The following is a 57,671-nucleotide window of genomic DNA, read 5'->3' on the forward strand; positions in this document are numbered from 1 at the left end:
TTATCCCTTTAGCAGTAACTACGTTGGTGTTGTTATTTATCTCAATATAACCAGCGGTTAAATCAATATCTTTATAATGTACATGAGCATTTTTATACATTAAAATTTTATTATTCTTAATATCTTGTTTAATTAAACTATCAGCGCTATGATCAATTATGTCTTCTAAAATTTCTTTTGGTTTTGCAATGGTGTCTATGGATTTTGTAACCAGAGAATCTTTAACACCAATTTTTAAAGTATCTTTTGATATTTTAGGATTTACTTCTTGTGAATAAACATAAGATTGGAAACAGCAAAATACTGTAACCATTAAAATTGTAAAGTGTGTATTTTTAAAATTGTTTTTAATAATAATATCTTTTAAAAAACAGGATTTAATTTGGGTTGCAATTATAAGTTTTATACATTAGCTTATTAATTATAAACCCTTATAATTGTTACTTTGTAAATGTATGGCTCAATAATTGTAACACCAAATTTCAAAAGCCAAAAATAACTAAAATAATTAATGAACTCACAACACTTTTATAAAATTAAAATAACAACTAAAATATTATTATCGTTTGTGTTTTTTACAGCATTTCTTTTTAGTGGAACGGTTACTTTTGCCCAAAAAAAAGATTTTGTTGTAGTTTTAGATGCAGGGCACGGAGGAAAAGATCCTGGAAAAGTTGGTTATAGAAACATTAAAGAAAAAAATGTAGCCTTAAAAATTGTATTACAAATTGGTAAATTATTAGAAAAAGAAAAAAATATTAAGGTAATTTATACTAGAAAAACTGATGTTTTTGTGGATTTATGGGAAAGAGGAAGTATTGCTAATAGAGCCAACGCAGATTTATTTGTATCTATACACTGTAATGCGCATACTTCTCAGGCATACGGAGCAGAAACTTGGGTTTTAGGAACTCATGCTAACAAACAAAATTTTGAAATTGCTAAGTCTGAAAACTCCGTAATATTATTAGAAGAAAATTATGAAGAAAAGTATAAAGGCTTTAATCCAAATAAACCAGAATCTATTATTGGACTTACCTTAATGCAAGAAGAGTATTTAGATCAGAGTATTCAATTAGCAAGTATTATTCAACATCGATTTAAAACTGAATTAAAAAGAAAAGATAGAGGCGTTAAGCAAGCTGGTTTTGTAGTGCTTTACCAAACTTATATGCCAAGTGTTTTAATAGAAACAGGCTTTATCACCAATAAAATTGAAGGCCCATATTTAAATTCTAATGCTGGAAGCAAAAAAATTGCAAATTCTATTTATAAAGATATAATACAATATAAAAATCAATTAGCACTTAATAGTGTTGCAGATAGTGATATTCCCAAAAAAATAGATGAAAAGCCTAAAGAATCAACAAGTCAAAAAACCGTATCTAACAATTCCAATATAATTTATAAAGTTCAAATAGCTGCAGGAGCTAGAAAATTAACTACAAAATCATATAATTTTAAAGGAATAAAGAATGTTGAAAGAGTAAAAGTTGGGCGTATTTATAGATATTATATTGGAAGTACATCTAACTATAAAAATATTAAAGAGAAGCAAAAATACGCTAGAAAAAAAGGATATAAATCTGCGTTTATAGTTGCTTTTAAAAACGGGAACAGAATTCCTTTAGAAAAAGTTTTGAGTAAATCCTAAATAGTAGTAAACTACTAATAAAAATAATTAGTAATATTGTACTTATAAAAAAATTTGATTTGAAAGTTACTAGAGAATTAAAAACTGGAGTATTTGCAGTTATTGTAATAGCATTATTTATTTGGGGATATAACTATTTAAAAGGTATTAATTTATTTGATGGGAAAATTAACACCTATTTTACGGAATATAATAATGTTCAAGGATTAAATACTGCTAGTGTTGTTACTATTAATGGTGTTGAAGTAGGTAAAGTTGTAAACATAAAGTTTAATAAAGACCCTAAAAAGAGAGGACAACTAATAGTAGAGTTTAGTATTTTAGAAGATTTTCAATTTTCGAAAAAAAGTGTAGCAAAAATTTATAGTGCTAGTTTGATGGGAGGAAAATCTTTGGCCGTTGTACCGTCCTACGAAGGGGAAATGGCTAAACCAGGCGATTATTTAAAAGGAGAAATTGAATCCGATATTTTTTCTACAGTAACTGAAAAATTAAATCCATTACAAGCAAAAGTTGAAAATGTAATTGTAAAAGCAGATTCACTTTTAGGCAATTTAAATGATATTGTAGATACTAAAACAAGAACTAATATTAAACATAGTATGGCTCAATTGAACGAAACCATAACTAATTTTAATTCTGCTTCAAAAAATTTAAGTTTACTTGTATCTGACAATAAAGAAAAACTAGATAAAACCTTTACAAATGCGGAGTTAATGACTTCCAATTTTAAAAAAATATCTGATACTTTAGTTAATGCAAACTTAGGTGTAACAGTTAAAAAATTACAAACTACTGTTACTAATTTAAATCAGCTTTTAGGAGAAATTAATTCAGGGAATGGCAGCTTAGGTAAATTATTAAAAGATGAAAGTTTATATAGTAATTTATCTAATGCTTCTAAAGAATTGGAAGAATTACTACGCGATATGAAATTACATCCAAAACGCTACGTACATTTTTCATTGTTCGGAAAAAAAGATAAAGGTTACAAACCAGCTTCAGAATAATAGCTATATTATTTATTTAACAATAATTATTGTTTCAATTTAAATTAACACAAATTAATAAGTATTAAATTATATACTTGTTAAAAATTAATTTATGTAACATTTATTGTGTAAAAGATGTTTAAATCCTTAAAGAATTTAAAATTATTCCATTAAATTTGAAATTAGTTTGTAGTTAAGTCTGCATGTCATCAAAAACTTTAAATTGAATCCTGATTTTTAGGAATAAATAAATTATTAAGAATACACCATGAATTATTTAGATAATATACTTTTTGCAGTTTTATTAGTAGTAGGTATCGGTTTTTTTGTTAGAAATGTTAAAAAATTAACTAGAAATATAAAACTAGGAAAAGATATTGATAGATCTGATAATTCAAATGAGCGTTGGAAAAATATGATTATGGTTGCTTTAGGGCAATCTAAAATGGTTAAACGCCCAATAGCAGGTATATTACACATTATAGTTTATGCAGGTTTTATAATTATTAATATAGAAGTTGTAGAAATTTTAATTGATGGTTTATTTGGCACACATAGAGTGTTCTCCTCTTTAGGTAGTTTTTATGATATTTTAATAGGCTCATTTGAAATTTTGGCATTTTTAGTATTAATTTCTGTAATTATTTTTTGGATTAGAAGAATGATACTAAGAATCCCTCGTTTTTGGAATAAAGAAATGACAAGTTGGCCAAAAAATGACGCATTAAACATATTGTATTTTGAAATGGTTTTAATGAGTTTATTTTTAATAATGAACGCTACAGATCCAGAATTTCAGGCTTTTCATTTAGGCAATCCAATAAGTCGTTTTTTAGTGCCATTATTTGGCGGTTTTAGTGACCATACGCTTCATATAATTGAGCAAAGTGCTTGGTGGATTCATATTATAGGAATATTTATATTCTTAAATTATTTATATTATTCTAAACATTTACATATTTTATTAGCATTTCCAAATACTTATTTTGCAGATTTAAATCCAAAAGGGAAATTAAATAATTTAGAGGCTGTAACTAAAGAAGTACAACTTATGATGGATCCAAATGCCGATCCATTTGCAGCAGCACCTGAAACTGAAAATGAAACCCCAGAAAAATTTGGAGCAAGTGATGTGACCGATTTAAACTGGGTGCAATTAATGAATGCATATACGTGTACAGAATGTGGTAGATGTACCTCATCGTGTCCTGCAAATATCACAGGAAAAGAATTATCTCCAAGAGCAATTATGATGAAAACTCGAGATAGAATTGAAGAAGTTGGAAAAAATATAGATAAAAATGGAGAGTTTAAAGAGGATGGAAAACAATTATTAGGCGATTATATTACTCCAGAAGAGCTTTGGGCTTGTACAAGTTGTAACGCTTGTGTTGAAGAGTGTCCGGTAAATATTAACCCATTATCTATTATTTTAGATATGCGTCGATTTTTAGTTTTAGAGCAATCTGCTGCACCACAAGAATTAAATATGATGATGACTAACATTGAAAATAATGGAGCTCCTTGGCAATACAGCCAAATGGATAGATTAAACTGGAAAGACGAATAAAATTAAGAAAAGAAATATTTTTAAAAACACTTTAAAAATTAAAAAATATAAATAAAATAAAGAATTAACTTATGAATGTACCAACAATGGCCGAAATGATGGCTCAAGGAAAACAACCAGAAGTTTTATTTTGGGTAGGATGCGCAGGAAGTTTTGATGATAGAGCAAAAAAAATAACGAAAGCTTTTGTAAAAATTTTAAATAAAGCTAATGTTGAATTTGCTGTGTTAGGTACAGAAGAAAGTTGTTCAGGAGATCCAGCAAAAAGAGCAGGGAATGAATTTTTGTTTCAAATGCAAGCTATGACTAATATAGAAGTACTAAATGCTTATGAGATTAAAAAAATTGTTACCGCTTGTCCACACTGCTTTAATACATTAAAAAATGAGTATCCAGAATTAGGTGGTAAATATCAGGTTTATCATCATACCGAATTTTTAAAATCGTTATTAGAAGAGGGAAGGTTGACCATTGAGGGAGGAAAATTTAAAGGAAAAAAAATTACATTTCATGATCCTTGTTATTTAGGTAGAGCAAATGATATTTATGAAGCGCCACGTGATTTAATTCAAAAATTAGATACTGAATTAGTTGAAATGAAACGAAGTAGAGCAAATGGACTTTGTTGTGGAGCTGGAGGCGCTCAAATGTTTAAAGACGCCGAAAAAGGAAATAAAGAAATTAATATTGAACGTACGGATGATGCTTTAAAAACAAAACCAAATATTATTGCTACAGGTTGTCCATTTTGTAATACTATGATGACAGATGGTGTTAAAGCTGCTGATAAAGAAAATGAAATTGAAGTATTAGATATTGCAGAACTTATTGCAAACGCAGAAGATTTGTAAATTTGAAATCTAAATAGCTTTTACTTTATATGATTAAACACTACATTGAAGCTGCACGATTACGTACATTACCTTTATCTATTTCGGGTATTATTGTTGGTAGTTTTGTAGCCGCATCTCAAGGTTTATTTAATTGGTTAATTTGTTTATTGGCATTATTAACCACAGTTGGTTTTCAGGTTATTTCAAATTTCGCCAATGATTATGGCGATGGAATAAAAGGTACAGATAACGATAATAGAGTAGGACCAAAAAGAGCTATTCAAAGTGGTGTAATTTCTCCCAAACAAATGTTAGTTGCAATTAAAGTTTCCATTATTATTACTTTTATAATTGCAGTTTTACTTATTTATGTTTCCTTTAAAAAAGAAGATTTTTTTAATATTTTAATCTTTTTAGTCTTAGGTATTGCAAGTATAATTGCAGCTGTTAAATATACTGTTGGTAAAAAAGCATATGGGTACAGTGGCTTAGGAGACGTATTTGTTTTTTTATTTTTTGGATTGCTTAGTGTTGTTGGAAGTTATTATTTATTTAGTAAAAAACTAAATCTAGAAATATTTTTACCAGCTATTTCTGTAGGATTTTTAAGTGTTGGCGTTTTAAATTTAAATAATATGAGAGATAGAGCATCTGATATTATTTCAGGTAAAAACACATTGGTAGTTAAATTAGGCGAAAAATCTGCAAAATATTATCATTATTTTTTACTATTTACAGCCTTTATAACTTCAATACTATATCTTATTTTTAACTTTCAAAACTACTTTCAATTCTTATTTTTAATAGCATTTATACCAATTATTAAACATGCTTTTGTAGTTTATAATAATAAAATACCAAAATTATTAGATACTGAATTAAAAAAATTAGCAATTGCTACATTTTTATTTGCAATTTTATTTGGAATAAGTGTATTTTTGCCAACCATAATATGATTTTTATCATTTTATAAGCGAATATTAAAAGATAAATTTGTCCTTTATTAAAAATAAGATTTTGAAAGTTAAATCATTAGCCATATTCTTTTATTTATTGTATTTGCTTGCAATGGTGCGTCCATTAATTCCTATTATGGAATATTATGCAAATTACAATTACATAGTAACAGAATTATGCGAAAATAAAGACAAACCTTTTTTAGAATGTAATGGAAAATGTTATTTAGCAAAAGAAATTAAAAAAGTGAATCATGATAATCATGATCACGAATCTAATTTGCCTAAAATTAATTTTAAAGATTTTCCAATAACTTCTATTTCTAAAACTAATTATTCATTTGTTTCATCAATGAATAATGAAAGATTAAAAATACAAAAGGATAAGAATTGTACTCCTTTAGAAATCTACAATACGGTTTTTAAACCGCCAAAAATAGCATAACCTTTCTTAAATTCTTTGTGTTGATAGTATAATCAAAAGATTATAACAAGCTCAACAAATAACCTATTTTAATTTATTTTTTAATTAAAAACACAATTAATATTTGTGTTTGAAAATTATATAACATACAATAATGAAAAAACAATTATTTACCATATTATGTGTGCTTATAAGCACCATATCATTTGCGCAATCATCAACTTTTAAAGGAAAGATAATTGCCGAGAATTCAAAAACACCAGTAGAAAATGCTACAATAAAAGTTATTAAAAGCAATAATTATGCTGTAACTGATAAAAATGGAGAATATTCCGTAGAAGCAAACTCAAATAGTAAAATTATTATTTCACACTTAGGATATATTTCTAAAACAGTAGTTCTTACAAATAATTTAACTATTGAACTACAACCTGCACAAATTGAATTAAATGAAATTTTGGTTTCTGCAAATCCATTAGAAGACATTTCACAATCTACAGTAATAAACGATTCTGAAAAAAGAATTAGTCAACCAAGAAGTGTTGGAAGTTTATTTAAAGATATTAATGGCTTTGGAATTGTAAAAAGAGGAGCTTATGCTTCTGAACCTGTATTTAGAGCTTTTAAATACGAACAATTAAATGTTCAATATGATGGAGGCATGAAAGTGTTAAACGCTTGTCCAAATAGAATGGATCCAATTACAACACATGTAATTCCAGAAGAAATTGAAAAAATTGAAATTGTAAAAGGACCTTTTACCGTAAGATTTGGACAAAATTTTGGAGGAATTATAAACTTAGTTTCTAAAAATCCTTCTAAAAACCAATATGGATTTCATGGAAGTATTGAAGGAGGTTATGAAACTAACGGAAATAATTTTGTAAACGGAGCAAATTTATTTTATGCTAACGAAAAATTTGATGTTCAATTAAATGGTTCGCATAGAGATTTCAGTAATTATAAAGATGGTAATGGAACAGAAGTGCCATCTTCATTTAAAACAACAGATTATTCAGTGAAAGTTGGTATTAATCCAACAACCAAACAGCGAATTCAATTAACTTGGAGACAATCTTTTGCAAGAGATATTGACCATGCGGGTTTGCCAATGGACTCTCCTTATGATGATAGTTTATTAGCCGGTTTAGATTATAAAATAAATAATTTAAGCAGTAAAATAAATAGTTTCACATTTAAAGCATTTTACTCGTATGTAGATCATTTAATGACAAATGAAAATCGTCCTACATTTATGGCTACAGATGCAAAATCTCCAGTTAAATCTTGGACTTATGGAGGAAAAGCAGAGTTTAATTTTAAAATTGCAGATCAATCTAAATTATATGTTGGTGCAGATGCCAATTTAATTGATAGAAAAGGAGATAGAACACGTATTGTTAAAATTATGAATGGTATGGTTTTACCAACTCCAAAGGTCTTTACAGACAAAATTTGGCAAGATGCTAGTTTAAACGATGTAGGTATTTTTACTGAAGGTAAATTTAAAATTACCAATTATTTTTCAATAGCTTCAGGAGTTAGAGCAGATTTTATAAGTACTTCTATTGCGGATCCTGCGGCAGATTTTGAAGCACTTTATGGAGGAAATATACCAAGTAATAACGAAGTAAACGTTAGTGGAAATATTTCTTTTAAATATCAAAATAATGGATTTCAAACACAATTAGCTTTTGGTAGAGGTGTCAGAACTGCTTCTATGATTGAGCGTTATATCAATCATTTTAATGTGGGGGTTGACCCTTATGAATATGTTGGTAACCCAAATTTAAAGCCAGAAATTAATAATCAAATAGAATGGTCTTTTAGTAAAAACTTAACCCATTTTAAATTAAGTGGAACCGTTTTTCATTCTTTCTTAGAAGATTATATTTCTGCTGCAGTAAATACTAACATCCCTCGTAAATTTATGCCTACAATGCCGCCTATTTATACTAAGCAATTTATTAATATTGATAAAGCATCACAAACTGGGTTTGAATTTAATATAGATTATAGTGCTTCACAAAATCTGAAATTTAATTCAAGTATTTCTTATACAAGGGCTGAGAACAAAGATTTAAATGAACCATTACCTCAAATTCCTCCTTTTATGGCTTTGTTAGGTGCAAAATACGAGAAATCTAACTATTGGTTTGCTATAAATACAAGATTAGTGGCAAAACAAAATAGAGTTTCAAGTTCCTATATGGAAACAGTAACTCCAGGGTTTGGAACTATGGATTTCAGAGCTGGTTTTGAACCAATTCACAACTTAACAGTTGGTTTTGCCGCGTTAAATATTTTTGATAAAGCGTATTACGAACACTTAAATTATTCGTACAAAGCATCCAATACATTATCAGGTAAAATATTAGAACCTGGAAGAAATTTTACTACGTATATTAAATATAAATTTTAATATCCTAGTAGATTGTTGTTTAACCACGGAATACTAAATTCCGTGGTTTTTTATAATTTTAATTTTGTAAATTGCAATAAACCATCTAAAATTATAATTATGAAAATAACTTATTTAGGCCATGCTAGTTTAAGTATTGAAACTAAAGACAAAACATTATTAGTAGATCCTTTTATTACGGGTAATGAATTAGCAAAAAATATAGATATTGATAAATTACAAGCAGATTATATTTTAATAACTCACGCACATCAAGATCATATTTTAGATGTAGAAGCTATTGCTAAAAGAACAGGAGCAAAAATAATTTCTAATTTTGAAATTGTTACTTATTTTGGCGAAAAAGGAATAGAAGGTCATCCTATGAATCATGGAGGAAAATGGCATTTTGATTTTGGAACTATTCATTACACTAATGCAATTCATTCAAGTTCTTTTCCAGATGGTAGTTATGGGGGGCAACCAGGAGGTTTTGTGTTTGAAACTAATCATCATAGATTATATATTGCTGGCGACACTGCGTTAAGTTACGATATGAAATTAATTCCTCAAGTTATAGGAGAGTTAGATTTAGCAATTTTACCAATTGGTGATAATTTTACTATGGGTATTGATGAAGCTATAAAAGCTAGCGCTTTTTTAAATTGTAATAAAATATTAGGTTATCATTACGATACTTTTGGATATATTAAAATTGATCACAAAAAAGCTATAGAGAAATTTTCAAAAGCTAAAAAAGAACTTTATTTATTACCAATTGGTGATAATCTAAAATTGTAAGTACCTAAAATAAAAAATGTATGGAAATCAATAAAATAGCTGGAATTATTTTAATTCTTGGAAGTCTAGCTTTAGGATATTTAGGAATTAATAAAATATCTGAAAACACAACTTCAGTAAAAGTATTTGATTTAAAAATTGATATGTCAAACGAATCAAAGAAAGAACAAGGATATATTTATTTAGGATTAGCAGTGGTATTGTTTAGCGGAGGAATATATACTTTTAAAAAACACAGTTAGTATTTAAAGTTATTTTTTTAGTATAGTTATTGAGGTTTTTTCCCCTTTTTTTAAACTGGTTAATGTATTAACCGTGTTAGTGCCGTCAATAATTTCAACTTTAGCAGTATTTGGTGAAATAGTACCAATATTTAAAGCCTTAATAGTTATAGTTGTTTTTTTAGATTTTAAAGGAATAATTAGTTCTTTAATTTTTTTACTTACCGTAAAATTTTTGAGTAAAACAGTGTCATTATTAAAAATAGTAATTTTATCACCATCAACTTTTCCTGCATCATAAATTTTAAATTTAAGCGAATCCGAAGTTGTAAACATACTTAAATTTTCTGATGCTTTTAAAACATTCATTTTTAAAGAATCTAAAGTTTTAAGAACACTTATTTTAGACTTTACTTTTTTATCTATTTTTTTATATTTTTGAATAATATTATCCACTTTTTTTGCTTTCTTTTCAATTTTTTGAATACTTTTTAAAGCTATTTCTCCATCAATACAAGTGCTTCCATCATTAAATTCTCCTTTAAATTTTCCAGAAATATTATTTCTTGAATTAATATTTGTGACTTTCCCATCAAAATTAATATAACAAAAATCATAATCAGAAACTTTAGATTTTGTATATATAATTCCTACTTCTTTAAAAATTAAATGATTAGTTTTTGTATTATAATTTCCTGAAATATTAGATTTAGTTTCATTATTACCACCTATATCCGTTATTGAAAATCCAGATATTTTTCCATTATTTTCTATAATATTTAAATTGTAAGATATTAACGAAGTGTCATTTAACTTAATTACCCCTAAGTACTCTTGTTTGTTTTGGGCTTTTAATAGGTTATAATTTAAAGTAAGTATTATAAAAAAAGTGAAAGATATTAGTTTTGTAAGCATTTTTCATTAGATTTGAGTACAAACTTAAACCTTAAATCTATGAAACTAAAAATTATTTTTTCAATTTTAACCTTATTATTGGTTGCAAACTTTAGTTATGCCTCATTTCCTGTAAAAAGAGTGAAAGCTATAACGTATTCTGCTCAAGAATTTAACAATTCAGAAGCTACAGTATTAGTTTCTCCTGCAGCAGTTGGAAATCAAAAAAGTCAAGGAATTGCGCTGTTGCTAGGTATATTTTTAGGAGGGCTAGCAGGGCATAAGTGGTATTTAGGAAATCCTTGGTATATTAATGTACTTTTTATTATCACTTTAGGCGGTTTAGGAATTTGGTGGATAATTGATATGATTAGAATTATTACTGGAGATTATAAACCTCATAATGGAAGTTATAAAGCGGATTTCTTTTAATCTATAAATTAATATTATAAAAAAAAGAGAGGTTTTACCTCTCTTTTTTATGTGTTATATTCTTTGTTTTGTGATATAATCCATTCTTTACGTAAGTCGGCTGCTAATTTTCCTGAACCATCATGTTTCCAACCAGGTGGTTTTATAAAATATTTTAATTTGTTATAAAAATTAGTTTTTGAGTTTATAGCATCTTTAAAAGTATATAGCCATTCCATAAAAGCAATTTTTATTGGGTTATAAGTATCTATATTTTTGGTTAAACCATAGATAACTTTTTCTTGCCTTAATTCTGGTTGAAAAGTGTTGAATAATTTATCCCAAATAATTAAAATACCCGCATAATTTCTATCTAAATATATTGGATTTGAGCCATGATGGACTCTATGATGTGACGGCGTATTAAAAATAGTTTCAAACCATTTAGGCATTTTATCAATTAATTCGGTATGAATCCAGTATTGATATAACAGACTAATACTCATTTGTGTAAAAATCATTAAAGGATGAAAACCTAAAATTGGAAGGGCCAAATAAAATATAAAAGTAAAAAAACCACCAGTCCAAGTTTGTCTAAGAGCAGTACTTAAATTATATTTTTGAGAGGAATGATGTACAATATGCGATGCCCAAAAGAGCCTACTTTCATGCCCAATTCTATGCGCCCAATAATAACAAAAATCATCTGCAAATAATATTAACAACCAGCTCCACCAAGCAAATGGAATTGTAAATATTTTAAAATTTTCATATAGATAAGTAATTATAAAAACAACTACAATTTTACTTCCTAAATTTGAGATTAAATTACCTATTCCCATAGCTAAAGAAGCTATTGAATCTTTCAAATTGTAATTTTTTGGTTCTTTTTTATACAAAGTATAACCTTCAACTATTACAGTTACAATAAAAAACGGTATTGCATAGTATATTAAATTTGGAATGTTAGGAATGTGCATAAAATATGTTTTATTGTTTCGAAAGGTAAATAAATTTTTAAATATTTGTACCTTTCTATTTTAACTACAAAAATGAAAGCAACTTTTCAAAAATATATATTACAATTTAAACAAGCAAGTGGCACTTCAAGAGGAATTTTAAAAACCAAAGAAACTTATTTTCTAAAAATTACTAATGGAGTGAAATTTGGAATAGGAGAATGTGCTGTTTTTAGAGGTTTAAGTGTTGATGATGTGCCAAATTATGAAGAAAAGTTACAATGGTTATGTAATCATATAAATGATAGCATAAATGCTTTATGGAGTGAATTAACTGAATTTCCTTCCATTCAATTTGGTTTAGAGCAAGCAATGTTATCACTTCAAAGTAATAATCTGGTGGAATTATTTCCATCTAAGTTTACACAATCCAATGATGCAATTGCCATTAATGGATTAATTTGGATGGGTAATGAAAGCTTTATGAAAGAACAAATAAAAGCTAAATTAAAAGAAGGATTTACCGTAATAAAAATGAAAATTGGAGCAATTGATTTTGATACTGAAATTGAATTGCTGAAAAGTATTAGAAAAGAATATAGTGCCAATGAAATTGAATTGCGTGTAGATGCAAATGGCGCTTTTCATCCAAATAATGCATTAGAAAAATTAAAAAGATTATCTGATTTCCAAATCCATTCAATTGAGCAACCTATAAAACAAGGACAATTAAATGAAATGTCAAAATTATGTGCTAAAACACCCATTCCAATTGCTTTGGATGAAGAATTAATAGGTGTTTTTGATGTAACAAAAAAGCAAGAAATGTTACAAATAATAAAACCACAATATATTATACTAAAACCAAGTTTAATTGGTGGATTTGAGGGAAGCCAAGAATGGATTAATTTAGCAGAAAATCAACAAATTGGTTGGTGGATAACATCCGCTTTAGAAAGTAATATTGGCTTAAATGCTATTGCTCAATGGACTTATAGTTTACAAACCAAAATGCCACAAGGTTTAGGAACAGGAAGTTTGTTTACCAATAATATTGAGAGTCCGTTGGAAGTTAAAAAAGGTAAATTATATTACAACAAAACAATTAACTGGAATTTAAGTTTATTACAAAAATTAAACTGAATTGGTCAAAAATGTTTTGGCATATTATTAAAATAAAAAAATGAAATTTATACAACAAGCATATTCTGGATATAATGATTGGTGGGCATATATAGTAACTTTATTTATGCTTTTCTTTGGTTGGCAAATTATTGGAGTAATTCCATTAGTTGGTACTGCATATTATGTAGCAAAAGATAAACAAGAATTTATAAATTCAGCAAACGATTCTTTTGCGTCTTTAGGAATAAACTCTAATTTGTACTTGATTTTAATTATAACAACCTTTTTATTTGGCTTAATTGGTTTATTTGCAGGAATAAAATTTATTCATAAACGAAAAATAGTAAGTTTAATAACAAGTCGGACCAAAATAGATTGGAGTCGGTTTTTTTATTCGTTTTTTGTTTGGGGAAGTATAGGAATAGTAATGCTTTTAGTTAGTTATGTTATTTCACCAAAAGATTTTGTTTGGAATTTTAAGCCAGTTTCTTTTTTCATATTAGTGTTGGTTTCGTTCTTTTTATTACCTATTCAAACTAGCATGGAGGAGTTACTATTTAGAGGATATTTAATGCAAGGTTTTGGTACTTGGTTTAAAAAATCAGCAGTTGCATTAATTTTAACCTCTGTAATTTTTGGTTTATTACATGGAGTAAATCCTGAAGTTGAAAAACTGGGATGGATAAGTATGGTGTATTATATTGGAACTGGATTAGTTTTAGGAATTTTTACATTGATGGATGAAGGAACGGAGTTATCACTGGGTTTCCATGCTGCAAATAACATTACTGCTGCGGTTTTTGTTACAGCAAATTGGACAGTTTTTAAAACCGATGCATTGTTTGTTGATATTTCAGAACCATCAGTTGGTTGGGAAATGTTTGTACCTGTTTTTGTTTTGTACCCATTAATTCTTTGGATATTTTCAAAAAAATATAATTGGACAAACTGGAGAGAAAAATTATTAGGAACAGTTAGAAAACCAATTGTTTTTAACGAAGATGAATTTATTGCATAAAATAACTATTCTTGAGAAACACACCATTTCATATTAATTTTAAATTACAAGGAAAAACTTTTAATTCAGTAAATGAATTATTGATTTTTTCTAAAGAATTATCGGAAGATATATTTACTTTTTTAGAATTATGGTTTAATGAAAAAGATATTATTGAAGTAAAAACTTCTGGATCAACAGGGGCGCCAAAAAGCATTTTACTGAAAAAAAAGTATATGATAAATAGTGCTTTAGCTACAGGTAAGTTTTTTAACCTTTTTGAAAACACTAAAGCATTACTTTGTTTACCCGTAGATTTTATTGCAGGAAAAATGATGCTAGTTAGAGCGCTTACTTTAGGGTGGAAACTAGATTTTGTAGCGCCTATTTCTAATCCCTTAAAAAATAATGTAAATACATATGATTTTGTTGCAATGGTGCCATTGCAATTGGAAAATTCATTAGCCGACATCTCTAAAATTAAAAAACTAATTGTTGGAGGAGCACCTGTTTCTAATGAATTATTAAATAAACTTCAAAAAATAGATACGGATTTTTTTGCGACCTATGGAATGACGGAAACAATTACGCATATTGCTGTAAAAAAATTAAATAATTTTAAAAGTGACATTTTGCGAGAGGAAGAGAAAGATTATTATTCTATTCTTCCAAATATTAAAATTTCAAAAGATGAAAGAGATTGTTTGATTATTGAAGCTCCAAAAATTTCGGATCAAAAAATTATTACTAATGACATAGTAAATTTAATTTCTGAAGATAAATTTAGTTGGATTGGGCGTTTTGATTCTATTATAAATTCTGGCGGTGTTAAACTTCATCCTGAAGAAATAGAAGCCAAACTAAGCAATTGTATAAAAAATGATTTTTTTGTCGCAGGAATTAAGGATGATAAATTAGGTGAAAGATTGATTTTAATTATTGAAAACTCTGATAAAAATAGGAGTAAAGAGTCTATTTTTAATCAGATTAATAAGCTAGAAACACTTTCTAAATATCAGAAACCTAAAGAAATTTATTTTGTTAAGGAGTTTGTAAAAACTCCAACGGAGAAAATAAATAGAAAAGAAACTTTAAATCAATTATTTAAAGCTCCATAGAATGATATACGTTTTGTACGTCGTCATCTTCCTCTAATCGTTCTAATAATTTTTCAACATCTGCTTGTTGTTCTTCTGTAAGTTTAGTGGTGGTTGTTGGTATACGTTCAAAACCTGAAGATAAAATTTCTAAATTATTTTCTTCTAAATATTTTTGGATAGCGCCAAATTGTTCAAATGGAGCATAAATTAAAATTCCATCTTCATCTTCAAAAACTTCTTCAACTTCAAAATCAATTAGTTCTAATTCAAATTCTTCCAAATCCATTTTTAGGTCTTCTGTTTTCACTCTAAAATTACAAGTATGATCAAACATAAAGATAACAGAACCTGAAGTTCCAAAATTACCATCACATTTATTAAAAGCCGCTCTTACGTTTGCCACAGTTCTATTGTTGTTGTCTGTTGCAGTTTCTACTAATAGCGCAATGCCATGTGGCGCATAACCTTCAAAAATAACTTCTTTATAATTTGCTGTATCTTTTTCTGTAGCTTTTTTTATAGCACGTTCAACATTATCTTTTGGCATATTTGCAGCCTTTGCATTTTGTATAACAGCTCTTAAACGTGCATTTGTATCCGGATTTGGACCTCCTTCTTTAACAGCCATTACAATGTCTTTACCAATTCTGGTAAAAGTTTTTGCCATTGCTGACCAACGCTTCATTTTTCTAGCTTTTCTAAATTCAAAGGCTCTTCCCATAATTTATAATGTTATTTTTAAGTGTTGCAAATGTAAAAATTACAGATCGTTTTTACAATTATTTTACACTTGTATAATTCCTAAGTTAAAAGGTTTTTCAATAGGAGCATGGTTTGCTGCTTCAATTCCCATGCTAATCCATTTTCTAGTATCTAAAGGATTAATTACTGCATCTGTCCATAAATGTGCAGCTGCATAATAAGGTGATGTTTGATCATCATAACGTTTTTTAATAGATTCTAAAATTTCTTTTTCCTTAGCTGCGGTAATTTTTTCACCTTGTTTTTTAAGAGAAGCGGTTTCAATTTGCAATAATACTTTGGCTGCTTGTTCTCCTCCCATAACTGCTAATCTAGCAGATGGCCAAGCAACAATTAACCTTGGATCGTAAGCTTTACCACACATAGCATAATTACCAGCTCCGTATGAATTTCCAATGATAATTGTAAATTTTGGAACGACAGAATTACTAACAGCATTTACCATTTTGGCGCCATCTTTTATAATGCCACCATGTTCACTTTTACTGCCAACCATAAAACCGGTAACATCTTGTAAAAATACTAGCGGTATTTTTTTCTGATTGCAATTAGCTATAAACCGGGTTGCTTTATCTGCAGAATCAGAATAAATTACACCGCCAAACTGCATTTCTTTTTTAGCGTTTTTCACTACTTTTCGTTGATTAGCAACAATACCAACAGCCCAACCATCAATTCTGGCATAACCACAAATTATAGTTTTACCATAATTTTGTTTATACTCTTCAATTTCAGAATTATCTACAATACGTTTTATAATTTCGTGCATATCGTATTGTTCGGTTCTTGAAATAGGTAGAATTCCAAAAATATCTTCAGGGCTTTCTTTAGGATTTATGGAGTCAACTCTATTATAACCAGCTTTATCAAAATCTCCAATTTTATCTACTATATTTTTAATTTTATCTAAAGCATCGTAGTCATCTTTTGCTTTGTAATCTGTTACTCCACTTATTTCACAATGTGTAGTAGCTCCACCTAAGGTTTCGTTATCTATACTTTCACCAATAGCAGCTTTAACTAAATAACTTCCTGCCAAAAAAATGCTTCCTGTTTTATCTACAATCATAGCCTCATCGCTCATAATTGGCAAATAAGCTCCTCCAGCAACACAACTTCCCATAACAGCAGCAATTTGAGTAATTCCCATGCTACTCATTATAGCATTATTTCTAAAAATACGACCAAAATGTTCTTTGTCTGGGAAAATTTCATCTTGCATTGGAAGATAAACGCCAGCACTATCTACTAAATAAATAATAGGTAATTTATTTTCAATAGCAATTTCTTGTGCACGTAAATTCTTTTTTCCTGTAATAGGAAACCAAGCGCCAGCTTTTACAGTTGCATCATTAGCTACAACAATACATTGTTTTCCTTTTATGTAGCCAATTTTTACTATAACTCCACCTGAAGGACATCCACCATGTTCTTTATACATGTTTTCTCCAGCTAATGCTCCAATTTCTATAACATCATCATTTTTATCGAAGAGATATTTTATACGTTCCCTTGCTGTTAATTTTCCTTTTTCCTTATGTTTTTTTAATTTATCTTCTCCGCCGCCTTTATAAACTTTTAATAATTTCTTTTTTAAATCAGTAGATTGAAGTTTATTAAAATCTTCGTTTTTATTGAAGTTGATGTCCATTTTATATTACGTATTTATCATTGCTAAAGTACAAAATGAATATGAATTATTAATGTTACTTACCCTATAAATAAATACCTAGGTAAATATAAAAATATTTTTGTATATTTGTACTCTAAATTAATCTAGAAACTAAAATGACAAAAAAAATTATTACCATAGGAGGAAGCACAAGTATAATGTCTATTAATAAAATATTAGTGGAATATGCCGGTAGTTTATTAGACAATGTAGATGTTCAAAATATAGATTTAAATGATTTTGAAATGCCACTTTTTTCAGTAGATATTATGGAGAAACATGGAACACCAAAAGCTGCAAAAAAATTAGATGCAATTATTAATAATGCAGATGGAATACTAATTTCATTAACGGAGCATAATGGTGCTTATAGTGCTGCTTTTAAAAATATGTTTGACTGGTTAAGTATTATTGACGGAAAAGTTTGGAAAGATAAACCAATGTTGCTTTTGAGCACTTCACCAGGAGTTCGTGGAGGAGAATCAGTACTTTCCATAGCGCTAAATAGATTCCCTTATAATGGCGGTAATATTATTGGCAGTATGCCTTTTCCATCTTTTAATGAAAATTTTAAAAATAATGAAATTGTGAATAAACCTCTTAAAGATAAATTAGTCAAATTAATTGCTGATTTTGAAAAAGCATTATAGATTATGGGTGATATTGCAAAAGATATAAATTCTACATTTCCCAATGAAAAAGTTAAGGCGTTAATAAATATAAAATATACGGCCAATTGGCTAGATACTATTGGGAATACAGTTTTAAAACCATATAAAATTTCGGTTCAGCAATATAATATTTTAAGGATTTTAAAAGGAGCAAACGAAGCAATTACAGTTAATACGGTTAAGCAAAGAATGATTCAAAAATCACCTAATTCAACCAGATTAATGGATAAATTATGTGATAAAAAACTTATAGAAAGAACAAGGTGTGAGCAAGATAGAAGAGTAGTTTATGTGAAAATTACCGATAAAGGATTGGAATTATTATCTAAAATTAATATAGATGAGTTTAATAATCAGATGAATAATATTACTGAAAATGAAGCTAAGCTACTCAACAAAATTCTTGATAAAATAAGATAAAATGAAAAAAAGTATAGTTAAAGCAAATGATAGAGGAACAGCAGATTATGGCTGGTTAAAAGCAAAATATTCATTTAGTTTTGCAAATTATTATAATCCTCAACATGTTAATTTTGGAGCGTTAAGAGTACTAAATGATGATATAATTGAAAAAGGAATGGGGTTTGGAACGCATCCACACGATAATATGGAAATTATTACTATTCCATTACAAGGATCTTTAAAACATAAAGATTCTATGAGTAATACATGGATTCCAATTCAAACAGGAGAGGTTCAGGTAATGTCTGCTGGTAAAGGGATTCAACATTCTGAAATGAATAATTCAACCACTGAAAAAATTAATTTATTTCAAATTTGGATTATTCCAAATGAACAAGGGGTTGAACCTAGGTACGATCAAAAAAAGTTTGATGTTTTAGAAAGAAAAAATAAACTTCAAGTTTTGGTTACTTCCATAAATAGTGATCATTCAGGAAGCTTAAAAATACATCAAGAAGCTAAAATTTCACGAATTGATTTAGATGCAAATTCAAGCTTTGAGTATAACTTAATTTCAGAAAGTAATGGTGTTTTTATAATGAATATAGCCGGTAGCATTGAAATAGATAATGAAATACTAAACGATAGAGATGCAATTAAAATTGAACAAGTTGGTAAGTTTCAAATTAATACCAAAAAAGATAGCCAATTATTATTTATTGAAGTTCCAATGATTTTTTAGAAGTAAATAAATTTCTTTAAACTTAAAAACACACTAGTTATAGTGTGTTTTTTTATGTTCTACAGTAAAAAATTACGATATTTGCAGTCTGTTAAAATTTAAAAACAAAATAACTAGTTATTATGAATAAAAATACAGTTTTAGGTTACGCAACTTTAATAATGATAATTGTAGGATTAGCACTAATAGCTTTAGGTGCATTTAGATATGATGATGTAGCAGGATGGGGTTTTGCAGCAGTTGGTATTGGTTTTTTTGCTGTAGCTTGGGTTTTTAATGCTTTAAAGGGTAGAGTTTAAATTGAGCATAAACATTTCAATATGTTTAATTTTTAATTCTATATTTTTTATAAATACTAATACTATATAATGGCTGACGATAATAAAGTAATTTTTTCAATGTCTGGGGTAAGTAAAACTTACCAAAGCGCAAATAAACAAGTTTTAAAAAATATTTATTTAAGTTTTTTCTATGGAGCTAAAATAGGTATTTTAGGACTAAATGGTTCTGGTAAATCTACCTTGTTAAAAATAATTGCAGGTTTAGATAAAAATTATCAAGGAGATGTGGTTTTTTCTCCAGGATATTCTGTCGGATTTTTATCACAAGAACCTAAATTAGACGATGATAAAACTGTTTTAGATATTGTAAAAGAAGGTGTTTCAGAAATTGTAAGCGTTTTAGATGAATACAATGAAATAAATGATAAATTTGGTTTAGAAGAAGTTTATTCTGATGCAGATAAAATGGAAAAATTAATGGCTCGTCAGGCAGAACTTCAAGATAAAATTGATGCTTCTAATGCTTGGGAGTTAGATACCAAATTAGAAATTGCAATGGATGCTTTACGAACTCCAGATGGAGATACACCAATTAAAAATTTATCAGGAGGTGAGCGTAGAAGAGTAGCTTTATGTAGATTGTTATTACAAGAACCAGATGTTTTATTGTTAGATGAACCTACCAATCATTTAGATGCAGAATCTGTTCATTGGTTAGAGCATCATTTACAACAATATAAAGGAACTGTGATTGCAGTAACACACGATAGGTATTTTTTAGATAATGTAGCAGGCTGGATTTTAGAGTTAGATAGAGGAGAAGGTATTCCTTGGAAAGGAAATTATTCTTCATGGTTATCTCAAAAGTCAGAAAGATTAGCAAAAGAATCCAAACAAGCATCTAAGCGTCAAAAAACGTTAGAACGAGAGTTAGAATGGGTGAAAATGGCTCCAAAAGGAAGGCATGCAAAATCTAAAGCACGTCTAGCAAATTATGATAAATTACTGAGCCAAGACCAAAATAAATTAGATGAAAAATTAGAAATTTATATTCCAAACGGTCCTCGTTTAGGTACCAATGTTATTGAAGCAAAAGGAGTTTCAAAAGCATTTGGAGATAAATTATTATATGAAAATTTAAATTTTAATTTACCTCAAGCAGGTATTGTTGGTATAATTGGTCCAAATGGAGCTGGAAAAACTACCATTTTTAAAATGATAATGGGAGAAGAAACTCCAGATAAAGGCGAATTTAAAGTTGGGGAAACAGCTAAAATAGCTTATGTAGATCAAAGTCATTCAAATATTGATCCTGAGAAATCCATTTGGCAAAACTTTTCTGATGAGCAAGAATTAATTTTAATGGGAGGTAAGCAAGTAAATTCTAGAGCTTATTTAAGCCGTTTTAATTTTTCCGGAAGTGAGCAAAATAAAAAAGTAAATACCTTATCTGGAGGAGAGCGTAATCGTTTGCATTTAGCAATGACTTTACGTGAAGAGGGAAATGTTTTATTATTGGATGAACCAACTAACGATTTAGATGTAAATACATTGAGAGCATTAGAGGAAGGTTTAGAAAATTTTGCAGGTTGCGCAGTTGTTATTAGTCATGATAGATGGTTTTTAGATAGAATTTGCACGCATATTTTAGCCTTTGAAGGAAATTCTGAAGTGTATTTCTTTGAAGGTTCTTTTACCGATTATGAAGAAAATAAAAAGAAACGTTTAGGTGGCGATTTAATTCCGAAACGAATTAAGTATAAAAAATTAATTAGATAGATAAAAAAAATCCCAGAAGTAATTCTGGGATTTTTTTATTTTTTATCTATCAATTTTAATAAGCTTTGGCAAAGATTCATAAAAATCTATAGTTTCAATAGTTTCAAAATCATCAAAAACCATTGCGAATTTTGTAAAAAGCACTGTGTTTTTATGAATAATTTTTCCTTCTTTATCTAAATAATTAAATCTTAAATCACCTAAAGTTTCGTAGTAATTTTCATCATTAATTTTTTTTTGAATTTTAAACGTTTTAAAAGGAACTTCTACCAAAATGTCTAACCATCTATTAGTCCAATGAGCACCCACAACTCTAATAGGTCCAACGTCATAGTAATTTGCAGGATCTGTTTTTTTTGTTGTAAACGTAATAGTTTTTTTTGTTGCTATTTTTTTAATTTTATCACCATATTCAGCTCTTATTTTTTCAGAATTATCTTCAAGTAATTTAATTTCTTTTAGAACTTTTAATAATTTGGGATCATTGGCATTTTGAATTTGAGTAAAAATTAACTCTACTGCTTTTTGTAATTCTTTTATTTTAGTTTTATTAATTTTAATTTTACCCATGGCTTCATGAGCTAATAATATAATAGTTTGTTTGTCATCAAAGCCCGAACAATTAAAATTGCAATTAGCTTCTTTTACAAATTCTTTAAATTCCCCTTGTTCATTTATAGGATAAGGTGTGCCATCTTTTTTAATGTTTTTTTTAATAAAATTAAGTTTTCTTTCATTTAGTTTAGGCTCTATTACTTCGTTTTTTGAATTAACAATTAATAATATATCTTTATTAGCTGTGGCTTGTTTTTTACAGTTTTCTAATTGTTTTTTGCAGGCATCTATTTTTTCTTTTAATTTTGAATCCATTGGTATATTTTTTCCGCATTCTGCACAATCTGAAAAGTAAAAATAATTAGGACTTATTACTTCTAGTTCAATATATTCAAGGGCTCCGTCCTTATTGTTACTCTGGCTAGCAACAATTATAGGTTTTTTATTTGATGGTGAAGTTGCCCAGATCTGTATAGCAGAATATCCTTCCTTATTTCTCGTATCATAAGGCCCTAATTCTTTCATAAATATTGCTTCTGATTTTTTATCCCATTGAATAGGAATATTTGGTCCCGATTTTGCATATAAAATAATAGGCTCTCCTTTTTCACCAAAATAACCAGTCCTAATAGTTAAAGGTCCTTCAATGGTTATTTTATCTTCTGAATAGGATTTTTCCAAGAAATTATTTTTAGCACTATCAACTGATTTTTCAAAACCAGATATTATGGCACTAAATATAGTTGCATTATCTTCAAGTTTTGGTAACACTCCTAAACCGTTCAATTTATATAAACTTTTTAATGATATAATTGCATCAATGTAAGATGAAATGTCAGAAGCTAAATTTAATTCATCATACATAAAATGATCTTCTCCAACATATTTTGCGACTAAATCAAAATATATTGATTCACAGGCAGCTACTACACCAACTATAACTAAAGGTGTTGCTCCTCCAGCTGTTGCTGCTTCTGCTGCTACTCCTCCTATTATTCCTGCACCACATGAAACAGCTTTAGTTATAGTAGATGAGTCGTGAATAGCCATTGATAACCAGCCTTCATTATGCATTGTTAAAATATAGTTATTCGAAGGACCGTGACTACTTTTGTCTTCCTGAATATTAACAGAATTATATATTAAGTTGGGTAATTCTATTTTTTTATTACCTATTTTATGACCTTGTAAGTCAGTCATCAGTAGTTCAACTTTGTTATTCCCAAGTGAAGAAATATTAATAATACAATGATCTGTTACCATTCCGTATGGATAACCTTTGTCATTAAATAACATTGTAACAGATTCAGAATCTTTATTAGCTTTAAAGACAAGTGATTCTACTCTAGATTTATCTTCTGATAAATCATATCCTATTATACTTCCATTTTTATGAATAGCCAATAAATCTATTTTAGGATCTCCAGTCTTAACAATTATAAAATCTTCATAAATACCAGTTTTTTTAATATTTGCAGTCTTTTGATTATTTATTTTTTTTTGACTTATGCTAGTGATGCTTTTATTTTTTGCCAGTTCAATTATCTTATCTTTTATAGGATTTAAAATTTTTCCTGCTTTCTTTTTTGACATTGGCAAAGAGTTATTTGTCCAGCCTTTATTTGTTAGATATTGTCTTTTAAATAAGGAAATTGTTAGGTTGTTGTTTTTGTAATCAATTTTAAATTTTAGCCTGTTTTTTATCATTAAGCTAGTATAGTTATAATAATCGCTTTCGGTTGAAGAAGTATTTTTATATAAATAAGTTCTTGGAAGTTTTAAATCCTTGAAGGTTTTTGTGATTGAGGACCATGCCATTTCCTTAGTAATATTATTTATTTCAAAAGACATATAATCTTGTGAAAAAATTAATAAACTATTTAGGCTTAAAATTAAAATGATTATTACTTTAAAGTTAGTTTTCATGTTCTAAATTTTTCTAAATTTGTTTTTATAAAAAAATCCCAGAGTGTGTTCTGGGATTATAGTTGTCAGAATTTTAATTAATCTCTAATATTATATTAAGAAAATATGACTTAATATATTTTTAATAAAAGTTATAAATCTGCAATAACTGTATTTACTTCATTTACAAATCTTACTACCTTCGATTTTTCAAGAATAGATATTTCATAACCAACAGGTTGTCCACCGGTATTGGTTATGACAAATGTTGCGGTATAACAGTTCAGTATATTAATAGCTCCTAAAACCAAAAGAATAATACCAAATGATTTGATAAATGCAAAACCAACAAAGATTAAAATTATACCAACTAGCAACCTAATAATATGAAATTTTGTGGAACTTGCAACAGATGCTATAGTTTTTAGTGGTTGGGCTATTTGTGCTTTTCCAAGTGGGATAAGCCCCAAGATAGTATTAGGAGTGTCTCCAGTTACTCTTTTGTTGGTAAGAACAAAGTTTACTTTTAACCAAAAAAGAGAAAGATTTGCAGTAAATGTTGCCTCATTAATTTTTTGTTCATCTTTACCTAAAATTGTGCTCATAATATTTTATTTTTTATACATTATATTTTATTTTTTATACATTTTTTTCATATTATAAAATTTAATTAAACGTTAAAAGGATTAGTTTCCAAAACCATGGAAAGCTTCAAACACCCATTTGTCATTAACTTTTATTAAATTCATATTATCTTTTTTAGTTTTTCCATTTTTATAGTGAGTAGTATAATATACTTTAGCTGAATTGCCATCTTTATTAATTTTTTCTTCATCTATAGTTACTTTATCGAAACCACCTTTTTTTTCATATTCTTTAGCCATCATACCAATTAATCCTTCAATTTTTTTAGCTTCTTCTTTTGATAATTTTTTACCTTTGTTATTAACAAACATAGCAGCAGATTTTTCAAAATCCTTGTTTTTCATAGAATCAAAAAGCGCAATAACTGCTTTACTAGGAGTATCACTACCACCCTTTCCACACGATGTTAAACTAATTGAAATTACTAATACTAATAAAGTCAAGTAAAATGTTGAATTTTTCATAATTAAATTGTTTTAAGTTATTATATAATTTTTTTAAAAGGGGATTTTGTAAATTCTGAAGGGAAAATTAGGTTGTGTTTGCCTACCAAATAATTAAAGCTTTTAGTCTTTATTTTTAAATTTATTCCAGCATTTCTAAAAGCTTTTAAAATAAGTTCTGTACAATACAATTTTGTATTTGTAGTTAAATCGTATTCATTATCAAATGTGTATTTTTTTTGATAAAATAAATTGGCTTGGTTTACAACATTCTTTAAAATAGCTGGATTATAATTTGTACGATAAACAGCATAGGTTGATGCAACTTTGAGATTTATAAAGTCATTTAATTTCTCTTTTTTAATGGTATTAATTTTCCATGGCACTGCATGAATTACATAAGGAATATGGTTTTCAATGCTAATAATACCAATGTGTGAAAATGTAGCACTAGAATCGGCTAATAATACAGTATAACTTTCTATAGAGTGGCCACATCGTAAAATTAAATCGCCATTTTGAATTTTTTCTGAAATGTTTTTTTGCAATAGGTTTGTTTGCGTAAACTGATTGAATATTTTTATTGAGAAGAAAAGAAATAATATTAAAAATAATATGTAAAGTTTCTTAATCACAGACTTTAGTATTATAATTTTACTTGTATTAGATACACAAATAGCAATTAAAAATAATTAAAGTTCAGGTATTTATATTTTTAAATCGTAAAAATCAGTTTTCAAATCGTAAAAGAATAAATAAAAATCCCCAAGGAATACTTGAGGATTATAGAAAAGGAGTTGATTTTTATTTGACTTTAGGAAAAAGTATATTATTTTCTAAATGAATGTGTTGGTATAAATCATTTATAAATTCATCTAATTTAAAATATAATGCTTTAAATGTATTACAAGCCCATTCAGGAGGGGTGAAATTATTACTAAGTTCTTGAATTTTTTTTACAATAGTTCCCGCACTATCATGTTCATCTTCTAAAATTGCAATTACGTTTTTATCGTATTCATAACTGTTATCTTTTAGTTTCGTTTTTATAGCAGGAAATAAAATAGTTTCTTCTTTTTTTAGATGTGCAGTTAACTCATTTGCAAGCGTTGTAAATAAACGGTCTATTTCAATTGTTTCTGGAGCATTGTGACCATGAACACTAGCTACTTTTGTAGAAAATTCTAGTATTATACTTAAATTATCTTTTACATAAGTGTGATGAACGTTTACAATATAATCAATTAAAAAATCAACATTCCAATTTTTAAAGTTTAATTCAGGAACATCATTTTTTGACGGGTTTGAATGTAAATCGGAAATAACTTCATCAACATTTATATTTGCCTTTATACATGCATTTTCAACTGTTTTTCCACCTCCACAACAAAAATCTAAGTTATATTTTTTAAATACGGAAGCTGTACTTATATCATCGCTTACTATTTCTGCAATCGTTTTATTTTTAAAATCTAACATTTTTTGTAAATATTTATACTGCAAATATAGTAAAAAAATAATAAAAGATTGAATAGTCTTTTATTATTTAATCCACAAACAATCTAAAGCATCTGTTAGCATATGAAAGAGTAGTGCTATTGCTACAATTCGTGTTTTTTTAGGGATTAATAATAAAAAATAGATGAAAATAGCATAGTAAGTATGTAATGGATGAAAGTTTATACTACAGCGGTTGGAATCAAACATTGGGGTTGCAAATATATGATCTACATCTACTAACATGGTTAGTAAAAAAATAATCCAAACTTTTTTCCAATGAGGTTTAAAAAAAATGTAAGCGATAATTCCTGGAACTAAAAAATGCATTCCATAATGCGTTATGAATCGTATATATTCCAAAGATTAAAATATGAGATTTTGATTTTCCAAATAGTTTAACGCATTTGGCCCTTCCATAAATAATAAATCAAGTATGCTTAAATTGGAAATGAAACCATTATTTTGATCAAATACCTGTATGTAACGTTCTAAATTATAAGCCGTTTTGTTTTTGTCTATAGCTAAATGTCGTAAATCTAAATATTCAGTTTTAGTGATGTAATTTTTACTTTTTTTAAAAGGAATATCTAGTTGTAAAGCATCCATTATTAATAGGTGACTTTCTATATTTAAATCTAATAAATAAGTGTGTTTTTTTTCAAACAAAGGAAGCAAATCATCTATATAAAACTCAAAAAAAGGGGATGAGCTGTAAGCAGTTTTTAATGATTTTAAATGCTGTTTTCGCCAATTATCTTTATAATCTATTTTAACGTCTTTAGTTTTTTGCTTTATTCCTTTTTTATGCTGAATAGGTACATTTAATAATTGTTTACCATTTGCAGTATTTATATAGCAACGATTTCTATAGGTCTGTTTTTGAAAATTGTCTTCTATTTCAAAAATAATTTGATCGGATTTAGCAATGGCTACATACTGAGCAATAGTTGAGAAATAAGTAGGTTGAACTAAAACAAAATTCAAAATTAAGCTGCTTTTTTACGTTTTCTAAAGTAGCTAAAACCAAACCAAAGTGCTAATACACCTAAAAATGGATATAAATAGGAAACAGGTTCTCCACTTCCACCTACTGTAGTAAAAAGACGATTCCATCTAACTTTATCCATTAAACTTTTTCCATTACTATCCCAGCTAAACCATATAAATACAGGCTTACCTACTACATGATCAAAAGGTACATAACCCCAAAAACGAGCATCTTCAGAATTATCACGATTATCTCCCATCATCCAGTAATAGTTTTGCTTAAAAGTATAAGTATTCGCTAATTTTCCATTAATAAAAATTTTATTGCCATTTACAGTTAAATTATTGTGCTCATAAACTTCAATAATTCGCTTATAAAATGGCAGCGTTTTTAGATTTAGTTCTACCGTTTTACCAGCTTCAGGAATATAAATAGGACCGTAATTATCTATTGACCAAGGATATTGCGGGTTATGTGGGAAAATAGATTTATCATAAGTCCCTTTAGGCGTAATTTGTTTAGTTACACTTTTAACTATTGGATTATTAGCTAGCTTTTTAGCATTTTTATCGATCATGTTTAACATGTAATAATCTCCAAAATAACGTCCTTCTGTAACATTGTATCTTTTTAAGGTAGCTGCACTTAGTTGTTGCCCGTCGGTTACTACTTTATTCATATATTGAGGTTTGGCTCTGTCTGGTAATATAGTTTGTTTACCATTAATAAAAACATAACCATCTTTAATTTCTAATGAATCTCCTGGTATACCAACACAACGTTTAACATAGTTTGATTTTTTATCTATTGGTTTATTGATATGAATATTGGAGTGGTCTCCAAAAAAACGAACGGTATCAGTTGGCCAATTAAAAACTACAATTTCATTTCGTTTTATATCTTCAAAACCAGGAAATCTAAAATAAGGTAGTTGAGGTTTGTTTAAATATGATTTTGTTTTTAAAAAAGGTAATGTATCATGTACCATTGGAGCAGCAACAACAGTCATAGGTGTTCTTGCTCCATAATGAAATTTACTTACAAATAAAAAGTCTCCAACTAATAATGATTTTTCTAAAGAGGAAGTTGGGATAGTATAAGGTTGCATAAAGTAGGTGTGCACTAAAGTTGCTGCCACAATAGCAAAAACAATTGAACTAACCCATTCGCCAAATTCTGTTCTAGGCTTTAAGCTTCTATTTTCAATATACGTTACTTCAGCAAAATAATTTAAATAAAAATTATAAAAACCAAGTAAAATAATTGCTAAAATAGTATCTACGCTTTTATTTTTACCAAAACTTCTACTTGTTTCTACCCAAATTACAGGAAACATTAATAAATTAATAATTGGAATAAATAATAAAATTACCCACCAAACAGGTCTATTTATTATACGCATTAATACTATTGCATTATAAATAGGTACTATAGCTTGCCAAGATTTTTTACCAGCTTTTTTGTATAATTTCCAAGTTCCTAAAAAATGAATTACTTGAATTATTAAGAAAAATATAAACCATTGAGTCATTGTCATAATTAGTAATTTTAAAAATTTAGTTTAAGTCTAAAACGTCTTTCATTGTAAAAACTCCTTTTTTATTGAAAAGCCATTCTGCAGCTACTAGAGCTCCTAAAGCAAAACCTTCTCTGCTGTGCGCTGTATGTTTAATTTCTATGGTATCTACATTTGATTGGTAAGAAACAGTATGCGTTCCAGGCACATCAGGAATACGTTTTGCTATAATTGGTATCTCATTTGGGTTAGTTGTTACATCTAAAGCCCAACTTTGTTTAGAGGTGTTTTTTATAATATCTTCTGCTAAAGTTATAGCAGTACCACTTGGCGCGTCTAATTTTTTTGTGTGATGAATTTCTTCTAATGAAATGTTATACTGATTTAAATTTTGCATCATTTTAGCTAAGTTTTTATTTAATTCAAAGAATATATTTACTCCTAAACTAAAATTACTAGCATAAATAAAAGCTCCATTTTTTTGTTTACAGAAATCTACAATTTCATCGTATTTTTTTAGCCATCCAGTTGTTCCACTTACTATGGCAACATTATTTTCAATACATTTTTTAATATTATTAAAAGCAGCAGTTGGAACACTAAAATCAATAGCAACATCCACCTTGTCAAGGTCATAATTTGAACTATTTTTATCCACTTTTAAAACAATTTCATGACCTCGTTCTAAAGCTATTTTTTCAATGGTTTTACCCATCTTTCCGTAACCGAGTAATGCAATTTTCATAATTAAAATTTAAAATTTATTTGCGCACCAACAATAGCTTTATTGGAATTTAAATGTTTCATTAATTTGGGATTAACAGATAGCTTATTATCAACATTATATTGCAATAGATGTGCATTTGTACTTGCTTCCACAATTTGTAAAACATATAAACCAACGGTTACTAAAAGAGATAAATCTCTATCTTTTCTATAGGATTTTTGTGCAGAAATTAAGGCATCTTCTGATAAAAATGGATTTCCGTTAGTGCCATCAAATTCGTCGGGTTTATCTGCAATCCTAAGTTTATATGCTTCTCTAACTCTATTATAATTTGTATTGTTTGCACTGTAAAAATAAATTCCAGAACCTAAAGCGGCATATACAAAAGGGATTTTCCAATATTTTTTGTTGTAAGCTTGTCCTAATCCTGGTAAAATAGCGGAATAAAAAGCTGCTTTAGCTGGCGATAAAGGATTATATCTGTAATTATTATCTACAATAGTATCTTTAATAATAAGATTGCTTTTTTTTTGCGCATAGCTTTGAAACACAAAAAATAAACCAATAAAAATAAAGATATGTAAGAACTTAATATGCACTATTGTAATAGTTTTTTTATTCGATTAAAATCTTCTTCAGAATGAAAAGGAATAATTATTTTTCCTTTGTCTTTTCCAGCTAATTTTACATCAATTTTATGCCCAAAATAATCGCTTATTGTTTTTAATCCTTTGGAAACAAACTTTGGAATTTCTCTTTCTTCTTTTACAGTTTTTTGTTTAGGGTGGTTTCCTTCTTTTAGATTTTTTACTAATTGTTCTGTTTCACGAACGGATAATTTTTGTTGAATTATTTTTTCATAAATGGCTAATTGTTCTTCAGAATTTTCAATGTTTATAAGTGCTCTTCCGTGCCCCATAGATAAAAATCCGTCGCGCATTCCTGTTTGGATAATCGGATCTAATTTTAGTAGACGTAAATAATTACTAATAGTTGAACGTTTTTTACCAACTCTTTTACTCATTTCTTCCTGAGTTAAATCAATTTCTTCAATTAAACGTTGGTAAGTTAAAGCTACTTCAATAGGATCTAAATCTTTACGTTGAATATTTTCAACCAAAGCCATTTCCAGCATTTCTTGGTCATTTGCCAATCTAATATAAGCTGGTATAGTAGTATTTCCAATTAATTTTGAAGCTCTAAAGCGACGTTCACCCGAAACTAATTGAAAAGTATTTTTTTTGGTTTTTCGTAATGTAATAGGCTGAATAACACCAAGTTCTTTAATAGAGCTTGCTAATTCTCTAAGGGCTTCTTCATTAAAATAAGTTCTTGGTTGATAAGGATTTACTTCAATAGAATCTAAGTTAATTTCAATAATGTTTCCAACAACTTTATCTGCATTTTCATCATTTGCAGAATTTATAGCAGAAGTAGAATCGTTTAATAAAGCAGATAATCCTCTTCCTAATGCCTGTTTTTTAGTTGCTTTTGCCATGTTATTTATTATTTTTAAGAATTTCGTTGGCTAAGTTAATATAATTTACGGCACCTCTACTAGTTGCATCATAAGCAATTATACTTTCTCCATAACTTGGAGCTTCACTTAGTCTAACATTTCGCTGAATAATGGTTTTAAATACCATATTTTGAAAATGTTTTTTTACTTCTTCCACAACTTGATTTGATAATCGTAAACGAGAATCATACATGGTTAATAGTAAGCCTTCAATATCTAATTCAGGATTATGAATATTTTGAACACTTTTTATGGTGTTTAATAATTTACCTAATCCTTCTAAAGCAAAATATTCACATTGAATTGGAATAATTACGGAATCGGCCGCAACTAAAGCATTTAAAGTTATTAACCCTAGAGAAGGAGCACAGTCAATTAAAATATAATCGTAATCATTTTTTATATCCTGTAACGATTCTTTGAGCATGTATTCTCTATTGTTTTTATCCACCAATTCAATTTCTATTGCTACTAAATCTATATGAGCAGGAATAATACTTACGTTAGGGGAATTTGTTGTAGTTACAGCTTCTGAAGCAGTAATAGCATGTTCTAATAATTGATAACTACCTAATGACACTTCTTCAATATTAATACCTAATGCAGAAGAAGCATTTGCTTGAGGGTCTGCATCAATAAGCAATACTTTTTTTTCTAAAACACCTAAAGCTGCAGCTAAATTAACTGTGGTTGTAGTTTTACCAACACCACCTTTTTGGTTGGCAATTGCAATTATTTTTCCCATTAAATAAAACGAATTATTTTTAAGTTGTAAAAATACAATTATTTGCCGTTTTTTAAAGATAATAATGTTAACATACCCTTAAAAATAGAAAAGAGGTTGAATCCTCAACCTCTTTAACTGTTTTTTAATTTTTAAAAGGAATATTTTCTAAGATTGTTAATAAAAATTTCCAGAATTTTTGAGATGATTTTATACTAGCTTTTTCATCAGGGGAATGAGCACCTTGTATGGTTGGACCAAAGGAAATCATATCCATATTTGGATAATTTGTCCCTAAAATACCACATTCTAAACCTGCATGACAAGCTACAACATTTGCTTTGCTATCAAATAATTTTTGATAAGTGTTGGATAACAAGTTCAAAATTTGTGATTCTACATTAGGTTTCCATCCAGGGTAAGAACCTGATAATGTAACTTTATAACCCGCTAATTCAAAAGTAGATTTTAAGGCATTTGCTAAATCGAATTTAGAAGACTCAACAGACGATCTTGTTAAGCATAAAATGGTAATACTGCCATCTTTTACGGTAACACGAGCAATATTATTTGAAGTTTCAACCAAATCTTCCATATCATTACTCATTCTGTAAACGCCATTATGTGCTGCGTAAATTGAAGCAATTAATGCATTTTGACTAATTAAAGTCATTACTTTATTAGGCGTTTCTGTTTCAGAAATTTCAATGCTTAAATTTGGATCAACGGTTTTTAGTTCTTCTTTTATTTCTTTAGAAACACGTTTTATAGTTTTTAAAAAGCTCGATTTTGAGGCATTATAAACAGCTAATTTTGTAAAACTTTCTCTTGGAATTGCATTTCGTAAACTTCCTCCATTTATTTCTGAAATACGAGTTACATCTTGTATAGCGTATAAAATACGATTCATAATTTTGTTAGCGTTTCCTAACCCTTTATGAATATCCATACCGGAGTGACCTCCGTTTAACCCTTTTATAGAAATGGTGTAGCCAACACTATTTACAGGCGCACTTACTTCGTGATAATCGCTTTCAACAGTTATATCAATACCTCCAGCGCATCCTATATCAATTTCATCATCTTCTTCAGTGTCTAAATTTAATAAAATTTCACCATTTAAATAACCTGCTTGTAATCCCATTGCACCTGTCATTCCAGTTTCTTCATCTATAGTAAATAAAGCTTCAATAGCAGGATGTAGAATTTCAGAAGAAGCTAAAACACTCATAATTGCAGCAACACCTAAACCGTTATCTGCTCCTAAAGTAGTTCCTTCAGCACGTACCCAATCTCCATCTACTTTCATTTTAATGCCTTCTGTATCAAAATCAAAATTGGTATCCGAATTTTTTTGGTGAACCATATCTAAATGCCCTTGTAAAACCACCATTTTACGGTTTTCCATTCCTTTAGATGCTGGTTTTTTTATGATAACATTTCCTATTGGGTCTGTAATAGTTTCTAGCCCCAATTTATTACCAAAATCAACTATAAATTGTCTAACTTTTTCTTCTTTTTTTGATGCTCTTGGAACCGCATTTAAATCGGCAAAATTATTCCATAATTCTTTTGGCTCTAAAGCTCTTACTTCTTTACTCATATTTGTATTGAATTATTTGATTATTTTATTTCTATAATAGTTTTGTTTAATGGTTTTCTCACTTTTTTAAGTCCGTTAGTAACATCATCTTCTGCTCTAAAGCCAACAGGTAATAATAAAACAGATTTTAAGTTTTTTTCTTTTAATTTTAATAGTTCATCTACTTTTTCAGGGATAAATCCTTCCATTGGGCAAGAATCTATTTTTTCAACAGCACAAACAGTTAATAAATTACCAAGCACAATATAAGTTTGAAATACTGCGGATTGCTGAATTTCTTCCTCAGATTTATTTTTGTACATTTCAATAAGCTGAGCTCTAAATTTAGAAATAATTTCTTCTTTAGTTCCTCTTATTTCTTTTTCTAAATCAAAATAGGCGTTAATGTCAGCGGTAGTTGTACTTTTTTCAATACAAATTGCTAAAACATGCGATGCTTGAGCTACTTGTTCTTGATAATAACATAATGGAACAAGTTTTTCTTTTAATTCTTTATTACTTATAACAATTAATTTAATAGGCTGTAAACCAAAAGAAGTTGCCGTTAAATTAAATGCTTGTTTTAGGGTGTTTATTTGTTCGTCAGAAAGTTTTTTTGAGCTATCAAATTTTTTAGTTGCATAGCGCCAATTTAAGCTGTCGATTATGTTCATAACATGGTATTTATGTAACTACAAAATTAGGTTAATTTTAGTTAAAAATAGCTAAAAAGGCTGTTCAATTTTTATAACTAAAAGTTAATTTTTATCTTACCGAAGTAAAAATAGCTATGAAAGAAAATTTACTACACTTTATTTGGAAACTGAAACTGTTTTCATCTAATAAATTGATTACAACATCAGGAAAAAATGTTCAAATTATCTCTGTTGGAACACATAATTATAATTCAGGTCCAGATTTTTTAAATGCAAAAATTATAATTAACGAACAACTTTGGGTTGGTAATGTTGAAATTCATATTTTATCGTCAGATTGGTATGCTCATTCTCATGAAAAAGATACTAATTATGATGCTGTTATTTTACATGTGGTTTGGGGACATGATATAGATGTTTTTAGAAATACAAATGAAAGTATTGAAACATTAGTGTTAAAAGATTTTATGGATGAAAGAGTACTTGTTAATTATAAAGAACTTTTTAATTCTGATAAGAAATGGATTAATTGTGAAAATGAAATAAAGTTTGTAGATAATTTCACTAAAAATAATTGGTTAGAACGTTTGTATTTTGAGCGTTTAGAAGAAAAGTCAGAACTTATAAACACCATTTTTAAAAGTACAAATTCAAATTGGGAAGCCACTTTATTTATTTTATTGGCTAAAAATTTTGGTTTAAAAGTAAATGGAGAATCTTTTTTGCAATTTGCTACTTCTTTTGATTTTTCAATTGTTAGAAAAATAGGAGATAATCCTTTTCAAATGGAAGCTCTTTTTTTGGGTAGAGCAGGTTTGTTATGTAATGATAAAGAATCTGTTTTTTATTCAAAACTGAAACAAGAATATGAATATTTATCGCATAAATTTAAATTAGATAGAGTTAATAATACTTCTATGCAATTTTTTAGGTTGCGTCCTGCAAATTTTCCAACAATTCGTTTGTCACAACTAGCAATGTTATTTTCTAAGCAACAGAATTTATTTTCGAAAATTATAGAAACTACTGTTTTAGAAGATTTTTATACATTGTTTTCACATAAAACTACCGAATTTTGGGAAACACATTATACTTTTGAAACATCGTCTAAAAAAAGTGCAAAAAAGCTTACCAAATCTTTTATTCATTTAGTGTTAATAAATACTATTGTGCCATTAAAATTCGCATATTTAAAAACTATAGGTAAATTAGAATTTAATGAATTATTAAATTTTATTTGTGAAATTGAACCAGAAAAAAACAGCATAATATCAAATTTTGAGATTTTGAAATTCAAGGGCAATAATGCCTTTGAAACTCAAGCATTGTTGCAGTTAAAAAACAACTATTGTAATAAAAAATTATGTTTGCAATGTACTATAGGAAAAGAAATTCTTAAGCGTTAACTTTAAAATAGTTTTTAACCCAAGCTACTTTCTGATTTTCCGTAAGCCTATCACAATTATGAACTCCTTCTAGTTTAGGTATTAATTGCGTATCTGAAAGAACTTCTTTTTCTAATAAGTTTTTCATTTTGGAAGGACCAAAAATTACAATTTTTTCAAAAGTATATAGTTCTTTTAGTATGGTTTTTAAAAATAGGTTAGTTTGTTCAATTCGTTTATTCTCTTTGTTTTTTTCATAAGTTAAATATTGATTTCCGAATCTCCCAAACTTTTTACTTTCTCCTGGAATTCTTTCTTTAGTTTCAATTGTAGATTCAATTGTTTTTATTGAGTGCTTTTCTTCAAAAAGTTTAATAATAATAGCCTTTTTTGTGTCAATCCAAATTCCTGCAGTTGTACTCATAATTTTATAATTTAAGTTATAAACTTGGAGTTGATTTATTAAAGTTAGAACTACCTTAAAAATACGAAATTAAATTCAGAATAAAAAAAACTGCTATCGTTAAATAGCAGTTTTTTGTTCAAAAAATCATAATTATTAAAAACAATAACTGTTTTCAGCAATTACTTTGTCAGCAATTACTTTTCTTAAATTAATAACATTTGGGAAGTTAGTATATTTGGTAAATCGTTTTAATCCCATTAACATCATACGTTGTTCATCACCTTCGGTAAAAGAGTATAAAGCTTCTTTACCTTTCGTACTTATTTTTTCAACAGCATTAAACAAATTTAACTTAGCCATTGCAATTTGAGCTTCACAAGCTTCTTCAGAGGTCATATTAACCAATTTCTCTGTTTTTAATATAGCTGATTCAGCCATGTAAATTTCAATCATCATTTCTGCAGCAGCCATAACTAATTGTTGTTCTTCAGCAAGTTTTGTGGTATATTTTTGTACTGCAGAACCTGCAATCATTAAAAATGCTTTTTTAAGTTTTCCTAAAATTTCTTTTTCTTCTGTAAAAAGAACAGAGTAATCAGGAGTATCAAAAGAAGGGATTGCCATTAAATCGTTAGCAACTGCCATTGCTGGAGTCATTAAATCTATTTGACCTTTAAGAGCTTTTTTTAACAACATACTTACAGAAAGAAGTCGGTTAATTTCATTAGTTCCTTCGTAAATTCTAGCAATACGAGCATCACGCCAAGCAGCCTCCATAGGAGTATCTTCTGAAAATCCCATTCCACCAAAAATTTGGATACCTTCATCTGCTACAAATTGAATTGTTTCTGAACCATATACTTTTAACAAAGCACATTCAATTGCAAATTCTTCAACACCTTTTAATTCTGCTTCTTGATGTGATAATCCACTTTCTTTTAATTCATTTATTTTGTTTTGGATATCATTTGCAGCACGATAATTAGCAGCAGAACTAGAATAAGTTTTAGTTGCCATTTCAGCTAACTTATTTTTTATAGCTCCAAATTGAGCAATAGGAGTTTTAAACTGAACACGTTCATTAGCGTATTTTACAGATTCCGTAATAGCTCTTCTACCAGCATCAGAACAAGCTACACTTAATTTAATACGACCAACGTTTAATGAATTTAAAGCAATTTTAAATCCTTCACCACGGTTAGCTAGCATATTTTCAACAGGAACTTTAGTATCATTAAAAAATACTTGTCGAGTTGAAGATGCTCTAATTCCTAACTTGTGTTCTTCTTCTCCTAAAGTAATTCCATTAGGATTATTAGGATCGTATTCTACAATGAAAGAAGTAATATTTTTGTCATCTTCAATACGAGCAAAAACAATCATTAAACTACAAAAACCGGCATTACTAATCCACATTTTTTGCCCAGTAATACTATAATATTTTCCATCTTCAGAAAGCACAGCTTTAGTTTTTCCTGAATTGGCATCACTACCAGCTCCAGGTTCCGTCAAACAGTATGATCCAAACCATTCTCCACTAGCTAATTTTGGTACATATTTTTGTTTTTGTTCTTCAGTTCCATACAATAAAATTGGCATGGTGCCAATTCCTGTATGGGCTCCATAAGCTGTTGATAATGATCCAGAAGCTCCAGAAATGTAATCGCAAACTAGCATGGTTGAAACAAAGCCCATTCCCATTCCTCCATATTCTTCAGGAACGGAAACTCCTAATAAGCCCATTTCACCTGCTTTTTTCATAATTTCTTCGGTGAATTTATAGTCTTTTTTTTCGAATCGATCTTTAAAAGGCCAAACTTCTCTATCAATAAAATCTATTATAGATTCCTTCATCATTTGTTGTTCTTCAGAAAATTCTTCTGAGATAAAAATTGAATCACTAGTGGTTTCTTTTATTAAAAATTCACCACCTTTAATGTGTGTACTCATTGTTTATTTTTTTATATAGTTATGTTTTATTTTAAAAATTCGTAAACGCCTGCAGCACCTTGACCAGTACCAACGCACATAGTAACAATACCGTATTTATTTTTTCTTCTTCTCATTTCATTGAAAAGTTGTACAGATAGCTTTGCGCCTGTACATCCAAGTGGGTGGCCTAAAGCGATAGCTCCACCATTAACATTTACAATATCTGGGTTTAAGTCTAATCCTCTGATTACTGCTAAAGATTGTGATGCAAATGCTTCATTTAACTCTATTAATTCGATATCTTTTAAAGTTAACCCTGCTTGTTTTAATGCTTTTGGTACTGCATACATTGGACCAATACCCATAATACTTGGTTCTACACCTACGGGTGCATAAGAAACTAAACGAGCAACTGGTTCTAAGTTTAATTCTTTAACCATTTCTTCACTCATCACTAAAACAAAAGAAGCTCCATCACTCATTTGAGATGAATTACCTGCAGTAACACTACCTCCTTGAGCAAAAACAGGACGTAATTTAGCTAATACTTCAAGTGATGTATCGGCTCTTGGACCTTCATCTGTATCAACAACATAGCTTTTTTCTTTACGTTTTCCATTGGCATCAAGGTATGTTTGATTTACAGTTATTGGTACAATATCCTCTTTAAATTTACCTTCTTTAATTGCCTTTAAAGCTTTTTGGTGTGAGTTATACGAAAATGCATCTTGATCTTCTCTAGATACATTGTATTTATTAGCAACAGCTTCTGCTGTAGTTCCCATTCCCCAATAATAATCTTCATGGCCAGATTTTACAACGTCATAATTTAATTCTGGTTTGTAACCTCCCATTGGTACTGAACTCATGCTTTCCGTTCCTCCTGCAATAATACAATCTGCCATACCTGCTGAAATTTTAGCAGAAGCCATGGCGATAGTTTCAATACCTGAAGAACAAAAACGATTTACAGTTACACCAGGAATATCAACAGATTTTAATCCCATAAGAGAAATTAAACGTCCCATATTTAAACCTTGTGAGCCTTCTGGCATGGCGCATCCAACCATAACATCATCAATACGAGAAACCTCTAATTGAGGTACTTCTTTTAATAAATGTTGTATGGTTTCTGCAGCTAAATCATCAGATCTTTTAAATCTGAAAACACCTCTAGGTGCTTTTCCTACTGCAGTTCTATATCCTTTTACTATATATGCTGTTTTCATTTTCTTAATTTCTTAATGGTTTACCTGTTTTTAAAGTATGCTCAATTCGTTGCAATGTTTTTTTCTCTGTTAATAAAGAAAGGAATGCTTCTCGCTCTATATCTAAAAGGTATTGCTCAGAAACAGAAGTTGGTTCTGATAAATCTCCACCAGACATTACATATGCTATTTTATTACCAATAAGTTTATCGTGTTCTGATATATATAGACCTTTTTCCATAGCATCAGTTCCAACTAAAAACATACCAAGTGATTGTTGTCCTAACACTTTTACTTTTTGTGGAGTAGGTTGTGTGTAACCATCTTTTACCATTTGTAATGCATAACGTTTTGCAGTTGCAATTTGACGATCTCGGTTAACAACAACTAAGTCTTTTCCAGGTTTAAGAATATTTAAATCAAATGCTTCATAAGCAGAAGTACTTACTTTTGCCATTGCAATTGCTAAGAAGTGTTCTCTTAATCTATTTAATTGAACATCTCCCTCTTTAAAGGTTTCTGCAGCTCTTAATGTCATTTCTTTAGTTCCAGCACCACCAGGCAATAGTCCAACACCAAATTCAACTAAACCGATATAAGATTCTGCAGCAGCTACAACTTTATCTGCATGAAGCGTCATTTCACAGCCTCCACCAAGCGTCATTCCATGAGGAGCAACAATAGTTGGAACACTTGAATAACGTAATCGCATTACCGTATCTTGAAAAGCTTTTATTGCAAATGCTAGCTCGTCATATTCTTGTTCAATGGCTAACATAAATACCATAGCTAAATTAGCTCCAACTGAGAAATTAGGTCCCTGATTACCAATTATAACACCTTCATATTCTTTTTCAGCTAAATCAATTCCTTTATTAATTCCCTGAATTACACCACTGCCAATAGTATTCATTTTTGAACGGAATTCTACGTTTAAAATACCATCTCCTAAATGTTGAATTGCAGCTTCTGAATTGCTCCAAATAGTTTTAGATTCTCTAATGTTGTTAAGGATAATAAAACTATCTTGTCCTGGTATTTTTTCTTGTTTTTTAGAAGGAATTGAATAATAATATTTAGCACCATCTTTGACTGTGTAAAAACTTTTAATACCACTTTCAAGCATTTCTGTTACCCAATTTGCTACAGGTAAATTTTCAGCTTTCATTAACTCAATTCCAGCTTCAACTCCAATTGCATCCCAAATTTCAAAAGGGCCGTGTTCCCAACCAAAACCAGCTTTCATAGCATCATCTAATCGATATAATTCATCGGAAATTTCAGGAATTCGGTTTTGAACATAACCAAACATAGCGGAAAAGCTTTTTCTATAAAATTCACCAGCTTTATCTTTTCCTTTTACTAAAACTTTAAAACGATCAACTACATTATCAATAGTTTTTGTCATTTCTAAAGTTGCAAACTTTGCTTTTTTATTTGGGCGATATTCTAAAGTATCTAAATCTAAAGATAGAATATTTCTTTTGCCATTTTCAACAATTTTTTTATAAAAACCTTGTTTGGTTTTGCTTCCTAACCATTTGTTTTCCATCATTTTATTAATGAAATCAGGCAGTTTGAAAATGTCGTGAGATTCATCGTCTGGACAATTTTCATATAAACCATTTGCAACGTGTACCAATGTATCAAGACCAACTACATCAACAGTTCTAAAGGTTGCAGATTTAGGACGACCAATAACTGGCCCAGTTAATTTATCTACTTCTTCAATAGTTAAACCTAATTCTTTAACATGGTGAAACAAACTCATAATACCAAAAATACCAACTCTATTTCCAATAAAAGCTGGAGTATCTTTTGCTAAAACAGAAGTTTTTCCTAAGAATTTTTCTCCGTACATCATTAAAAAGTCGGTAACTTCTTGTTTACATTTTGGACCTGGGATTACTTCAAATAATTTTAAATAACGTGGAGGATTAAAAAAATGAGTTACTGCAAAATGATTTTGGAAATCTTCACTTCTGCCTTCGCTCATAAATTGAATAGGTATTCCAGAAGTATTTGATGAGATTAATGTTCCAGGAGTTCTATATTTTTCAATTTTTTCAAAGACCTGTTGTTTAATATCTAATCGTTCAACAACCACTTCAATAATCCAGTCAACATCTTTTACTTTAGATATGTCGTCTTCTAAATTTCCTGTAGTAATTCTACTAGCAAATTTTTGATTGTAAATAGGCGATGGTTTTGATTTTAAGGAAGCTTTAAGGCTATCATTAACCAATCTATTACGTACAACCTTGTTTTCAAGTGTAAGTCCTTTTGCTTTTTCTACTTCGTTTAATTCACGAGGAATAATATCTAGTAGCAAAACTTCTACACCAATGTTTGCAAAATGACAAGCAATCCCTGATCCCATAATTCCAGAACCTACAACTGCTACTTTTTTTATTGGTCTTTTCATTTGTTTATATAAAATTATATTTGTTAATCTTTAAAAATTTGTTTTGTATTAATTAAGTAATTGATAATCTCTGTTACTTCACAAAAATTAGCCAATTGCTCTTTGGAAACATGTTGTTTAACGGTTTCGTTAAATTGAAGTACATGTTGTTTCGAAATTTCACGTTTTTCTTTACCAAATTCGGTAAGTTTAATTAAAACGCCTCTGCCATCATTTGGATTTTTTTCTCTATAAATTTGACCATTATCTTCCATTTTTTTTAATATTCGAGACAAACTAGTAGGTTCCATGCCCATTTGAGGTCCTAGCGCCGTGGATGGAGTTCCGTTTTTACTGTCTATATTTAATATAACAAAAGCCATAGACATGGTGCTATTATGTTTTGCCGCTTGTTCATTATACATTTTTGCAACGGCCTGCCAAGTGGCTCTTAAAACATGATCAATAGTATTATTTTTTTGCATTCTCAAATATATAAAAAAATACTATGCATGCATAATAAAATAAAAAAATATTTTGTTAAATTATTTTACTTGTTTTTTATAAAAAAAAGAGATAAGTTTAAAACATTATATAAAAATTTGAATATTATGAAAACAAAAGAGGTTATTGGTAAGATTATTAAACAAGAAAATATTTCAACTATTGATGTAAATAAATTGTCAAATACGTTTGTAATTAATGTTCCTGATCCATATAAATCCTATTATAGTAGGTTTACTCATATTAATAAACCTTCTTCTATAATATTTGTTACCAAAACACCAAACTCTTTTGAAAATATTTTGAGAACCACTAAAAAAATTAATGCTACGTATAATACTGATTTAGTAGCAGCAAAATGTGAAGTTTCTATTGATAGAAGAAAAATTAATGGAATTAGAGTTAGAGGCATCAACCGATATAATGAAATTCCACAAATTCAGCAATACTATAAAGATGCAGGGTTTGATTTTGCCAAAAGCGAAAAATTTGAAGATGTTGAAGCATTAATAAGAATTAATAGGTTTATGAATATTGAAAAAATAGAAGAAGGTTTTTATCATTCTGCAACAGAAGAAAATGCATATTATATTGAAATACCAAAACATTTAGAATGGGATGAATTTAGAACTATGACTTACGAAATAAAAAATAATATGTCGGATAAAAATTTTGATATTGCGCAAGGTATTTTATATCAAAATGGTGGAATTACTGAAATTTTAAGGGTAGTTAGGCCAAAAATTTCTTTGGAAATGTTAAAATCAATTCAAGAAAAATATCTTAAAAAATTACAATAATTTTATTAAAAGATTAACCTAATTTTAATAAAATAGCTATATTTTCGTACCTGAAATCAAAAACTTTACAATGAAAAATGTTTTAGAGGTTGAAAATGTGACCAAAACGTATGGTAACTATACAGCCTTAAATAAGGTGTCTATTGCTATACCTGAAGGAAGCGTTTTTGGATTATTAGGTCCAAATGGAGCAGGAAAAACTTCACTGATTAGAATTATTAATCAAATTACTTTACCCGATAGTGGTGCCATATATTTAGATGGAAAACCGCTTCATCAAAATCATATACAAGATATTGGCTATTTGCCAGAAGAACGAGGTTTGTATAAAAGTATGAAAGTAGGTGAACAAGCAATTTATTTAGCACAGCTTAAAGGAATGAGTAAGAAAGAAGCTAAAAAAAAGCTAATAATGTGGTTTGATAAATTTGGAATTAATGATTGGTGGAACAAAAAAATTCAGGAATTATCTAAAGGGATGGCACAAAAAGTACAATTTATAGTTACCGTTATGCACGAACCTAAATTGTTAATTTTTGATGAACCTTTTAGTGGTTTTGATCCTGTTAATGCTAATCTGATTAAAGATGAAATCCTAAAATTAAGAGATAATGGCGCAAGTATTATTTTTTCAACACACAGAATGGAATCTGTTGAAGAAATGTGCGATTATATTGCATTAATTAATAAATCCAATAAAATATTAGATGGCAAATTAAGCGATATAAAAAATCAATTTAAAGAGAACAAATTTGAAGTAGGTTTAATTAGTGAAAATGAAAATATTTTTAATGTAGTTCAAGAAAAATTTAAAGCAACAAACTTAGACAGTAATGGTGTAAATAATGAGTATAGAATGGAGGTTACTTTAAATGGAGAAGACACAACTAAAGATCTAATTAAATACTTAAACAGTAAAGCTCAAATTAACCATTTTACCGAAATTATTCCTTCTGCGAATGATATATTTTTAAAATCCGTTGCTAATCATGAATAAACTTTTATTAATAATAAAGAGAGAATTTTTTGCTAAAGTTAAAAATAAATCTTTTATAATTTTAACCATATTAAGTCCTCTTTTAGTAGTTGGATTAGGAGCATTAATTTTTTATTTAAGTGAAAAAAATAGCGAAGATGTTAGAAAAGTAGCTTATGTAGATGAAACAAATCAATTAACTCCAGCATTTACCAATACAAAAACTATTGAATTTACAAATTTAACAGCTATAGGCTTTAAGCAAGCTAAATCTATTTCAGAAAAAAAATATTATGGATTAATTTACATTCCTAAAAATGATAGCTTACCACAGCTTACTAATAGTATTAAATTTTATTCACAAGAATCACCAGGGCTTAGTTTTATTAGTAATATTGAAAATAGGCTAGATAAAAGAATACGGAATTTAAAAATAGAAAAATTAAATTTAGATGTTGCCACAATTAAAGCAACAGAAACAAGTGTTAGTATTGCAACAGAAAATTTTACAGGAGAAAAATCTTCAAAGATTGGAAGTATTTTAAGAATGGCAGCCGGAGGAGGATTTGGATACTTAATTTTTATGTTTATCATTATTTATGGCACTTCGGTAATGCGGAGTGTGATTGAAGAAAAAACAAGTAGAATTATTGAGGTTATAATATCTTCAGTAAAACCATTTCAATTAATGTTGGGTAAAATTTTAGGAAATGCTTTTGCAGGTTTAATGCAATTTATTATTTGGATGATAATAGGAGGTACCATTTTATTTGTAATTACCATGTATTTAGGTCCAGAAGCTACTAAAAATACTAACTCTTTGCAGATGACACCAGAGGTTGTTCAACAAGTGCAGGAAGTTTCTAATAATAATTTACAGTTAGTACTTCAGGAAATAAAAAATTTACCAATTTTAACTATATTTTTCTCTTTTCTTGTTTACTTTTTTGGAGGATATTTAATTTATAGTTCTATATATGCCGCAATTGGAGCAGCTGTGGATAGTGAAACAGATACTCAGCAATTTATGATGCCTGTTTTAATGCCTTTGGTAATTGCTATTTACATAGGATTTTCAATTATTGAAAATCCCCATGGTTCTGTTGCAGTAGGCTTTTCAATATTTCCGTTAACATCACCAATAGTTATGTTAATGCGAATTCCTTTTGGAGTTCCTTGGTGGCAAATAGCAGTATCTATGTTGTTATTAATTCTTACCTTTATAGGAATAGTTTGGTTTGCTGCAAAAATTTATAGAGTAGGTATTTTAATGTACGGTAAAAAACCAAATTATAAAGAAATATATAGGTGGTTAAAATATTAAAATATGGAAACTTTACGAAATATTTTAAACTATACTTTTAGTATAACGGATAACATTCAAATTTCTGTTAAAGATATTTTTGTATTACTTGTTGTTTTTTTCATAACTAGTTTTTTATTAAAACTTATAAAAAGGATTACTAATAAAAAGCTTGATGATGTAGATAAAAATAAGTTCAACTCGTTATTCTCTTTTTTAAAATATTTTATTTACGTTACTGTAATTATTATAGCTTTAGATTCTTTAGGAATTAAAATTAGTGTATTACTAGCAGGTTCAGCGGCTTTATTAGTTGGTTTAGGTTTAGGATTACAAACCTTATTTCAAGATATTATTTCAGGAGTTTTTATGCTTTTAGATAAAACAATTCATTTAAACGATGTTATTGAAGTAGATGGTAAAATTGGCAAAGTTTTTGAAATAAACTTGAGAACAACAAGAGCTATAACAATAGAAGATAAAGTGGTTATTATTCCAAATCATATTTTTTTAACCAACACTTTATATAATTGGACTCAAAATGGACGTTTAATTATTGAAACGGTTAAAGTTGGCGTAGCTTATGGCTCAGATGTAGAAAAGGTAAAAAAATTATTAATAGAAGCGGCTGTAGAAAACCCAAAAGTTTCCAAAGTAAAAATGCCAAGTGTATTATTCAATAACTTTGGAGATAGTACTTTAGACTTTATTTTAAGATTTTCAACTACACAAAGCTTTACTTCACCTGCAATTAAAAGTGAATTACGTTTTGCTATTGATAAAAAATTTAGAGAAAATAATATTCAAATTCCTTTTCCACAAAGAGATATTCATATTATAGAAAACAGAAAATAACATGTCAAAAATTTTACTTATTGAAGATGAATCTGCGATTCGCAGAGTACTAAAAAAAATTATTACCGAAGAAAATGAAAATTACGAAGTAGAAGAAGCAGAAGACGGTTTGATTGGAGTAAATTTGATTACAAAATTTGATTACGATTTAATTTTATGCGATATTAAAATGCCTAAAATGGATGGTGTTGAGGTGCTTGAAAAAATAAAAAAACTAAAACCAGAAATACCTATCGTAATGCTTTCTGGCCATGGTGATTTAGATACGGCAGTTAATACAATGCGTTTAGGTGCTTTTGATTATATTTCAAAACCACCAGATTTAAACAGACTTTTAAATACTGTCCGAAATGCATTAGATAGAAAAAAATTAGTTGTAGAAAACACAATTTTAAAGAAGAAAGTCAGTAAAAAATATGAAATGATTGGTGAAAGTAATCCAATTTTACATATTAAAGATATCATTGAAAAAGTAGCACCAACTGATGCAAGAGTTTTAATAACAGGAGAAAATGGTACGGGAAAAGAATTAGTTGCACATTGGTTACATGAAAAAAGTGAACGAACAAAGGCTCCTATGGTTGAAGTAAACTGTGCAGCAATACCATCTGAACTTATTGAAAGTGAGCTTTTTGGGCATATAAAAGGATCTTTTACAGGGGCAAATAAAGATAGAGCAGGTAAGTTTGAAGCAGCTAATGGAGGTACTATTTTTTTAGATGAAATAGGAGATATGAGTCTTTCTGCACAAGCAAAAGTATTAAGAGCTTTACAGGAAAATAAAATTTCAAGAGTTGGTAGTGATAAAGACATTAAAGTCAATGTACGTGTAATAGCAGCTACTAATAAAAATTTAAAGGAAGAGATAGAAAAGGGTAAATTTAGAGAAGATTTGTACCACAGATTAGCTGTAATTTTAATTAATGTTCCTAGTTTAAATGAAAGAAGAGAAGATATTCCTTTATTAGTTAATTTTTTCGCAAATCAAATTGCAAATGAACAAGGTAATACCGTAAAACTATTCTCGGAAAAAGCACTAAAATTGTTACAAAATTATGATTGGACAGGTAATATTAGAGAGCTTAGAAATGTTGTTGAGCGATTGATAATACTAGGAGGAAAGGAAGTTACGGAAAAAGATGTAGAACTGTTTGCAAGTAAATAGCCTATGAATAAATATCAAGTTACAGAAAGCATCGAATTAAAAAAAATCGAAACTAAGGAAGTTATTTCTAAAGCGAAAAAAAAGCTTAAGAAATTAAGAAAAGATTTAAGCGAATTACAAGATAAAATGTATGCCGAAGGTAAATATGCAGCTTTAATATGTTTACAAGGTATGGATACATCAGGTAAAGATAGTTTAATTAGAGAAGTATTTAAAGATGTTAATGCTCGTGGTGTTGAAGTATATAGTTTTAAAGTTCCTACCGAGTTAGAGCTAAATCACGATTTTTTGTGGAGACATTACATTGCTTTACCGCCACGTGGAATAATAGGCGTTTTTAACAGAACACATTATGAAAACGTTTTGGTTACACGCGTGCATCCTGAATATATTTTAAGTGAAAATATACCAGCAACTAATAGTGTTGATCAAATTAATGAGGTGTTTTACCATAAACGAATGGAAGCTATTAACGCATTTGAGAGTAACTTGGTGGATAATGGAACAATAGTTTTAAAATTCTTTTTAAACCTATCAAAAGAAGAACAAAAAAATAGATTATTACGTAGATTAAGACTAAAACAAAAAAACTGGAAATTTTCCCCTGCCGATTTAAAAGAACGTAAATTGTGGGATAAATATCAATTTTGTTATCAAGATTTACTAAATAGAACTTCTACTAAAAAAGCACCATGGTTTGTTATACCTGCAGATGATAAAGCTACTGCACGTTATTTAGTAGCTGATATCATATTTGAAACCCTAAATCAGTACAATTTTAAAGAACCAGAATTACCTGAAAAATATAAAATTGAACTAGATAATTATAAAAATCAATTAGAAAACGAATAATTAAATTAATAAAAAATTGCCAATTGAAAGCATTGTAAAATAATATTTAATAATAATTTTACAGCAATAAATAAACAAACCCTATGGAATTAAAATTAACAAAACCAATAGTATTTTTCGATTTAGAAACAACAGGAATTAATATAGCAACCGATAGAATTGTTGAAATAGCTTTACTAAAAGTTTACCCAAATGGTAATAAAGAGAGTAAAACTTGGCTTGTAAACCCTGAAATGGATATACCAAAAGAATCTTCCGATATTCATGGAATAACTAATGAAAAAGTGGCTAATGAGCCAACTTTTAAAGAGTTAGCCCCAGAAATAAGTAAAATTATTGATGGCTGTGATTTATCAGGATTTAATTCAAATAGGTTTGATATTCCATTATTGGCAGAAGAAATGATAAGAGCTAATGTTAATTTTGATATGAAAAATAGAGTTGCTATTGATGTTCAAGTCATTTTTCATAAAAAAGAAGAACGCACCCTAAGTGCTGGATATAAATTTTATTGTGGAGAGGATTTAGAAAATGCACATTCGGCTATGGCAGATACTATTGCAACTTACGAAATTTTGAAAGCTCAGATTAAAAAATACGACGATTTAGAAAATGATGTAGCGTTTTTAGGGGAATACTCAAAGTATAATAAACGAGCAGATTTTGCAGGTTTTGTATTGTTTAATGAAGACAATGAAGAAATATTTACTTTTGGAAAATATAAAGGTCAAAAAGTTGTAGATGTTTTATTAAAAGATAAAGGCTATTTCTCTTGGATTGAAAATGCAGATTTTCCTTTATACACCAAAAAAATATTAAAAGAAATTAAAGAAAGAGTATTACACAATAAAAAAGAAAATACTTTAGAAGATTTACAAAATAAATTCAATAAAAAATTATAAATATGCTGGTCGATTTTGATAGTTTAAAAAATTCTTCAAGAGTTTGGGTTTACCAAGCTAATAGAGAATTTTCTGATAACGAAGAAGAGGAAATAATATCAAAAATTAAAAGTTTTATTACTACTTGGAAAGTGCATGGTAAAGATTTAAAAGCATCTTATCAAATTAAGTATCATCAGTTTATTGTTATAGCTGTAGATGAAGATTTTAATGAAGTTTCAGGTTGTTCCATTGATGCATCTGTTAATTTAATTTTAAAACTAGAACAAAGTTTGAAGATAGATTTAACTAATAAATTAAATGTATCTTTTAAAGACAATAATAATATAAATGTGGTTAGTTTACTAGATTTTAAAAACTTTGTAAAGCAACAAAAAATAACAGAAAATACGGTTGTTTTTAACAATATGGTAACAACTAAAGGCGATTTTGAATCGCAATGGGAAGTACCCGCAATTAGTAGTTGGCATAAACGATTTTTTAATAAATAATTCTTTAAATTTTTTCTTACTAAATGTTCAAAAAAATACTTTACCTATATTTTTTTAGTATAACTTTTTTTACCTATTCACAGGAAAAAAAGTTATTCCCTTTGCAAACTAAAGACTCTTTAGCGCAAAACAAATGGGTAGATTCTATTATGGATAATATGTCTATCGATGAAAAAATAGGTCAGTTATTTATGGTGCAGGCTTATTCAAATAAAGATGAAAAGCACTATAATGCAATTGAAAATATAATTGAAAAATATCATATTGGAGGGCTTATTTTTATGCAAGGCACAGCATTAAAACAAGCACAACTTACAAATAAATACCAATCTATTTCAAAAACGCCATTGCTTATTGGTTTAGATGCCGAATGGGGTTTAAATATGCGATTAAAAAATACTTTTAAGTTCCCTTGGAATATGACTTTGGGAGCAATTAGAGATAATCAATTAATTGAGCAATTTGGCAAACAACTAGCACAACAATGTAAGCGAATTGGTGTAAATATTAATTTTGCACCAGTAGTAGATATTAATATAAACCCTGAAAATCCTATTATTGGAAATCGATCTTTTGGAGAAAATAGAGATAATGTAACCAATAAAGCTAGTGCTTTTATAAAAGGATTACAAAGTGAAAATGTGTTGGCTTGTGCTAAACATTTTCCTGGACATGGAGATACAGCTTCTGATTCACATACTTCTTTGCCAGTTTTAAATTTTAATCGTAATAGATTGGATTCTATAGAATTATATCCTTATAAAAACTTAGTAAAAACTAATTTAGCAAGTGTAATGGTTGCTCATTTAAGTGTAAAAGCTTTAGAGCCAGAAATTAATTTGCCTACATCCTTATCCTACAATGTAGTTACGGATTTATTACAAAATCAGTTAAACTTTAAGGGATTAATAATTACGGATGCGTTAAATATGAAAGGTGCATCCAATTTCGCAAAACCAGGGGAATTAGAATTAGATGCTTTTTTGGCAGGGAATGATATTTTATTGTTCCCGGAAGATGTTAAATCGGCAATTACTAACATAAAAAAAGCAGTTTCAGATAGTATAGTTTCAGAAGAACGTTTAAATTATTCTGTAAAAAAAATATTGAAAGCAAAATACTGGGCGGGATTAAATGATTATCATTATATAAATGTAGATAATTTACAAAATGACATTCATACTATAGCCAATGATTTATTAAATAGAAAATTAGTCCAAAACTCTATCACTTTATTAAAAAATAAACAAGGTATTTTACCAATTCAAAAACTAGAAACTAAAAAGATAGCGTATGTAAAATTGGGGGATGCTCCAAATACTTCTTTTGTGAAAATGTTACAGAATTATGCAAAAGTTGATGTTGTTTCTAGTAATAATTTAGATGATCTTATCACTAAATTAAAACCTTATAATTTAGTAATTATTGGTTTTCATAAATCAAATATAAATCCTTGGAAAAGTTATAAATTTACCAATAGAGAGCTGGTTTGGCTGCACGAAATAGCACGAACTAATAAAGTAATATTAGATGTTTTTGCAAGCCCGTATAGTTTATTACAAATTAAAACTTTCGAAAATATTGAAGGTTTATTAATGTCTTATCAAAATAGTGGAATCGCACAAGAACTTAGTGCTCAGGCTATTTTTGGAGGGATTGATGTAAAAGGTAAATTGCCAGTTTCTATTAGAAATGAATTTGATGAAGGTTACGGAATTTGGTCAACTTCGTTAAAAAGATTAGCTTATTCCATTCCAGAAGACGTGAATTTAAGTAATGTTAAATTAAAACAAATTGATTCCGTTGCAAATGAAGTTATAAAACAAAAAATGGCTCCAGGATTGCAAATTTTAGTTGCCAGATATGGTAAAGTGGTTTACGATAAAAGTTTTGGATATCACACTTACCAAAATAAAATACCTGTAAAAAATAGCGATGTATATGATGTTGCTTCACTTACCAAAATATTAGCTACGCTGCCATTAATAATGGAATTAGAACAAAAAGGTATTTTAAATTTAGATACTACTTTAGAAACACTTTTGCCAAATTTAAAAGGGACAAATAAAGATACATTAACAATAAAAGAAGTACTTTCTCATGTTGGCAGATTAAAAGCTTGGATTCCATTCTACTTAAAAACATTAGATAGTGTTACAAAAAAGCCTTCCAAAAAATATTATAGAACTAAAAAATCTAAAAAATTCAGTATAAAAGTTGCAGACAATTTGTTTTTGCGTAGAGATTATAAAGATTCTATTTATGCTAGAATAGCTGAAGTAGATCAACGTGAAAAGGCTGGTTATAAATATAGCGATTTATCGTATTATCTATTTAAGGAATTTTTGGAGAAATATTATCATAAAAACCTAAATGAATTAACTCAGCAACATTTTTACAAACCTTTAGGTGCGTATAGAACAAGTTATTTACCATTAAATAAATTCAGAAAAAATAGTATAGTTCCAACTGAAAACGATACTTATTATAGACATCAATTATTGCAAGGCTATGTTCATGATATGGGGGCTGCAATGTTAGGTGGAATAGGTGGTCATGCAGGTTTATTTACTAATGCAAATGATATTGCTAAAATAATGCAAATGTATTTGCAGAACGGATATTACGGTGGTAAACGTTATTTTACTTCTAAAACGTTAAACACGTTTAATCATCAGTATTATGCAAAAGATAGTGTTAGAAGAGGTGTTGGTTTTGATAAACCTCAAATAAAAGAAATAGAAAAAGCTACTTGTGCTTGTGTTTCTAACGCTAGTTTTGGACATAGTGGTTTTACAGGAACGTATACTTGGGCAGATCCTGAAAGTGGTATTGTGTATGTATTTTTATCCAATAGAGTTTATCCAACTATGGAAAACAAAGATTTGGTAAAATATGATATTCGAACTAATATTCAGAAAATAATTCAAGATGCAATTATTAAGTAATTTCTGTTGTTTTTGTAGAAATTATTCCCAAACAAATACAGCATATTAAATAAAATACGGCTATTTTTATATCAAAATAATAATAAATTAACCAAGTTTGAAGTAAGTAAAATAGCGGAAAAAGAGTTGTAATTACTGCAAATCTATAGGTGTTTAAAAAAATCTTATCTTTTATAATAGATTTCAGGTATTTCCATATAAGTAAAGGGAAAATGCTATTTAATTTTGCAATAACATAAATAATAACTAGCCAATTAAATTTACGCTTTTCGTCTTTTTTTATCGATTTAAAATTTTGATGATTTTCCAAGCATTTATTTACTTCAATTGGATCTAAATAATTGACTTGTTTTTCTTCTAAAATCTGTATTAATTCATCATATTGCTCTAAATCTTCTATATGAGTTGTTAAATTTTTTAAGGAAAAATGGACTTTATTTATTAATGCAGAAAAAGTTAAATCTACATTGGTTATATCAATAAAATCATTCGCTAAAATTGGTTTTCCATAGAATATTGAAACACTACACGGATATTTTAAAGCATGGTCATAATTTATGCCAACTGGAATTATTTGTATAGGTATGCTTGGATATTTTTTTAGCGTAGATAGAATTATTCTGGCAAAGCCTTTTTTTAAAGGCAATACTCTTCTTTTTGAATGATGTTGTCCTTCTGCAAAAATTTCTATAGTTTGTTCTTCTTTAAAAATTTCAGTGCATTTTTCAAAGGTTTTATAATTTTTGTTAATGGTTTTTATACCATCTCTCATTCTATAAACAGGAATCATATTTACGCTTGACAGTAACAATTTTACTAGTTTATTTTTAAAAGCGCTGGCACGTGATAAAAAATAAGTAGTTCTGCCATTTGTAGTTGGAATTAGCAAAGCATCAATTAAAGCGTTTTGATGATTTCCTATAAAAATAACTGCGCCTTTCTTTGGAATATTTTCTTTTCCAATTACTTTTATTTTTTTTAATGTAAAGAATAAACCTAGTTTTACATATACTTTAATAATATTATACCAAAGACTTTTCAATATTAATTTCTTTCTTTTTGTTTAGACCAGTATGTTGCTATTGTTAAACCTGAAACAATATCCCAAATTGCCCAAAATGCTACTAATAGAGCCATACCACCTAATCCGTTAAAAAAGCTAAATATTAGTAGAAGCCCTAAACCAGAATTTTGAATTCCAGTTTCTATAGCTAATGTTTTTTGGTTTTTAAAAGATAGCTTCATTATTTTAGCAAAGTAAAAGCCAGTTAAAATAGCTAAACCATTGTGTGCAATTACTAATATTAATACATACTGAACGTAATTTATAAAAATATCAAAGTTTTTAGCAAAAGCTAAAATTATAAATATTAAAAATATTGCTAATGAAATAGGTTTTAGAATTTTAGCTAATTTATTAGATAAATTAACATTATACTTTCGTACCAACATTCCTAAAATTAAAGGAATTCCTAAAATTAAAGTTACTAGTTTTACCAACTCCCAAGGATTTAATGAAACTCTTTTTAATATTTGTGCCGTTGGAGCATACATATTTCCCCAGAACTCTAAATTAAAAGGAGTCATAACTAAAGATATTAGGGTTGCAAAAGCTGTTAAACTTACAGATAAAGCTGCGTTTCCTTTAGCCATTTGAGTGATAAAATTTGAAATATTTCCTCCTGGACAAGCAGCAACCATCATTAAACCAAGTGCAATACTTGGCATTGGATTAACTAATTTTATAAAAATAAAAGTTACTAAGGGTAATAATATAAATTGAGAAATTACACCAACAATTAATATTTTAGGATTTTTTAGAAGTCGTTTAAAATCATCTATAGAAATACCTAGAGCAACCCCAAACATTATTATGGCAAGCGTAATATTTAAAACCCATAAACCTTCTGTATCAAAATTTATTTTTAGGGAATCTAAGTTTTCAATCATATTAGTTTTTGAAAGCGTATTCTACAATATTTGCACCCATTTTTAAAGCTTTTTCTCTAATTTCTTCTGGGTCATGGTGCACTTCTTTGTTTTCCCATCCATCGCTTAAATCAGATTCGTAATCGTAAAAACAAACTAATCTGCCTTTATAGAAAATTCCAAAAGCTTGTGCGGGTTTACCATTGTGTTCATGTATTTTAGGTAAACCTTTTTCAAAAGTAAAAGTTTGATGATATATAGGATGGTTAATTGGTATTTCTTGAAATTCTAAATTAGGGAATACTTTTTTCATTTCCCGTCTAATATATTTATCTAACCCATAATTATCGGAAATTTCTAAAAAGCCACCAGAAATAAGGTAATTTCTTAAATTTTCAGCATCTTCGTCAGAAAAAATTACGTTACCATGTCCAGTCATAAAAACAATAGGATAGTTAAAAAGTGCAGGACTTCCTACTTCAACATTCGCTGGAACTTCATCTATTTTAGTATTAATATTTTTATTGCAAAATGTTATTAAATCGGGTACAGATGTTGGATTTGCATACCAATCACCACCGCCATTATATTTTAAACTAGCTACTTGTTGCGCATAATTAAAAGAAAAGATGAAAAGCAAGGAGAAAAAAAAGAACAACTTTTTTTTCTTATAAAGGTAAATATCTTTAAAATTTAAATTTTTATAAAACAACATAAATTTATTCATTAATAAAAGCAACGCTATGTACAGCAACTACTCCAGCAGTTTCCGTTCTTAGTCTGCTTTCTCCCAAAGATACAGGAATATAGTTATGTTCCAAACTTTGTTGAATTTCGTTTGGCGAAAAATCACCTTCGGGACCAATTAAAATAGTTGTTTTATCTTTTTTCTGTAGAATAGATTTTAAACTGTTTTTTGTTGTGTTTTCACAGTGAGCTATTAATTTTTTTCCTTCAAAAGAAGTTTCTATAAATTTTTGAAAACTAATAGGTTCGTTAATTTTTGGGAAATTAAATTTTAAAGATTGTTTTGCTGCTGCGTGTATTATTTTTTCCATTCGTTCCATTTTAACAACCTTACGTTCAGAATGTTCACAAATTATTGGAGTAATTTCATCTATACCAATTTCGGTAGCTTTTTCTAAAAACCACTCAAACCTATCATTTAATTTTGTTGGAGCTATAGCAATATGAAGATAATAGTTTTTAGTAACTGGTTTGTTTTCGGATTCAATAATTTCAACTAAACATTTTTTATCGTTTGCAAGTATAATTTTAGCAGTAAATAATAAACTTAAACCATTTGTTATAAAAACCAAATCGCCTTCTTTTTTGCGAAGTACGCGAACAATATGTCTACTTTCAGTTTTATCGAAAGTTATTTGTTGTGTGTTTTTAGTGATTGTTGGATTATAAAATAATTGCATTTATAAAGCTTTTCGATAGGTACAACGTTTTTTGTAAATTTCAGGATTAAAATTTTTCCAGAGAGCCGCAATTGCATTATTTGTAGCTAATTCAGGAGTTCTAATACAATTTTCTATTCCTCTTTCTTTAAAGGTTTTGTAATATTCCTCAAAAATAATAGCAGTAACTCCTTTATTTTGATAATCAGGATGAACCCCAATTAAATAAAATATAATGTCTTTGCTATTTTTTTTAGCATTTAATAGATGAAATAATCCAAAAGGGAAAAGTTTTCCATTTGCTTTTTGTAAGGCTGTTGAAAAGGAAGGCATAGTTATGGCGAAAGCAATAATTTTGTTGTTTTTATCTACTACAAACTTTATATATTCAGGATTTATAAAACTGATGTATTTCTTTTTAAAATATTCTTTTTGAATATCGGAAATTGGTACAAACGATTCTAAAGATGCATAACTACTATTAAATAAATCAAACATTTCATCAACATAAGGAAAAATATCTTTTGTTTTGGTAAAGTTTAATTCCCTTAATTGGTATCGCTTTTTAATTAAGTTACAAATCTTTTCAAAAAATTCAGGTTTAACATTTTTAAACGGAAATTTATTTTCTAAATATTCTTTTTCTACTTTAAAGCCTAGTTTTTCAAAATGATTTTTATAATAAGGATGGTTATACCAAGTAATCATAGTCCCAATGTGATCAAAACCTTCGGTTAAAACACCAACTTTATCTAAATTTGAAAAACCAACTGGACCTTCCATAAAATCTAATTTATGTTGATCTCCAATTTCAGCTACTTTATCTAATAGTAATTTTGAAACTTCATAATCATCTATAAAATCGAACCATCCAAAACGCATTTTTTTAAGTTGTTGTTCATTAATTTCAATTGTATTAATAATTGCAGCAACTCTACCAACTATTTTATTGTTTTTAATTGCAACAAAAAAACGAGCATTGGCATGTTTAAAAACAGGATTTTTCTTTTTATTAAAGGATTCTAATTCTTCCTTAATAATAGGAGGAACCCAATATTTATTGTTTTTATATAATTCAAAAGGAAATTTAACAAATGCTTTCATTCCCTTTTTAGAGGTCATTTCTTTTATCGTAATCATTTTTATGCTAGTTTTTTTTAAAAATTCTAGTGAATATATTTCCTCTTCTACGCTTTTTCCTCTTTTTGTTTTTCGTTTTTAAAGGATTGTATTTTGCTTTTGACATCAGTTTTTCCTTGTGTTTATCTAATCTCCAAGCTATACCAGCACTTGCGTAAATAAAAGAATAATTATCAAAAAAATTAGTTCTTAAAGATGCATCTAATTGAATATCATTGGAATATAAATAAGCTGCGCCAATACCAAAATTGTATTTTGGTGAATTTCGTTTATTAAACACTCCTTGATTTTCCATAAAGTACGACCATTTTTCACTAATAGCGTAAGTCATACTAATTATGTACGAATAATAATTAAAATCGGAAGTGATTTTATCGGCAATTAAATTAGTTAATATCACTAAGCGATCTGAAAAATCATTTTGAAGTAAAAGTGCGGCTTTATAACTAATTCCATCTTCTTTATAATTTGAACTTAAAAAATTAGTATTAACACCTGCATAAACTCCTACAGAAGGAATTAATCTTTTTTTATCAAAAGCCAATTTACGTTTCCAACTTCTAATTTCTTTGGTTTTATCGGTATATTTTTGTTGATAAAGTAAATATTTTGCTCCAATAGTTAAGTGGCTAATTCCACTTACGTTAGTTTTTTGTAA

58 protein-coding genes (2 of these 58 cut by a window edge) are annotated in these 57,671 nt (G+C 28.3%); 28 read left to right on the plus strand and 30 right to left on the minus strand.

The genetic code is table 11. The features are described 5' to 3' along the window. On the minus strand, positions 1–313 hold the start of the coding sequence (locus R3342_RS06045) for a putative LPS assembly protein LptD (protein WP_318938961.1). It extends 2,276 nt beyond the left edge of the window; only the first 313 of its 2,589 coding nucleotides appear in the window; it begins with the start codon at positions 311–313; its stop codon lies off the left edge, out of view. Between the two features lie 198 nt (positions 314–511). On the opposite strand from R3342_RS06045, the gene R3342_RS06050 reads away from it, so the two are divergent. The 9 genes from R3342_RS06050 (at position 512) to R3342_RS06090 (ending at position 9,873) form a co-directional block, all read left to right on the plus strand. Beyond that, positions 512–1,654 carry an N-acetylmuramoyl-L-alanine amidase gene (locus R3342_RS06050; protein WP_318938963.1) on the plus strand — a complete coding sequence of 381 codons (1,143 nt, stop codon included), beginning with the start codon at positions 512–514 and terminating at the stop codon, positions 1,652–1,654. Between the two features lie 59 nt (positions 1,655–1,713). After that, complete coding sequence (locus R3342_RS06055) at positions 1,714–2,664, plus strand: MlaD family protein (RefSeq protein WP_318938965.1); 951 nt, start codon at positions 1,714–1,716, stop codon at positions 2,662–2,664. Between the two features lie 250 nt (positions 2,665–2,914). Then, positions 2,915–4,216 (plus strand): (Fe-S)-binding protein, encoded by a 1,302-nt coding sequence (locus R3342_RS06060; RefSeq protein ID WP_318938967.1) that lies wholly within the window; start codon positions 2,915–2,917, stop codon positions 4,214–4,216. Between the two features lie 71 nt (positions 4,217–4,287). Next, positions 4,288–5,067 (plus strand): (Fe-S)-binding protein, encoded by a 780-nt coding sequence (locus R3342_RS06065; protein WP_318938968.1) that lies wholly within the window; start codon positions 4,288–4,290, stop codon positions 5,065–5,067. Positions 5,068–5,096: 29 nt separating this feature from the next. Further along, the gene (locus R3342_RS06070) at positions 5,097–6,005 is read left to right on the plus strand and encodes a 1,4-dihydroxy-2-naphthoate polyprenyltransferase (RefSeq protein ID WP_318938971.1); all 909 of its coding nucleotides are present in this window, start codon (positions 5,097–5,099) and stop codon (positions 6,003–6,005) included. A gap of 61 nt (positions 6,006–6,066) precedes the next feature. Next, the gene (locus R3342_RS06075) at positions 6,067–6,450 is read left to right on the plus strand and encodes a hypothetical protein (protein WP_318938973.1); all 384 of its coding nucleotides are present in this window, start codon (positions 6,067–6,069) and stop codon (positions 6,448–6,450) included. A 133-nt stretch (positions 6,451–6,583) separates the two neighbouring features. Further along, a complete protein-coding gene (locus tag R3342_RS06080) occupies positions 6,584–8,851 on the plus strand; it encodes a TonB-dependent receptor domain-containing protein (RefSeq protein ID WP_318938974.1) in 2,268 nt (755 codons plus the stop codon). A gap of 99 nt (positions 8,852–8,950) precedes the next feature. Next, entirely contained in the window at positions 8,951–9,631 is a 681-nt protein-coding gene (locus R3342_RS06085) for a metal-dependent hydrolase (protein WP_318938976.1), read from the plus strand. Positions 9,632–9,651: 20 nt separating this feature from the next. Further along, positions 9,652–9,873, plus strand: a complete 222-nt coding sequence (locus R3342_RS06090) for a hypothetical protein (protein ID WP_318938977.1) — start codon at positions 9,652–9,654, stop codon at positions 9,871–9,873. A 9-nt stretch (positions 9,874–9,882) separates the two neighbouring features. Here the strand turns inward: R3342_RS06090 and R3342_RS06095 are convergent, their stop codons facing one another. Then, on the minus strand, positions 9,883–10,767 hold the full coding sequence (locus R3342_RS06095; protein ID WP_318938979.1) for a hypothetical protein: 885 nt from the start codon (positions 10,765–10,767) through the stop codon (positions 9,883–9,885). Between the two features lie 39 nt (positions 10,768–10,806). On the opposite strand from R3342_RS06095, the gene R3342_RS06100 reads away from it, so the two are divergent. Beyond that, positions 10,807–11,178: a TM2 domain-containing protein gene (locus R3342_RS06100; RefSeq protein ID WP_318938980.1), complete on the plus strand. Its 372-nt coding sequence runs from the start codon at positions 10,807–10,809 to the stop codon at positions 11,176–11,178. Positions 11,179–11,225: 47 nt separating this feature from the next. Here R3342_RS06100 and R3342_RS06105 read toward each other — a convergent pair whose 3' ends face one another. Then, the gene (locus R3342_RS06105) at positions 11,226–12,137 is read right to left on the minus strand and encodes a sterol desaturase family protein (RefSeq protein ID WP_318938982.1); all 912 of its coding nucleotides are present in this window, start codon (positions 12,135–12,137) and stop codon (positions 11,226–11,228) included. A gap of 72 nt (positions 12,138–12,209) precedes the next feature. On the opposite strand from R3342_RS06105, the gene R3342_RS06110 reads away from it, so the two are divergent. Genes R3342_RS06110 through R3342_RS06120 form a run of 3 tightly spaced genes read left to right on the plus strand, consistent with a single transcriptional unit; the run spans position 12,210 to position 15,356 of the window. Further along, positions 12,210–13,259 (plus strand): o-succinylbenzoate synthase, encoded by a 1,050-nt coding sequence (locus R3342_RS06110; protein WP_318938983.1) that lies wholly within the window; start codon positions 12,210–12,212, stop codon positions 13,257–13,259. Positions 13,260–13,299: 40 nt separating this feature from the next. Then, positions 13,300–14,259 carry a CPBP family intramembrane glutamic endopeptidase gene (locus R3342_RS06115; protein ID WP_318938986.1) on the plus strand — a complete coding sequence of 320 codons (960 nt, stop codon included), beginning with the start codon at positions 13,300–13,302 and terminating at the stop codon, positions 14,257–14,259. Positions 14,260–14,270: 11 nt separating this feature from the next. Next, positions 14,271–15,356, plus strand: a complete 1,086-nt coding sequence (locus R3342_RS06120; RefSeq protein ID WP_318938987.1) for an AMP-binding protein — start codon at positions 14,271–14,273, stop codon at positions 15,354–15,356. On the opposite strand, the gene R3342_RS06125 is transcribed toward R3342_RS06120, so the two are convergent. Beyond that, positions 15,343–16,059, minus strand: a complete 717-nt coding sequence (locus R3342_RS06125; protein WP_318938989.1) for a YebC/PmpR family DNA-binding transcriptional regulator — start codon at positions 16,057–16,059, stop codon at positions 15,343–15,345. The two genes, R3342_RS06120 and R3342_RS06125, sit on opposite strands and share 14 nt — an antisense overlap. 63 nt (positions 16,060–16,122) lie before the next feature. Next, a complete protein-coding gene (locus R3342_RS06130; RefSeq protein ID WP_318938990.1) occupies positions 16,123–17,751 on the minus strand; it encodes an acyl-CoA carboxylase subunit beta in 1,629 nt (542 codons plus the stop codon). Positions 17,752–17,888: 137 nt separating this feature from the next. Between R3342_RS06130 and R3342_RS06135 the strand changes: the two genes are divergently transcribed. The 5 genes from R3342_RS06135 to ettA all read left to right on the plus strand — a co-directional run bounded on the left by R3342_RS06135 (position 17,889) and on the right by ettA (position 21,647). Further along, positions 17,889–18,422: an NADPH-dependent FMN reductase gene (locus R3342_RS06135; RefSeq protein WP_318938992.1), complete on the plus strand. Its 534-nt coding sequence runs from the start codon at positions 17,889–17,891 to the stop codon at positions 18,420–18,422. Positions 18,423–18,425: 3 nt separating this feature from the next. Beyond that, positions 18,426–18,863, plus strand: a complete 438-nt coding sequence (locus R3342_RS06140) for a MarR family winged helix-turn-helix transcriptional regulator (protein WP_318938993.1) — start codon at positions 18,426–18,428, stop codon at positions 18,861–18,863. Position 18,864: 1 nt separating this feature from the next. Next, complete coding sequence (locus tag R3342_RS06145) at positions 18,865–19,587, plus strand: pirin family protein (protein WP_318938995.1); 723 nt, start codon at positions 18,865–18,867, stop codon at positions 19,585–19,587. 122 nt (positions 19,588–19,709) lie between these two features. After that, entirely contained in the window at positions 19,710–19,886 is a 177-nt protein-coding gene (locus R3342_RS06150; protein ID WP_318938997.1) for a CAL67264 family membrane protein, read from the plus strand. A 69-nt stretch (positions 19,887–19,955) separates the two neighbouring features. Then, a complete protein-coding gene (ettA, locus tag R3342_RS06155; protein WP_318938999.1) occupies positions 19,956–21,647 on the plus strand; it encodes an energy-dependent translational throttle protein EttA in 1,692 nt (563 codons plus the stop codon). Between the two features lie 42 nt (positions 21,648–21,689). Here the strand turns inward: ettA and R3342_RS06160 are convergent, their stop codons facing one another. From R3342_RS06160 to R3342_RS06225, 14 genes are all read right to left on the minus strand, one after another. Beyond that, positions 21,690–24,128 (minus strand): hypothetical protein, encoded by a 2,439-nt coding sequence (locus R3342_RS06160; protein WP_318939001.1) that lies wholly within the window; start codon positions 24,126–24,128, stop codon positions 21,690–21,692. 131 nt (positions 24,129–24,259) lie between these two features. Further along, positions 24,260–24,712: a hypothetical protein gene (locus R3342_RS06165; protein WP_318939003.1), complete on the minus strand. Its 453-nt coding sequence runs from the start codon at positions 24,710–24,712 to the stop codon at positions 24,260–24,262. Positions 24,713–24,793: 81 nt separating this feature from the next. Next, complete coding sequence (locus R3342_RS06170; protein ID WP_318939005.1) at positions 24,794–25,216, minus strand: DUF4878 domain-containing protein; 423 nt, start codon at positions 25,214–25,216, stop codon at positions 24,794–24,796. Between the two features lie 20 nt (positions 25,217–25,236). Beyond that, a complete protein-coding gene (locus R3342_RS06175; protein WP_318939007.1) occupies positions 25,237–25,743 on the minus strand; it encodes a YiiX/YebB-like N1pC/P60 family cysteine hydrolase in 507 nt (168 codons plus the stop codon). A gap of 256 nt (positions 25,744–25,999) precedes the next feature. Further along, positions 26,000–26,674 carry an iron-sulfur cluster repair di-iron protein gene (gene ric, locus R3342_RS06180; RefSeq protein ID WP_318939009.1) on the minus strand — a complete coding sequence of 225 codons (675 nt, stop codon included), beginning with the start codon at positions 26,672–26,674 and terminating at the stop codon, positions 26,000–26,002. Positions 26,675–26,737: 63 nt separating this feature from the next. Further along, the gene (locus R3342_RS06185; RefSeq protein WP_318939010.1) at positions 26,738–27,055 is read right to left on the minus strand and encodes a DUF6122 family protein; all 318 of its coding nucleotides are present in this window, start codon (positions 27,053–27,055) and stop codon (positions 26,738–26,740) included. A gap of 3 nt (positions 27,056–27,058) precedes the next feature. Then, a complete protein-coding gene (locus R3342_RS06190) occupies positions 27,059–27,679 on the minus strand; it encodes a WbqC family protein (RefSeq protein ID WP_318939012.1) in 621 nt (206 codons plus the stop codon). Between the two features lie 2 nt (positions 27,680–27,681). After that, the gene (gene lepB / locus R3342_RS06195; protein ID WP_318939015.1) at positions 27,682–29,220 is read right to left on the minus strand and encodes a signal peptidase I; all 1,539 of its coding nucleotides are present in this window, start codon (positions 29,218–29,220) and stop codon (positions 27,682–27,684) included. Between the two features lie 19 nt (positions 29,221–29,239). Beyond that, positions 29,240–29,944 (minus strand): 4-hydroxy-tetrahydrodipicolinate reductase, encoded by a 705-nt coding sequence (dapB, locus tag R3342_RS06200; RefSeq protein WP_318939017.1) that lies wholly within the window; start codon positions 29,942–29,944, stop codon positions 29,240–29,242. Positions 29,945–29,946: 2 nt separating this feature from the next. Then, complete coding sequence (locus tag R3342_RS06205) at positions 29,947–30,525, minus strand: DUF5683 domain-containing protein (RefSeq protein ID WP_318939019.1); 579 nt, start codon at positions 30,523–30,525, stop codon at positions 29,947–29,949. Next, positions 30,525–31,424 carry a ParB/RepB/Spo0J family partition protein gene (locus R3342_RS06210; protein WP_318939021.1) on the minus strand — a complete coding sequence of 300 codons (900 nt, stop codon included), beginning with the start codon at positions 31,422–31,424 and terminating at the stop codon, positions 30,525–30,527. Before R3342_RS06210 ends, R3342_RS06205 begins: the two co-directional genes overlap by 1 nt. Before the next feature lies 1 nt (position 31,425). After that, positions 31,426–32,190, minus strand: coding sequence for a ParA family protein (locus R3342_RS06215; protein ID WP_318939023.1), 765 nt, complete (start codon positions 32,188–32,190; stop codon positions 31,426–31,428). 124 nt (positions 32,191–32,314) lie between these two features. Next, a complete protein-coding gene (locus R3342_RS06220) occupies positions 32,315–33,772 on the minus strand; it encodes an aminoacyl-histidine dipeptidase (protein ID WP_318939024.1) in 1,458 nt (485 codons plus the stop codon). A gap of 20 nt (positions 33,773–33,792) precedes the next feature. Beyond that, a complete protein-coding gene (locus R3342_RS06225) occupies positions 33,793–34,425 on the minus strand; it encodes an NAD(P)H-dependent oxidoreductase (protein ID WP_318939026.1) in 633 nt (210 codons plus the stop codon). A gap of 116 nt (positions 34,426–34,541) precedes the next feature. On the opposite strand from R3342_RS06225, the gene R3342_RS06230 reads away from it, so the two are divergent. Beyond that, the gene (locus tag R3342_RS06230; RefSeq protein WP_318939028.1) at positions 34,542–35,813 is read left to right on the plus strand and encodes a DUF2851 family protein; all 1,272 of its coding nucleotides are present in this window, start codon (positions 34,542–34,544) and stop codon (positions 35,811–35,813) included. On the opposite strand, the gene R3342_RS06235 is transcribed toward R3342_RS06230, so the two are convergent. The 5 genes from R3342_RS06235 to R3342_RS06255 form a co-directional block, all read right to left on the minus strand. Further along, complete coding sequence (locus R3342_RS06235; protein ID WP_318939029.1) at positions 35,803–36,216, minus strand: hypothetical protein; 414 nt, start codon at positions 36,214–36,216, stop codon at positions 35,803–35,805. The two genes, R3342_RS06230 and R3342_RS06235, sit on opposite strands and share 11 nt — an antisense overlap. A gap of 135 nt (positions 36,217–36,351) precedes the next feature. Then, positions 36,352–38,148, minus strand: a complete 1,797-nt coding sequence (locus tag R3342_RS06240) for an acyl-CoA dehydrogenase family protein (RefSeq protein ID WP_318939030.1) — start codon at positions 38,146–38,148, stop codon at positions 36,352–36,354. A gap of 26 nt (positions 38,149–38,174) precedes the next feature. Beyond that, positions 38,175–39,359: an acetyl-CoA C-acyltransferase gene (locus tag R3342_RS06245; RefSeq protein ID WP_318939032.1), complete on the minus strand. Its 1,185-nt coding sequence runs from the start codon at positions 39,357–39,359 to the stop codon at positions 38,175–38,177. Between the two features lie 4 nt (positions 39,360–39,363). Next, on the minus strand, positions 39,364–41,763 hold the full coding sequence (locus R3342_RS06250; protein ID WP_318939033.1) for a 3-hydroxyacyl-CoA dehydrogenase/enoyl-CoA hydratase family protein: 2,400 nt from the start codon (positions 41,761–41,763) through the stop codon (positions 39,364–39,366). Between the two features lie 23 nt (positions 41,764–41,786). Then, positions 41,787–42,227 carry a MarR family winged helix-turn-helix transcriptional regulator gene (locus R3342_RS06255; RefSeq protein ID WP_318939035.1) on the minus strand — a complete coding sequence of 147 codons (441 nt, stop codon included), beginning with the start codon at positions 42,225–42,227 and terminating at the stop codon, positions 41,787–41,789. Between the two features lie 126 nt (positions 42,228–42,353). Here R3342_RS06255 and R3342_RS06260 point away from each other — a divergent pair, with 126 nt between their 5' ends. From R3342_RS06260 to R3342_RS06300, 9 genes are all read left to right on the plus strand, one after another. Continuing rightward, a complete protein-coding gene (locus R3342_RS06260; RefSeq protein WP_318939037.1) occupies positions 42,354–43,046 on the plus strand; it encodes a hypothetical protein in 693 nt (230 codons plus the stop codon). A 70-nt stretch (positions 43,047–43,116) separates the two neighbouring features. Continuing rightward, the gene (locus R3342_RS06265; RefSeq protein WP_318939040.1) at positions 43,117–44,043 is read left to right on the plus strand and encodes an ABC transporter ATP-binding protein; all 927 of its coding nucleotides are present in this window, start codon (positions 43,117–43,119) and stop codon (positions 44,041–44,043) included. Next, positions 44,036–45,346: an ABC transporter permease gene (locus tag R3342_RS06270; protein WP_318939042.1), complete on the plus strand. Its 1,311-nt coding sequence runs from the start codon at positions 44,036–44,038 to the stop codon at positions 45,344–45,346. The genes R3342_RS06265 and R3342_RS06270 overlap by 8 nt, the downstream gene beginning before the upstream one ends. A gap of 3 nt (positions 45,347–45,349) precedes the next feature. Continuing rightward, positions 45,350–46,180, plus strand: coding sequence for a mechanosensitive ion channel family protein (locus R3342_RS06275; RefSeq protein ID WP_318939044.1), 831 nt, complete (start codon positions 45,350–45,352; stop codon positions 46,178–46,180). Between the two features lies 1 nt (position 46,181). After that, positions 46,182–47,345: a sigma-54 dependent transcriptional regulator gene (locus tag R3342_RS06280; RefSeq protein WP_318939045.1), complete on the plus strand. Its 1,164-nt coding sequence runs from the start codon at positions 46,182–46,184 to the stop codon at positions 47,343–47,345. Positions 47,346–47,348: 3 nt separating this feature from the next. Then, complete coding sequence (locus R3342_RS06285; protein ID WP_318939046.1) at positions 47,349–48,197, plus strand: PPK2 family polyphosphate kinase; 849 nt, start codon at positions 47,349–47,351, stop codon at positions 48,195–48,197. 83 nt (positions 48,198–48,280) lie between these two features. Continuing rightward, positions 48,281–49,099, plus strand: coding sequence for a 3'-5' exonuclease (locus R3342_RS06290; protein WP_318939047.1), 819 nt, complete (start codon positions 48,281–48,283; stop codon positions 49,097–49,099). A gap of 2 nt (positions 49,100–49,101) precedes the next feature. Next, positions 49,102–49,590, plus strand: coding sequence for an ABC transporter ATPase (locus R3342_RS06295; RefSeq protein ID WP_318939049.1), 489 nt, complete (start codon positions 49,102–49,104; stop codon positions 49,588–49,590). A gap of 23 nt (positions 49,591–49,613) precedes the next feature. Further along, positions 49,614–52,538 (plus strand): glycoside hydrolase family 3 N-terminal domain-containing protein, encoded by a 2,925-nt coding sequence (locus R3342_RS06300; protein WP_413468700.1) that lies wholly within the window; start codon positions 49,614–49,616, stop codon positions 52,536–52,538. On the opposite strand, the gene R3342_RS06305 is transcribed toward R3342_RS06300, so the two are convergent. The 6 genes in view from R3342_RS06305 to R3342_RS06330 are tightly spaced (at most 7 nt apart) and all read right to left on the minus strand, a layout consistent with a single transcriptional unit that may run on beyond the window. Next, on the minus strand, positions 52,531–53,580 hold the full coding sequence (locus tag R3342_RS06305; RefSeq protein WP_318939053.1) for a lysophospholipid acyltransferase family protein: 1,050 nt from the start codon (positions 53,578–53,580) through the stop codon (positions 52,531–52,533). The two genes, R3342_RS06300 and R3342_RS06305, sit on opposite strands and share 8 nt — an antisense overlap. A 2-nt stretch (positions 53,581–53,582) precedes the next feature. Next, a complete protein-coding gene (locus R3342_RS06310) occupies positions 53,583–54,488 on the minus strand; it encodes a bile acid:sodium symporter family protein (protein WP_318939055.1) in 906 nt (301 codons plus the stop codon). A gap of 1 nt (position 54,489) precedes the next feature. Then, positions 54,490–55,182: a DUF4159 domain-containing protein gene (locus R3342_RS06315; protein ID WP_318939056.1), complete on the minus strand. Its 693-nt coding sequence runs from the start codon at positions 55,180–55,182 to the stop codon at positions 54,490–54,492. A gap of 4 nt (positions 55,183–55,186) precedes the next feature. Beyond that, on the minus strand, positions 55,187–55,894 hold the full coding sequence (locus R3342_RS06320) for a 16S rRNA (uracil(1498)-N(3))-methyltransferase (RefSeq protein WP_318939058.1): 708 nt from the start codon (positions 55,892–55,894) through the stop codon (positions 55,187–55,189). Further along, positions 55,895–57,013: a GNAT family N-acetyltransferase gene (locus tag R3342_RS06325; RefSeq protein ID WP_318939059.1), complete on the minus strand. Its 1,119-nt coding sequence runs from the start codon at positions 57,011–57,013 to the stop codon at positions 55,895–55,897. It lies immediately after the preceding gene. Positions 57,014–57,020: 7 nt separating this feature from the next. Further along, on the minus strand, positions 57,021–57,671 hold the 3' portion of the coding sequence (locus R3342_RS06330) for a transporter (RefSeq protein ID WP_318939061.1). It continues 309 nt past the right edge of the window; the window shows 651 of its 960 coding nt (coding positions 310–960); its start codon lies beyond the right edge, outside the window; the stop codon is at positions 57,021–57,023.

It is taken from the genome of Lutibacter sp. (assembly GCF_033723435.1).
In the GTDB taxonomy this organism is placed as follows: domain Bacteria; phylum Bacteroidota; class Bacteroidia; order Flavobacteriales; family Flavobacteriaceae; genus Lutibacter.

Coding starts and splice junctions, on each gene's coding strand:
- R3342_RS06050 (WP_318938963.1), top strand. CDS start 512: ATGAACTCACAACACTTTTATAAAATTAAAATAACAACTAAAATATTA.
- R3342_RS06060 (WP_318938967.1), top strand. CDS start 2,915: ATGAATTATTTAGATAATATACTTTTTGCAGTTTTATTAGTAGTAGGT.
- R3342_RS06065 (WP_318938968.1), top strand. CDS start 4,288: ATGAATGTACCAACAATGGCCGAAATGATGGCTCAAGGAAAACAACCA.
- R3342_RS06070 (WP_318938971.1), top strand. CDS start 5,097: ATGATTAAACACTACATTGAAGCTGCACGATTACGTACATTACCTTTA.
- R3342_RS06080 (WP_318938974.1), top strand. CDS start 6,584: ATGAAAAAACAATTATTTACCATATTATGTGTGCTTATAAGCACCATA.
- R3342_RS06085 (WP_318938976.1), top strand. CDS start 8,951: ATGAAAATAACTTATTTAGGCCATGCTAGTTTAAGTATTGAAACTAAA.
- R3342_RS06090 (WP_318938977.1), top strand. CDS start 9,652: ATGGAAATCAATAAAATAGCTGGAATTATTTTAATTCTTGGAAGTCTA.
- R3342_RS06095 (WP_318938979.1), bottom strand. CDS start 10,767: ATGCTTACAAAACTAATATCTTTCACTTTTTTTATAATACTTACTTTA.
- R3342_RS06100 (WP_318938980.1), top strand. CDS start 10,807: ATGAAACTAAAAATTATTTTTTCAATTTTAACCTTATTATTGGTTGCA.
- R3342_RS06105 (WP_318938982.1), bottom strand. CDS start 12,137: ATGCACATTCCTAACATTCCAAATTTAATATACTATGCAATACCGTTT.
- R3342_RS06110 (WP_318938983.1), top strand. CDS start 12,210: ATGAAAGCAACTTTTCAAAAATATATATTACAATTTAAACAAGCAAGT.
- R3342_RS06115 (WP_318938986.1), top strand. CDS start 13,300: ATGAAATTTATACAACAAGCATATTCTGGATATAATGATTGGTGGGCA.
- R3342_RS06125 (WP_318938989.1), bottom strand. CDS start 16,059: ATGGGAAGAGCCTTTGAATTTAGAAAAGCTAGAAAAATGAAGCGTTGG.
- R3342_RS06130 (WP_318938990.1), bottom strand. CDS start 17,751: ATGGACATCAACTTCAATAAAAACGAAGATTTTAATAAACTTCAATCT.
- R3342_RS06135 (WP_318938992.1), top strand. CDS start 17,889: ATGACAAAAAAAATTATTACCATAGGAGGAAGCACAAGTATAATGTCT.
- R3342_RS06140 (WP_318938993.1), top strand. CDS start 18,426: ATGGGTGATATTGCAAAAGATATAAATTCTACATTTCCCAATGAAAAA.
- R3342_RS06145 (WP_318938995.1), top strand. CDS start 18,865: ATGAAAAAAAGTATAGTTAAAGCAAATGATAGAGGAACAGCAGATTAT.
- R3342_RS06150 (WP_318938997.1), top strand. CDS start 19,710: ATGAATAAAAATACAGTTTTAGGTTACGCAACTTTAATAATGATAATT.
- ettA (WP_318938999.1), top strand. CDS start 19,956: ATGGCTGACGATAATAAAGTAATTTTTTCAATGTCTGGGGTAAGTAAA.
- R3342_RS06160 (WP_318939001.1), bottom strand. CDS start 24,128: ATGAAAACTAACTTTAAAGTAATAATCATTTTAATTTTAAGCCTAAAT.
- R3342_RS06165 (WP_318939003.1), bottom strand. CDS start 24,712: ATGAGCACAATTTTAGGTAAAGATGAACAAAAAATTAATGAGGCAACA.
- R3342_RS06170 (WP_318939005.1), bottom strand. CDS start 25,216: ATGAAAAATTCAACATTTTACTTGACTTTATTAGTATTAGTAATTTCA.
- ric (WP_318939009.1), bottom strand. CDS start 26,674: ATGTTAGATTTTAAAAATAAAACGATTGCAGAAATAGTAAGCGATGAT.
- lepB (WP_318939015.1), bottom strand. CDS start 29,220: ATGACAATGACTCAATGGTTTATATTTTTCTTAATAATTCAAGTAATT.
- dapB (WP_318939017.1), bottom strand. CDS start 29,944: ATGAAAATTGCATTACTCGGTTACGGAAAGATGGGTAAAACCATTGAA.
- R3342_RS06210 (WP_318939021.1), bottom strand. CDS start 31,424: ATGGCAAAAGCAACTAAAAAACAGGCATTAGGAAGAGGATTATCTGCT.
- R3342_RS06215 (WP_318939023.1), bottom strand. CDS start 32,190: ATGGGAAAAATAATTGCAATTGCCAACCAAAAAGGTGGTGTTGGTAAA.
- R3342_RS06220 (WP_318939024.1), bottom strand. CDS start 33,772: ATGAGTAAAGAAGTAAGAGCTTTAGAGCCAAAAGAATTATGGAATAAT.
- R3342_RS06225 (WP_318939026.1), bottom strand. CDS start 34,425: ATGAACATAATCGACAGCTTAAATTGGCGCTATGCAACTAAAAAATTT.
- R3342_RS06230 (WP_318939028.1), top strand. CDS start 34,542: ATGAAAGAAAATTTACTACACTTTATTTGGAAACTGAAACTGTTTTCA.
- R3342_RS06235 (WP_318939029.1), bottom strand. CDS start 36,216: ATGAGTACAACTGCAGGAATTTGGATTGACACAAAAAAGGCTATTATT.
- R3342_RS06240 (WP_318939030.1), bottom strand. CDS start 38,148: ATGAGTACACACATTAAAGGTGGTGAATTTTTAATAAAAGAAACCACT.
- R3342_RS06245 (WP_318939032.1), bottom strand. CDS start 39,359: ATGAAAACAGCATATATAGTAAAAGGATATAGAACTGCAGTAGGAAAA.
- R3342_RS06250 (WP_318939033.1), bottom strand. CDS start 41,763: ATGAAAAGACCAATAAAAAAAGTAGCAGTTGTAGGTTCTGGAATTATG.
- R3342_RS06255 (WP_318939035.1), bottom strand. CDS start 42,227: ATGCAAAAAAATAATACTATTGATCATGTTTTAAGAGCCACTTGGCAG.
- R3342_RS06260 (WP_318939037.1), top strand. CDS start 42,354: ATGAAAACAAAAGAGGTTATTGGTAAGATTATTAAACAAGAAAATATT.
- R3342_RS06265 (WP_318939040.1), top strand. CDS start 43,117: ATGAAAAATGTTTTAGAGGTTGAAAATGTGACCAAAACGTATGGTAAC.
- R3342_RS06270 (WP_318939042.1), top strand. CDS start 44,036: ATGAATAAACTTTTATTAATAATAAAGAGAGAATTTTTTGCTAAAGTT.
- R3342_RS06275 (WP_318939044.1), top strand. CDS start 45,350: ATGGAAACTTTACGAAATATTTTAAACTATACTTTTAGTATAACGGAT.
- R3342_RS06280 (WP_318939045.1), top strand. CDS start 46,182: ATGTCAAAAATTTTACTTATTGAAGATGAATCTGCGATTCGCAGAGTA.
- R3342_RS06285 (WP_318939046.1), top strand. CDS start 47,349: ATGAATAAATATCAAGTTACAGAAAGCATCGAATTAAAAAAAATCGAA.
- R3342_RS06290 (WP_318939047.1), top strand. CDS start 48,281: ATGGAATTAAAATTAACAAAACCAATAGTATTTTTCGATTTAGAAACA.
- R3342_RS06295 (WP_318939049.1), top strand. CDS start 49,102: ATGCTGGTCGATTTTGATAGTTTAAAAAATTCTTCAAGAGTTTGGGTT.
- R3342_RS06300 (WP_413468700.1), top strand. CDS start 49,614: ATGTTCAAAAAAATACTTTACCTATATTTTTTTAGTATAACTTTTTTT.
- R3342_RS06310 (WP_318939055.1), bottom strand. CDS start 54,488: ATGATTGAAAACTTAGATTCCCTAAAAATAAATTTTGATACAGAAGGT.
- R3342_RS06315 (WP_318939056.1), bottom strand. CDS start 55,182: ATGTTGTTTTATAAAAATTTAAATTTTAAAGATATTTACCTTTATAAG.
- R3342_RS06320 (WP_318939058.1), bottom strand. CDS start 55,894: ATGCAATTATTTTATAATCCAACAATCACTAAAAACACACAACAAATA.
- R3342_RS06325 (WP_318939059.1), bottom strand. CDS start 57,013: ATGATTACGATAAAAGAAATGACCTCTAAAAAGGGAATGAAAGCATTT.